Below are 57,671 nucleotides of genomic sequence, written 5' to 3'. Positions count from 1 at the left end.
TGATTTGAAGATAAATTTTTAAATAAAGGAAGTTTTGAGATTTCCTCTTTGGGTAATAAAGCAGGTTGTTGCGCTTCCATATAATTTCAAACTTAAATCAATAGTTTTTGAGATTAATAGGTTTTGAGTGTTTAAGCAAAAATAAAGCCCAACCAAAGTTGAGCTTTTTTGAATTCGATTGAAAAATTAGATTTTCCATTCCACAAAGTTTTTCAACAGTTGTAAGCCTGCTGTATGACTTTTTTCAGGGTGGAATTGAGTCGCGAATAAGTTCTCTTTATGAATTGCTGTACAGAACTCAAGACCATAATCGCATGTTGCTGCAACAATAGATTTATCTTGTGGTTCAACATAAAAGCTATGCACAAAGTAAAAACGCGCATCTTGCTCAATGTCTTTCCACATTGGGTGGCTTGGGTCAGCTTGATGAACTTGGTTCCAACCCATGTGAGGTACTTTTAAACCATCAACATCGGGGAAGCGTTTTACACTACCTTCAAAAATACCCAGTGCATCTGCACCGCCATTTTCTTCAGAATGTTGCATTAATGCTTGCATGCCTACGCAAATCGCAAGTACAGGCTTATTGAATACGGCATTACGTACAACGTCATCAATACCTGCTTCATGCATCCCTTGCATGCAGTCACGCATTGCGCCCACACCTGGAAATACAATTTTGTCTGCTTGTGCAATTAACTTTGGATCATTTGTCACATCAACAGTTGCACCAACATGTTCTAGTGCTTTAGCTGCCGAGTGAAGATTTCCCATGCCATAGTCGAGAAGGGCAATACGGGTCATTACAAAGTACCTTTAGTTGAAGCAACAGTATTTTCAGCACGTGGATCTACTTCACATGCCATACGAAGTGCGCGAGCAAATGCTTTAAATACGCTTTCGATTTGGTGATGACTATTTTTGCCTTTTAAATTGTCAATGTGAACAGTCATTAAAGAGTGGTTCACAAATCCAATGAAAAATTCAGAGAATAAATCTACGTCAAAAGTACCAATACGAGCACGAGTGAATGGAACATCCATCCATAAACCCGGACGGCCTGATAAATCGACAACTACGCGACTTAATGATTCATCAAGTGGTGCATAAAAATGACCGTAGCGTTTAAGGCCTTTTTTATCGCCTAATGCTTGTGCAAAAGCTTGACCAAGTGTGATACCACAGTCTTCTACAGTGTGGTGGTCATCAATTTCAAGGTCGCCATCACAATGAATATCGATATCAAATAAGCCATGTCGCTTGATTTGATCGATCATATGATCTAAAAAGGGAACACCTGTATTGAGGGTGCCTTGACCCGTACCATCAAGATTTACACGAACACGAATTTTAGTTTCGTTGGTATTTCTTACCACTTCACTGATACGTTGCGTCATAAACACGTTCCTCAAAAACGTCGAAATGATTGATATAAAATATTTTTAGCGGTGACTAAACACTGCATATTAGATTGCTCAGGAGGGTTAATCAATGCCTATTAACGTACATGCCAAAACTTCTATTGAAAATGACGAAGTCCGTACTCAGCTTGAGCGACTGTATGACACCAGCCCAGAGTTTGCAGATGGGAAAGATGCCACAGAACAACTTGAACAAAACTTAGATCAGTATACCTTACTTTACATTGCAGAATTTAATACAAAAATCATTGGTGCTGTATGGTGTACAGGAAGAGATGACGCGCGAACGATTGAAAATATTGTTATTCACCCTGCTAACCGTGGGCGTGGTATTGCTGAGCGCTTAGTGAGTGAGGTGTGCAGAATGGAAGAAGAAAAAGGTGTGACAACATTTATTCCAGGTTGTGGTGCAATTCATCGTTGTTTAGAAAGTTTGAATAAGCTTTAAATTGATACGTAAGCATTAAGCAATTGTTTGTAAATCAAGCAATATTCAAATTAAATTACTAAATGTGATTTAAAAGTGAACATTTGATTGAATATCAAAGAAAGTAACTTGACGTGTTAACGCTGAAACGGTTTAATACGCGTCATCGGCGTGATAGCTCAGTAGGTAGAGCAACGGATTGAAAATCCGTGTGTCCCCAGTTCGATCCTGGGTCTCGCCACCATATTCAAACGTGAAAGCGTTTAAAAAAATCTCTAACAATAGTTGGAGATTTTTTTTGTGCAAAAAAAAAGCATTTAAATAAAAAAGTTAGGATTTATATTGACTATTATGTCGAGATACGGCTTAATACACCGCATCGGCGTGATAGCTCAGTAGGTAGAGCAACGGATTGAAAATCCGTGTGTCCCCAGTTCGATCCTGGGTCTCGCCACCATATTCAAAAAACCTCAAACAATGTTTGGGGTTTTTTATTGCTTAAAATTTGTGTCTAAGCATTGTTTTGCTAGGTGAATTCGCTAAATTAAAAATTCCAATCATGCGAATATTCGAATTAAAAATGAAAGATTTATTTTCGAACCATAGTCAGCTTTATCAAAAAGCACGTCCTTGTTATCCGCAAAGTATCGCTAATGAAATTTTAAAATATGTTGAATATACAGAGCTTGCTTGGGATTGTGGGGCAGGTTCAGGGCAATTTACACAAATATTAAGTTCATATTTTTCAAAAGTAATTGCAACGGATTTAAGTCAGCAACAATTAGATCAAGCACCTGTATTAAGCAATGTGCAGTATTTAGCGCAACCTGCGGAAGAAAATGATTTTCCATCAGCATGTTTTGATTTAATTACAGTAGCGCAAGCTATCCATTGGTTTAATTTTGATGACTTTTATAAGGAAGTAAAACGAGTACTGAAACCAAATGGTGTTTTTGCTGTAGTTGGATACGGCTTAATTCAGGCGAAAAATGAGAAACTTCAAAATGCAATTCAGCATTTATATTTTGAAACTTTAAAAGGATATTGGGATGTTGAACGGCATTATGTAGATGAATCTTATTTAACAATTCCATTTCCTTTTCAAGAAATTGAGATGCCAAAATTACACATGGAATATGAGTGGTCTGCTATTCAATTGTTAGATTATTTTAGAACATGGTCTGCAATAAGGCATTATCAAAAGCAAAATATAGATGATCCTTTGGCAGAATTAAAATACTTATTCAATCAAAATGATGTTGTTTATAAAGTTCAATTTCCAATCTTATTACGCATAGGGCGTTAGTCTTGGGTTGATGTATCAGAAATAAGTCGTTTGCCAAAGCATACAACCTCAACTTCTTCATATCCTAATTGTTCATAGAAGTTTTGATTGTCGATATTGTCTTTACGAACCAACAATTGCAACTTTGGGCAGCCAAGTGCAATTAAACGCTTTTCAAGTTGCTGTATAAGCGCTGTGGCGATGCCATTACGCTGAATGTGTGGATGAACTGCTAAATAGTTTAACCAGCCTCTGTGACCATCGTAGTCACCCATAATTGTAGCAATGAGTTCGTTATCTTTGACTGCGATTAAAAATAAATTATCCTTTTGAGCTAATTTTCTAAAGATATCAATTTCTGGGCTATTCCAAGGACGTGTTAAATCACAAAGTTCCCAAAGTGAAATAACATCTTCTAGGTCTGTTTCTAAAAATTGCCGAATAATAAACATAAGTCTTTAAAAGAAATTTTATAAGATGCTTTGAGATTAGTTAAAGTTGTATGAATAGTAAACAGTTTTGGTGGTTAATTTTGAACATAAAAAAACGCCCTAATAAGGGCGTTTTTTTAATAATGCTAAATCTTATGCTTCAGCAAGTTCTTCAGCTTCTACAAGCATTTTACCTTGCTCTTCGAAGTTAGAATGCCAAGACAAAGCTTCACGTAAGATGTGAGGAGTTTGACCACCTTTAGCACATGCACGAGCGAAGTAATCGTTCAATGCACCTTGGTACATTGGGTGTACACAGTTATCGATGATTGCGCGAGCACGTTCACGAGGTGCTAAACCACGTAAATCTGCAAGACCTTGTTCAGTTACTAATACGTCAACGTCATGGCAAGCATGGTCGATGTGAGAAGCAAATGGAACAACAGAAGAAATAGCACCGCCTTTTGCGATTGATTTCGTTACGAAGATTGCAATGTGAGCATTACGCGCGAAGTCACCTGAACCGCCGATACCGTTCATCATTTTAGTACCGCAAACGTGAGTTGAGTTTACGTTACCGTAAATATCGAACTCTAATGCAGTGTTGATACCGATGATACCTGTACGACGTACAAGTTCAGGGTGGTTAGAAATTTCTTGAGGACGAAGTACTAACTTATCTTTGTATGATTCGATGTTGTTAAATACTTTTTCACCGAATTTTTCAGATAAAGTGATTGAAGAACCAGAAGCGAACTTCATTTTACCTGCATCGATAAGTTCGAAAGTACAGTCTTGAAGTACTTCAGAGTACATCACTAAGTCTTCGAAGTTTGATTCTTTAAGACCTGTTAATACCGCATTTGCAATAGAACCAATACCTGCTTGTAATGGACCTAAGTTGGACGGTAGACGATCTGCAGCAACTTCACGTTCAAAGAATGCAATTAAGTGATCCGCAATGCTTTGAGTCTCATCATCTGGTTCAGTAACCGTAGACGGAGAATCATGTAATTCGCTGTTAAATACGATACCTACAATTTTAGATGGATCAACTTGAATTGCAGGAGTACCAATACGCTCATCAACTTTAGTTAATGGAATTGGTTGACGGTTTGGACGCATTTCAGGAATGTAAATGTCGTGTAAACCTTCAAAAGCTGGGCTTAAGTTTGTATTGATTTCAACAATTACTTGGTCAGCAAATTGAACGAAGCTTGCAGAGTTACCCACAGAAGTTGTTGGGATAATGCCACCATCTTCAGTGATTGCAATTGCTTCAATTACAGCAATGTCATTTTTCTTAAGTTGACCATTACGCATTTGTTCAACAGTTTCAGACAAATGCTGATCGATGAACATTACTTCGCCTTTGTTGATCGCTTTACGTAATGTGTTGTCTACTTGGAATGGAAGACGACGTGCAAGAACACCTGCTTCTGTTAGTAGTTTGTCTAGATCGTTACCAAGACTCGCACCTGTAACAAGTGTGATTTTTAATGGGTTTGCTTTTGCTTGTTCAACCAAAGCCAAAGGAACTGCTTTCGCTTCACCCGCACGAGTAAAGCCACTCATACCAACGGTCATACCGTCTTGGATAAACTTAGCTGCTTGTTCAGCGCTCATAACCTTATCATGAAGGCTAGCTAAACGAATACGATCTAAAGACATGGATTACTCTCATTAAAAATCTTAAAACTGAGTCGGATTGTACCGATCAAAAAAGCCATTTTGCATACCTGTTAGGCTAAGGTCTAATTTTTTGAAAAAATGAGGGTATAAATATAAATTATGGCTTTTATATTGTTGAAAATAAACGTGAAATTTATAGTTGTTGGATAGTTAATCAAAACTGTTTGATCAACTATCCACCACGATTTAGAAATGTTCTGTAATACTTTGCTTTAATTTTTCAAAGCGACTGATTGTTGGCACGTCTATTTTTTCGACTGGATTTATAGGTAAAGAGATAATAGCTTCAAGTCCACCTTGTTCTCGGTTTTTAATTGTAAGTTCACCTTGGTGAATATCGACAATACGTTTCACAATAGAAAGACCTAAACCGCTTCCTTGAATGGTTCGTGCTTCATTGCCTCGAACAAAGGGTTGCATAAGTTCTTCAATTTGACCCTCTGGAATACCATCTCCATTGTCTGCAACAGTAATTAAAATATTTTCATCTTCAATAGTTGCTGAAAGCTCAATGGGTTCAGCACCATAGCGTTTTGAGTTATTGATTAAGTTACCAATCAGTCGTTTTAGGGAAAGGGTACGTGCTTGTAGAATAGGTAATTCTGTTGGTTTATAACGAATATCCAGTGGTTTAAATTGAATAATCAACTCTTGTAAAACAGTATTTAAATCGGTGTCATGAATTTCTTCATCTGAACCATCGCGCATATATGAAATAAATTGATTGAGAATTGCATCCATGTCTTCTACATCATAAATAAAGCCCTCTTTAAGAAAGTCTTCATCGGGCATCATTTCTGCACTGAGGCGAATGCGTGTAAGAGGGGTGCGTAGATCATGTGAAATACCCGCTAACATAATGCGTCTATCACGTTCCGTTTGTTCAAGTGAGTAAATCATTTGGTTGAAAGCTTGGTTTACTTGCCGAATTTCAAGAGGACCGTGATTGGTTTCTAAATAAGGTGCAGTGCCTGTTTTGGTAAAACTATTTGCCGCATTTTGTAAGCGTAACAAAGGTCTATTGAGTTGGCGAACAAGCGTTAAAATAATGATAGCTGAAAATAATGGAACACCCAGTAGCCAGATTAAAATAAGTTCAGGACTATAGTTTGCATACGTTCTTAAGGGTTCTCGAACCCATTTGCCTTGCATTTCTGGAGTTTGGATCCAAATTTGAGGGCTGGGTTTAAATTGGAAATAAACCGTCGCTGACTCGATATTGAGTTCTTTCGCTAAGCTTTCTTCTACTTTATTGGTAAAAAACTCTGCAACAACTTTATCTTTTACATTTGGAAAATCTTTAGGATCTGTAACGTATTCTAGACCTGCTCGTTCATTGAGCCACTGATGGGGTGTAAGCTCTTTGCCTTGATATGAAATTGTAATATTGTTGTCGCGAAGTAATTCGAGTTCAATGGCTAAATAGCGGGCATGTTGTTGTATTTCAGGTAGATATAGTGTGCGCCAAAAGAACCACAAAGACATAAATAAGCTAAAAAAAACAACAAATACAACCAGTACGGCTGTTCGCATTGCAGCAGAACGTGGTTTTATCTTATCTAAAAAGCGTTCCCAAGGCGTGCGCTTTTTTTCTGAATAAGCGACATATTCTGTGAAATTTTGTGGGTCAACGGGTTCGAGTTTCACACCTGATTCCTTTAGATCTATTTTTAATGGCAGATGATTGTTCGAGATTTATAAGACAAACGATGTTGGTATCTTCGAAAAATTTGTACCATTTATTTTGAGTAAATCAAAAAAAGCCATTCACTGAACTTTTATATGTTCTCTAGCACAATAGATTGAACAAAATGTTAAAAGTTTGGAATGGCTTTTTAAAATTATGTAAGAGCTATTTTTAGCTCTTACATAAAGATAAATTTTTATTCAGCACCATCTGGAACAAAGACATAACCCACACCCCAAACTGTTTGAATGTAACGAGCACGGGCAGGATTTTCTTCAATTAAACGGCGCAAGCGTGAAACTTGAACATCGATAGAGCGTTCCATTGCACCCCATTCACGACCACGTGCAAGATTCATTAACTTGTCACGTGTAAGTGGTTCACGTGGATGCTGAACAAGCGCTTTAAGAACAGCGAATTCACCCGTTGTTAAAGTTACAACTTGAGATTCACGGGTTAAAGTACGTGTAGAAAGATCTAAAGACCAAGGACCAAAGCTGACGACTTCCATTTGCTGACTAGGTGCACCAGGTACTTCACGAACTTGGCGACGTAATACGGCACGAATACGCGCAAGTAATTCATTTGGATTGAATGGTTTTGGAAGATAGTCATCTGCACCAGCTTCTAAGCCAGCAATACGGTCTGCATCGCTACCACGAGCAGTTAGCATAATGACAGGTGTATCAATATTCGATTGGCGTAAACGTCGGCAAATACTTAAACCATCTTCTACGGGAAGCATAAAGTCTAAGACGATAAGAGAGAAAAGCTCACGTTGTAGTAAGCGATCCATTTGCGCTGCATCGTGTGCAGTTTTTACGACAAAGCCTTTATCTTCTAAAAAGCGTTGGAGTAATGTGCGAAGACGCACATCATCATCGACCACTAAAATGCGTTCGACACGATCAGTTTCGTTATGTACGACATCTGTATTTTCAGCAGGTACAACTAAACTCATGATGCACTCCCTAAATGTTGTAAATTATAAATATTCGTTAATCTCAGTATAATGCCTAAACTCTTGTTAAGACTATGTATCAATTTGCTCAAAATTACAATTTAAAGGGTGTTTTTAAACTAAAAAACAACATCTACAAGTAATTCAGATTATCTTTTGTGTACAAATCATAAAATTGTCATGTTTCAATTTAAAGATAAGGGCGTATCGTTTTATTTTATGAGATACAGGTAATTGTAGTTTTAAGTCTTGCTAGAGAAGAGGTCGGAAGATCTTTGCTAGAAAGCATTTTATGTTGTTAGACTAAAACAATAGATTCTAGCCAACAACAAGAAACTGCTGATTGCACAGAAAAAAATATTGAAAACTAAGCTTTTATAGTTTTTTTCTTTGGTAATTTGAAAAACAATTGTGGATTTTATGGTCTTGGTCTTTATAATCACTAACTTTTAGTCCTTATCCTTTGTGGAATTAAACACGATGACTGACTTAGTTCAGCAGTTGGCAAATGAAATTGCCGTACGTCCTAATCAAATTGAAGCTGCTATCAAGTTAATTGATGATGGAGCAAGTGTTCCATTTATTGCTCGTTACCGTAAAGAAGTAACGCAAGGTTTAGACGATACACAATTACGTCAGCTTGATACTCGTTTATCTTATTTACGCGACCTATTTGAGCGTCGTGAAAAAGTAATTGAATCATTAACAGAACAAAATAAATTGTCTGATGATTTGCTTGCTCGAGTGAATGCTGCTGAAACAAAAAATGCATTAGAAGAAATTTATGCACCGTACCGTCCAAAACGTACGAGCAAATCATTTAAAGCAAAAGAAGCTGGCTTGGGGCCAATTAGCGACAAGATCTTTAAAGAAGCAGTAGATCCTACAGAAGCTTTGGCTGGTTTTAGCCATGAAGATTATGCAGATTTAGAAAGCCAATTAGATGCAATCCAACATATCTTAATTGATGATTGGGCGCAAAATATTGCTTTAACAACAGAATTAAAAACAACATTTGCAAAAACAGCAGTTTTAAAAAGCTTAGTTGCGAGTGAAGAGAAAAAAGAAGTTGGTAAGAAATTCCGTGATTACTTCGATTTCTCTGAAAATCTAAATAAAGTACCTTCGCATCGTTTACTTGCAATGTTACGTGGTCGTCAAGAAAACGTACTTGGCTTAAAAGTAGATGGTGAAGATACTGCTCCACTTGCACGTATTGAAACTGAATACGATTTAGAAACTGCACAGCCGCAAAGCCGTCAAGATTTCTTAAAGCAAACAGCAAAATTATTCTGGTTGGGTAAAGTTCGTCCAAGCATTGAGCATTCATTACTGACTGAAAAGCGTTTGACTGCTGAAGCAGAAGCGATGAATGTATTTGCTGAAAACTTACGCCATTTATTACTTTCTGCTCCTGCAGGCGCACGCACAACTTTAGGTGTTGACCCTGGTATTCGTACAGGTGTGAAACTTGCGGTTGTAAATGCATCGGGTGACGTACTTGCACACAGCACCATTTATCCATTTGCACCAAAAGAAGATAAAGCAGGTTCAATTGCTGAACTTGAGCGTCTTTGCCGTGAGTTCAATGTAGAACTTATTGCGATTGGTAATGGTACTGCAAGCCGTGAAACTGAAGCTGTTGTCGCAGAAATGATGACTGCAAATACAGATTTGAAATTAACACGTGTTTCTGTATCTGAAGCAGGTGCATCGGTTTATTCGGCATCTGAATTAGCATCTGCTGAATTGCCTGATCTTGATGTTTCAATTCGTGGTGCAGTTTCAATTGCACGTCGTTTACAAGATCCGCTTGCTGAACTTGTGAAAATTGATCCTAAATCGATTGGTGTAGGTCAATATCAACATGACGTAAATCAAGCTGGTTTAGCGAAAACACTTGAAGCTGTAGTGGAAGACTGTGTGAACTCGGTTGGTGTAGATGTAAACACTGCATCTTCAGCAATTTTGGGTTATATCGCAGGTTTGAATAAATCAATTGCTCAGCAAATTGTAGACTTCCGTAAAGAAAATGGTCGTTTTGACAATCGCCAAGCTTTGAAAAATGTACCACGTTTAGGCGAGCGTACGTTTGAACAAGCTGCAGGTTTCTTACGTATTCAAGATGGTTCAGAGCCACTTGATGCTTCTGCTGTTCACCCTGAATCTTATGCATTAGTAAGTAAAATTGTTGATGCAAAAGCAACGACTGTAAAAGACATTATTGGTAATTCTGAAATTATTCGTCAAGTAGATGCTGAAGCATTGGTTGATGATAATTTTGGTCTTCCAACAATTAAGGATGTTTTAGCAGAGCTTGAAAAACCAGGTCGCGATCCACGTCCAGAATTCCGTACTGCTAAATTCCGTGAAGACATCACAGAAGTGAAGCAATTGACTGAAGGTTTACAATTGGAAGGTGTGATTACCAATGTAACGAACTTTGGTGCATTTGTTGATGTTGGTGTTCATCAAGATGGTTTGGTTCATATTTCTGAACTTGCGAATGAATTTGTATCTGATCCGCATAAAGTGGTTAAACCAGGTCAAATTGTTCAAGTACGTGTTTTAAACGTAGATGTTGAGCGTAACCGTGTGAACTTGTCTATGCGTCCTGAAGGTTCTGAAGCGCCAGCTAAAGCACCACGTCAGCCACGCCGTGAAAACAATGAACAGCGTACTGAACGTAAGCCTCAAGCTAAACGTCCGCAAAATGCGCGTCCTCAAGGTGATCGCCCTCAAGCGAAGAAACCACAAAACCAAAAACCTCAAGAGCAAAAAATTGGTGGTTTAGGTGCATTGTTATTACAAGCAGGGATTAAAGGTTCTAAATAATCTTTAACTGCTAAAGAAAAACCTCCCAAATGGGAGGTTTTTTATTTCTTAAATCAATTTTTATATAAGCGGAACAATCCAGCTACAAATAATGAGCATAATGCCCAAATGACCTAATTTTCGCGTTACGCTAATGAGTTTTGATGGTGGTTCATCTATTTGTTTTGCATACTGTTCAAGGCTTAATCCACCTTTACTATTGTTAGAGAATAAGAAAGTTCCCAAATCGATACAAATTAAAATAGTACCAATATCCGCTACAAGCTCCATAAGCACGTAGTCATTTTCATATAAAGAGACGCCTACTTTATAGCTCAAATAAAGTGCAAAAGCTAAACAAGCAAACTGTAAAACAAAACCAAGTATTCGCATAAACTCAATAAACAAAATGAAAAAGCATGATGTTTATAGCATGAAAAGAGTTCACTATAAAAAAATTAATAGTGAAATATAACTTTTCAAAGGGCTTTGTAAAGTGAAAATAGTACCGAATTAAATAGTAAATGTTTGAATTAAAAACCCAATAAACGTTGTGCTTAAACCCAATTTGGATGCTAAAAATTGATAGTTTAAGGTTGTTGTATTTGGATTGGTATTTTCCTTTTCACTTTGCATGTTTGTATGCAGTCCAAGATCTACAAGAAAGACCATCAAACCAAATTGCATTATTATTCTAAAATAAGGTGTTTCTGTTAGGCCAAAATCGGAAACAATATTTGTGAATAATAGTAATGCTGTTAAAAAACAAAAGATTTTAAATACGCTTGATCTACTCATGAGGTATCTCCTTAGTTTTTATTTTTAAATTTTTAATGATTATTCTTAAAGTATTATTAATTTTTATAAAAAAAGCAAAAAACCCTCAATTTAATCATTCAATTGAGGGTTTACAGATTCTACCAATGTTCACCTGGGAATAAGCGTGCATAGGCCTTTTGAACCCAATTCAATTTTTGTGGTTGTCCGACAGATGCACTTGAGCTTGGAAATAAGTTATAACCAATAGACATTAATTTATTATTAATATCTGGTGCAATGGAGTAAGTGATAGAGGCTAAACGACCTAAGTGAGTTGCAACTTTTTTAGGGCGCTTTACGATTGCTGTTGCAATTAAATTTGCTGCTTCTTCAGGAGATAGCGTTGGAACATATTTATAGATTTTAGTGGGGGCAATCATGGGGGTGCGTACAAGAGGCATATACACAGAAGTAATGGCAATATTGTGCGAATGAACTTCAGCAGATAAACAGCGACTAAAAGCATCTAATGCAGCTTTTGAAGCAACATAAGCAGAGAAGCGTGTGGCATTCGCTAGAACACCAATCGAGCTAATGTTAATAATATGACCATCTCGGCGGATCATCATTTGCGGTAAAATATTCATAACTAAACGAATAGCACCAAAATAATTTAATTGCATGGTGCGTTCGAAGTCGTGGAAACGGTCTACCGATTCATGAACGGCACGACGAATAGAACGTCCTGCATTATTAATAAGAATATCAATATGATCGACAGAACTTAAAATTTGGTTCGAAACTTCATCAATAGAGTCTAAATTATTTAAGTCACATGGGAAAACTAAGGCTTGACCACCTTTTGCCTCGATATCACGCTTTACTTCATTGAGTGTTTCTTCAGTACGAGCAACAAGAAGTACGCGTGCACCAGCATCTGCAAGTTTATGAGCAACAGTTAAACCAATACCACTGGATGCACCTGTAATAAGTACAGTTTTTCCATTTACTTTTTGTTTAAAGGTTTTTTCTAATCTAGTTTTCACGACTCTATATCCCTAATAAAAATTAGCTGAAATGTTGATGACTTCAAGGTTTCAGTTACTCATTAATAATGGCAGTTTAAAGCAATGCATAATGGAATGAATATCAAAAATGCTTGTTTTTATATTCATTCCATTATGCAAACTTTTAAATTTACATTCCCTTTAATCTTTTTATATTAATTGTTTATTTATTATTCTTAGCATGAAGTTTCGGTAAAACCAATATCTTGAAGGTGAAAATTTCTTATTATTTATACCAGAATTACAGTTTTTAAAAATATTGAATTTATACAAGCATCTATTCATTCGAATTTTATATTTCACCTTCATGGCGTTGAAATATTTTTTAGAGAAAATGTATTAAACAGAGTCTTTAAAACGATGATTAATTTGTAATCGAAAAGTTTTTTACAACAAAGTGATGAAGTTAATCTAGATGCCTTATTTTTTCGGGACTTTCATCGTATAATGGTCGATTATTTTTTCTGCTCATTTGAGTAGGGGGATAGGCTGTTGATATCTCCAGTTTGGTTTTTCTATTGAGGAGTCCTACGTGGCCCAATATATTTACACGATGAACCGTGTGTCGAAAATGGTTCCGCCTAAACGCGAAATCTTAAAAGACATCTCTTTATCATTTTTCCCAGGCGCTAAAATTGGTGTTCTTGGTTTAAACGGTGCAGGTAAATCTACCTTGCTTCGTATTATGGCTGGCGTAGATAAAGATTTCTCTGGTGAAGCTCGTGCACAACCAGGTATTAAAATCGGTTATCTAGAGCAAGAACCACCTTTGGATGAAACGAAAGACGTTCGTGGTAACGTTGAAGATGGTTTACGCGAACCGCTTGATGCTTTAGCTCGTCTAGACGAAGTTTTTGCTGAATATGCAGCTGAAGATGCTGACTTCGATGCGCTTGCAAAAGAGCAAGAGAAGCTAGAAGCAATTATTCATGCTTGGGATGCACATAATCTTTCAAACCAAATGGATCAGGCTGCTGCAGCATTGAACCTTCCAGCTTGGGATGCAGATGTTAAGTTGCTTTCAGGTGGTGAACGCCGTCGTGTTGCGCTTTGCCGTTTGTTATTGTCTAAACCAGACATGTTGCTTCTTGATGAACCGACAAACCATTTAGATGCTTCATCTGTTGCTTGGTTAGAGCGTTTCTTGAAAGACTTTGCTGGCACAATCGTTGCGATTACGCATGACCGTTATTTCTTAGATAACGTAGCAGAGTGGATTCTTGAGCTTGACCGTGGCATGGGTATTCCATACCAAGGTAACTACTCTTCTTGGTTAGAGCAGAAAAATGCTCGCTTAGAACAAGAGAACAAGCAAGAAGAGTCTTTTGCTAAAGCATTGAAAAAAGAACTTGAATGGGTTCGTTCAAATGCGAAAGGTCAGCAAAAGAAAAACAAAGCGCGTATGGAGCGTTTTGAAGAACTTAACTCTCGTGAGTTCCAACAACGTAACGAAACTTCAGAAATCTACATTCCACCTGGTCCACGTTTAGGTAACAAGGTTGTAGAAATTGAAGGCATCAGCAAATCGTTTGGTGATCGTACGCTTTATAAAGATTTAACATTCACAGTACCACCATGTGCAATCGTGGGTATCGTGGGTGAGAACGGTGCGGGTAAAACGACACTATTCCGTATGATGACTGGCGAGCAACAACCAGATACAGGCTCTGTAGTTCTTGGTGAGTCAGTTAAAGTGGCTTACGTAGGTCAGATTCGTGACACCTTAGATGACAACAAAACGGTTTGGGAAGAAGTTTCTGGCGGTTTAGACATCTTAAAAATTGGTGATTACGAAATTGCATCTCGTGCATATATCGGTCGCTTTAACTTTAAAGGTCAAGATCAGCAAAAACGTGTAGGTCAATTGTCAGGTGGTGAGCGTAACCGTTTACAACTTGCGAAAATCCTACAAATGGGTGCAAATGTAATTTTACTCGATGAACCGTCAAACGACTTGGACATTGAAACTTTACGTGCACTTGAAGATGCGATTCTTGTATTCCCAGGTACTGTAATGGTGATCTCGCATGACCGTTGGTTCCTAGACCGTATTGCAACGCACATCTTGTCATTTGAAGGTGAAACACCTGAGTTCTTCACAGGTAACTATGCTGAATTTGAAGCATACCGTCAAAAACGTGATGGTGATGACTTAGTGACTAAGCGTCAAAAATACCGCAAAATTGGTAACTAATTTCCAGTTTTGAAATAAAAAACCAGCCTTCGGGCTGGTTTTTTTATTACATAAAATTACCAATTGGGGCTCGTTATCAAGTAAATGTAATTTTATTACGTGCAGCTCACTTGTTATATTCCCTGCATAATTTTGATTGACTGATTGGTTGCGTGAAACGTTCAGGGTTATTGATTACCGTCTTGTTAAGTTTGTTCATGTTTCAAAGTGTTTGGAACGTGGCAGCCGCTTTTTGTCTTCATCAAAGTGAACCGAATGCTGAAGTAATTAATCATTTTGGGCATCATTTAGATGAAAAAAGTCTACAAGTAGAAAAAGTAAAGCAACAGTCGACTCTGAAATTTATTCAATATTTAGAGCAAATTGATCATGATGATCATCGTGATCATTTGCCGTCTTTAGCGCATGTTTTTTTAAGTGAACATGATGCTGAAATTCATTTAGATATTTCTATTTGGAGTATTGGAGATCAATACTCCAAATGGGAAAACACGTATAAATCTCCTCATTTAAACACTCTTAAACAGCCTCCTATTTTGACCCCGCTATTGGTGGGGTAGCCGAAATTTAGCCCACCACTTCGTTCATTTACTTAGTGGGGCATTACTATGTCTAAAAAACAGTTGAATCAATTTTCAACATTGCATAAACGTATTTTTATTCAAACTAGAGCTTGTGTATTTGCTATTGCTTTAGTGGGTGTGGGTGCATTGCCAGTGGTTGTAAAGGCATCTACAAATACTGAAAGTTCACCAGTGACGCTTGAACAAATTCTGCAACGTGTACGTGAATATCAGGACAGTCAGGGTATTTGGAAAACACAGCAAAAAATTGCTGAAGCTAATATTCACAATAGTAAATTGTGGACAAATCCAAGTTTGAATATTGAGCAAGCGGGCTTTTCAAATAATCAAGACAAGGAGTTCACTATTGGTGTTTCTCAACCTTTAGACATTTTTGGGCAAAAAAAGGCACAACAAAAAATGGCTCGCTTGAGTCGTGATCAATTGGGATTAAAACAAAAAATTTATGATGAGCAGCTTCAATTAATTGTGAAGTATTCATGGTCTCAAGTCATGCTTTCAGAGGTGGAAGCTTCGTTATTGATGGAGCAATTAAAAGTTAGTGAAGAAAGTTTAAATATCGCTGAGAGAAGATTTCGTGCGGGAAGTATTGCTCAGGTTGATGTAGATCGTGTGAAGTTAACGCATATTGAAAATATGAAGTTGGTTCAACAAGCAGGTTTGCGCTTGCAAACAGCGAGAAAACAATTGGCTCATTTATGGGGGGCGGGTGAAAGTCGTAATGCTGTTGGGCGCGATATTACTTCATTTTGGCCACCAAAAGTTTTAGAGAAAGTAACTGCAAATTTATTGGAAAACTTAATTGAAAAATCTCAAAATTTTCAAATTTTAGAAGCAAAAGCGCAGGTGGAAAGCTTAAGAGCTGAAGCACGTCCAAATCCTGATGTGAATTTGAGCGTTAAAAAAACAAAAACTCCGCAAAATGAAAGTGATGATCAGCTGACGCTTGGTGTCACTATTCCTTTGGCAATTTTTAACCGTAATCAATACGGTATTCAAATTGCACAAGCAAAAGAAAATCTAATAGAGAAACAAAAGCAATTTTCTCAAACACAGAATAAGCGTGAACTATATGCCTTGTTGGGTGAATTAGATGGCTTAAAAGAGCAATTTAATTTGGTTTCTCAACAGCAAATTCCACTTGCATTGGCGATACAAAAAAAGACATTGGCAGGTTTTCAAGCTGGAAAATTCACTGTGATGGATGTTCAGCAAGCCACAGCTCAACTTCATGATGTACGTATTCAAAGTGCACAACTGTTGAAGAGCGCTTGGCAAAAAGCCATTGAGATTGAAAGTTTAAGTTTGGGTATAGATCCAAGTGTTGTCACTACAAGTGATGCTCTTTCACAAATTAATCAAAATTTAATTCAAGAAACACAAGCATTACCTGTAATTGGAATGGGAAATTAAGATGAACATAATGCAAAAACAATTCGGAAAAATTTCTCAACAACTAGTCATCATCGTTATTTTATTTATAACGGCAGTGTTTGTTTTAACATTTATTATTTTTAAAAAGCCAAATCAGAAAGATGATGATCATCAAGCAGAATCTATGACTGAAGAACACGAAGGTGAAGAAGATCATGAGGAGGAAGATGTAATTTCACTTAGTTCACAACAGATGGTGGAACAAGGGGTTCAAATTGCAAAAGTGGATACAGGCATAATTGATCAGCTAGCAAGTTATCCTGCAAAGCTTACGGCAAATACAGACCGACAAGCACATGTTTCACCAAGTTTTAGTGGTCAAGTGCAGTCTGTACATGTCGAGCTGGGTCAGCAAGTTAAAAAAGGACAGGCACTGGCAACATTATTGGTGCCTGAACTTGTCGATTTACAAGCGCAGTTGCAAATTGATCGGACAAACTTACAACTTGCTCAAGAAGATTTTGCGCGTGAAAAAGATTTGTGGTCGCAAGGAATATCTGCAAAACAAGACTATCAACGAGCATCTAATGCTTATCGACAAGCCCAAATTCAAGTTCAAGCCTCTCGCGCAAGATTATCGGCATTTGGTGCAAGTTCGGGGGCAAATGGTCGTTATGTATTAACAGCACCTATAGCAGGGGTTATTAGTGAAAAAGATTTGGTGGTTGGTGAAAATGTTCAATTAGCAAGTCAGTTATTTGTAATTGATCAGTTGGATCAGCTGTGGCTAGAGTTCATTGTACCCAATATTGATATTGCTAAAATTCAGCCAAATCAAACAATTCAATTTAAATCACTGCAAACAAATAAGCTCTATAAAGCACAAATTATGAATTTAAATTCAATTGCTGATGCTCAAACAGGGCGTTTGCAAGTGCGAGCAAAAGTCTTAGAGCAAGCTGAAGAATTACGTCCAAACTTAATGGTGAATGTTGAACTTCAACAGAATCAGCCTAAAGCTGTAGTACGTGTTGCAAAAGAAGCAATTCAGCAAATAGAAGGTAAAAATGTCATTTTTGCACCAAGTTCACAAGCAAGTAAAGTTAACTTTAAACCTTTAGCTGTCACGACTGGGCAAACATCTGCGGATGGTCAATGGATTGAAATTACAGAGGGTATTAAACAAGGACAATCTTATGTGAGACGTGGAAGTTTCCTATTGAAATCCGAAATGGAAAAAGGGGAGGCAAGCCATGGACATTAAGCAAAGTCAGAGCAATCGGGTGAATGAAGATGAATTTGAAAAAGCAGAAGGCATCTTTGATCGCATCATTCATTTCTCAATACAGAATGCAATTTGGATTATGCTTTTTGTCGCAGCGTGGATTGCGGTTGGTATTTATAGTTACCAAAAGCTACCGATTGATGCTGTGCCTGATATTACCAATGTACAAGTACAAATAAATAGTCAAGCCAATGGTTTTACAGCGCTTGAAGTGGAACAACGCATTACATATCCCATTGAAACAGCAATGGCGGGTATTCCAGATTTAGAGCAAACACGCTCTATATCACGTTATGGTCTTTCTCAAGTGACTATTGTCTTTAAAGATGGTACCGATATTTATTGGGCAAGACAGCAAATTAATCAGCGCTTGCAAGAAGCACGTACAGAATTACCAAATGATATTTCTCCGTTGATGTCACCCGTATCAACAGGATTGGGAGAAATTTATCAATGGGTGATTCAGGCAGAAAAAAATGCAAAAAAGCCAGATGGAACTGCTTATGAACCAAAAGATCTAAGGGAAATACAAGATTGGATTGTGCGTCCACAATTACAAAAAGTGAAAGGTATAGCTGAGATCAATAGCATAGGGGGTTATAACAAAACTTATGTGGTCGAGCCCGATTTATACCGTTTGCAACAAATGCAAATTCCTCTGTCAGATTTGCAAAAGGCTTTGCAAGAAAGCAATGAAAACCGTGGTGCAGGTTATTTGGAGGAAAATGGACAGCAACTTACCGTTCGTGTACCTGGGACATTAAACAATGTTGCAGATATTGAAAATATTACAGTCAGTACCAAGCAGGGCTATCCTATTCGAGTGGCTGATCTTGCTCAAGTTTCAATAGGTCATGATTTAAGAACAGGTGCGGCTACTTACAATGGCGAAGAGACCGTACTTGGTATTGCCATGATGATGATGGGAGAGAACAGTCGTACTGTTGCTAAGGCTGTCGATTCAAAAGTTCAAGAAATTCAGAAGTCATTGCCCAAAGGTGTCACTATCACCACAGTCTATGACCGAACAACATTGGTCGAACGTGCAATTCAAACCGTACAAAAAAATTTAGTAGAAGGTGCAATCTTAGTGATTGTGATTCTATTTTTATTTTTAGGTAATTTTCGTGCAGCTTTAATTGTTGCCTGTGTCATTCCATTATCAATGTTATTCACATTAACAGGAATGGCGGAAAAAAATATTAGTGCAAACTTAATGAGTTTGGGTGCTTTGGACTTTGGAATTATTGTTGATGGTGCCGTGGTCATTGTAGAAAACTGCATACGACGTTTAGCAGAAGCACAACATTTAAAGGGTAGATTGCTGACCCGAAGTGAGCGTTATCGAGAAGTATTTCTTGCAGCTCAACAAGCAAGAAGACCGCTGATTTTTGGACAACTGATCATTTTGGTGGTGTATTTCCCGATCTTTGCCTTATCGGGTGTGGAAGCTAAATTATTTCATCCTATGGCGTTTACGGTGGTATTAGCTTTAGTTGGTGCAATGATCTTATCTGTCAGTTTTGTGCCTGCAGCTGTGGCAATGTTTGTTACGGGTGAGGTGAAAGAAACAGAGTCGCGTTGGATGCTGTGGTTAAAGAAAAAATATGAATATATTTTAAATTTAGCTTATCAATTTAAATATGCGGTCATCACCCTTGCGATGTGTATTTTAGTAATTACAGGTGTTATTTCAACGCAGGTGGGAAGTGAGTTTGCTCCAACACTCAGCGAGGGCGATTTTGCAATTCAACAAATGCGTTCACCCAGCACAAGCTTAGAACAATCACTTCGTATGCAGGAAAATACTGAGAAATTACTGCTGAAGAACTTCCCCGAAATTAAAGGTATTTTTGCACGGACAGGGACAGCCGAAGTGGCAACAGATGTAATGCCACCTAATATTTCAGATGGTGTCATTTTATTAAAATCGAAAGATGCATGGCCAAACTCAAAAGAGTCTATTGAAGATTTACGTGGTCGAATGGAAGCATTTCTAGAAACTTTGCCAGGTAACAATAGTGAATTTTCACAGCCAATTGAATTGCGTTTCAATGAATTAATTTCGGGAATACGTAGTGATGTTGGGGTGAAAATCTTTGGCGATGATATGGATGTACTGAATCAAGAAGCTGAAAAAATATCGAAACAGATTCAAAAAATTTCTGGTGCAACAGCCGTTAAAGTTGAACAAACAGATGGTCTACCATTGCTCAATGTAGAAGTGGATAAAGCGTTAGCAGCTCAATATGGATTGTCTGTAAAAGAAATTCAAGATTTGGTCGCAACTGGTGTTGGTGGGCAGAATGTCGGGCAGATATTACAAGGAGATAGGCGCTTTGATTTTGTTATCAGGTTAAATGACAAGCAAAGAACGGCTTTACAATTGGCATCCTTGCCAGTTCAACTTCCGAATGGTGGGCTTATACAGCTACAAGATGTGGCGAAAGTTGAAAACATTTTGGGTGTGAATCAAGTGAGCCGTGAAAATGGAAAACGCCGAGTTGTTATTACTGCCAATGTATCTGGTCGAGATTTAGGTTCATTTGTAAATGAATTGCAAACGACTTTGGCACAGCAACCATTACCAGTAGGGTATTGGTTAGATTATGGCGGTCAATTTGAAAATCTTGCTTCGGCTAAAAGTCGAATGCAAATAGTAGTGCCTCTTGCGCTGATCACTATTTTTATATTGCTCATGGCTGTTTTTCATAATTTCAAAGAAAGTTTACTTGTATTTAGTGGTGTTCCTTTTGCACTTTCAGGCGGATTGATCGCGCTATGGTTGCGAGATATACCTCTATCAATGTCTGCTGGTGTTGGGTTTATTGCACTATCTGGTGTTGCGGTCTTGAATGGCTTAGTCATGCTGACTTTTATTAAAGAGCTTCGAGAACGTCTAGATATACATTTAGCGACATGGCAAGGCGCAATTTTACGGTTACGTCCAGTATTGATGACTGCTTGTGTCGCATCACTTGGTTTTGTCCCTATGGCAATTGCAACAGGAACAGGGGCGGAGGTTCAAAGACCTTTAGCAACAGTGGTCATTGGCGGAATTTTATCATCCACTATTTTGACATTAGTGTTATTGCCTGTGATTTATCGCTGGATGAATGAAACGAAAAGTATTGGTTTTTTAGGTGTTTTGAAAGAGAAAATTATTCTTTATTTCAAATAATGCTAAGCTGAATTACAAAATAGAAGGTGGCTTTGAGTCACCTTCCTAAAATAAGGAGTCTGCTATGAGTGGACATCATGGACATGACCATAGTCATGCGGTAGTGACAGAGGGCAATGCTAAAAAACTGACATTTGCCTTAATTTTGACTTCAATCTTTTTAGTGGTTGAAGTAATTGCGGGCTTTATTACACAAAGTTTGGCACTGTTATCCGATGCGGCACATATGTTTACCGATGCTGCTGCGCTTGCGATTGCATTAGTTGCTATTAAAATTGGTAAATTGCCTGCGGACAGTAAAAGAACATTTGGCTATCAGCGTTTTGAAATTTTAGCAGCACTTTTTAATGCTTCTATGCTGTTTGTAGTGGCAATGTATATTTTATATGAAGCTTATCAGCGCTTTAGTCAGCCTCCAGAAATTCAAAGTACTGGAATGATGATAGTCGCTATAATTGGCTTAATCATTAACTTGATTTCCATGAAGATTCTGTTTTCAAGCTCAAAAGAAAGTTTGAATATAAAAGGAGCCTACCTTGAAGTTCTAAGTGATGCTTTAGGTTCTGTGGGAGTCATTATTGGTGCTGCTGTTATTTATTTCACAGGATGGATGTGGGTAGATACGTTAGTTGCTGTGCTTATAGGTTTTTGGGTGCTCCCTAGAACTTGGATTTTACTTAAGCAAAGTATCAATATTTTATTAGAAGGTGTGCCAGAAGAAATTGATATTGAAGAATTGCGAAATGATTTGTTGAGCTTAAAAGATGTTGAAAGCATTCATCAATTGAAAGTTTGGGCAATTACCTCAAAGAATGTGCATTTAACTGTGCATTTATTTGCACCTAAGGCAGACCGAAACGTGCTGTATAAAGAAGCCTTAGGAATGTTGACACATGAGCATGGTATTACTGAAATGACTTTGCAAATAGAAGATGATGAATGTATTACGCATTCACATGAAAGTCATAAGCATCAACATCATGGTGAAGAAGATGTACAACAACACTCACATCAACATTAATGTTGATGTGAGTTAATGATTTTAGCTTTCCCATTCATGGTTGCAGTCACGGCATTTCCATTTTTTTTGCGATTGCATGAAGGCTTGCATTGAAATTTTAAAATCAGGTAAATCACGATAGAACAAGAAACCTGCAATAACGCATGCAAAGAACACAGCAATAGTGGCAAGTTGTAATGTTTCACCTGCACCATTACCGAATGCCCACATTGCAATGCTAATTGAAACTAAAAGTAATAAAATTAAAATGGCTGGAATCAGAAAAATTAAGCTTTTAGGTACAACAGGACGTGCAACAGCTTGACCAGGTTGAGTAATAGGTAATAGTTTTGCACTTTGGCATTTCGGGCAGCGATATTGCATTACAACTCCAAATTTTAATTTATAGCTTATTTTAATCAGAATAATGTAGAAAGCAAAAAAAGACATTACATTAAATTTTAGGCAATAAAAAACCCAAGTCATAATGCTTGGGTTTTTTATTAAGACCACTTCAAAAGTAATCTTGAATATGGCGTCCCTACGGGGATTCGAACCCCGGTTACCGCCGTGAAAGGGCGATGTCCTAGGCCTCTAGACGATAGGGACAAGTGAGGCAACAGGATTGGTGTTAAACACTGCATCTCTGTATGGGCGCTATATTATGGATATAACACCCATGCGTCAACTAAAAAATCACTTATGCTTCATCAACTGCGTCATTTTTCGGCAATTTTAAGCTTTCATTAAGTTTTTCCCATATTTTTACTTCTTTTTTGCTCGGTCCACCTACAATTTCAAGTGCATGACGTAAACGAGCGAAGGTTAAGTCTGGACCAAGAGTAACCATAGACTGCATTACTGGTGTTGAAGAAGTTGAACCTGCAATAGCAATGAAGAATGCAGGCATGAAATCACGAAGCTTAATTTCCATTTGGTTTGCTAAATCCATAAGTGTTTGACTTACAGTGTCGTTATTCCAAGTGAATAAGCTTTCTAAACGCCAAATTGCAAATTGTAAGCTTTGGCGAACTTGCTCTTCAGACAACTTCTTGCTTTCAAATTGTTCTTTTGACAAAGTTGGGAATTGGTTGAAGAAGAAACCAGCCCAATTCACAGCTTCAGATAAAAGGTTGATACGCGGTTGAATCGCAGCAGCAATATCTTCTAGTGTTTGACGATCAGATTTCCACGCTAACAAAGTGTCAAGTAATTGACTAGGAGTTAAGCCTTTAATCCACTGACCATTTAACCAATTTAATTTTTCAACATCAAAAATTGGACCGCCCAATGAAACACGTTGAATGTCAAAATGTTCAATCATTTCTGCCAAAGTGAATTTTTCACTTTCATCAGGCATAGACCAACCCATACGACCTAAATAGTTTAATAAGGCTTCAGGAAGCACACCAATATCTTTATAGTAATTAATTGATGTTGGGTTTTTACGCTTAGATAGTTTTGATTTATCTGGGTTGCGTAGAAGTGGCATGTGGCAAAGCACAGGCATATCCCAACCAAAATATTGATAAAGTAATTGGTGTTTAGGTGCAGAAGGAATCCATTCTTCACCACGAATTACGTGTGTGATTTCCATTAAATGGTCATCTACTACGTTTGCTAAATGGTATGTTGGTAAGCCATCTGTTTTTAGAAGAATTTGCATGTCCACTTGTGCCCATGGAATTTCCACTTCGCCACGGAGCATATCGTTAAACTTACAAATACCTTCAGTTGGGATTTTCATACGAATAACATGGGGTTCGCCAGTCGCTAAACGCTGCTCGACTTCTTCTTTTGAAAGATTTAAACCACGACCATCGTAACGAGGAGATTCCCCACGAGCTTGCTGTTCAGCACGCATTTGATCAAGTTCATCGCTTGTTGCGAAACAGTAGAAAGCATGCCCTTTGTCTACAAGCTCTAAAGCATACTGTTTATAAATACCCATACGTTCAGATTGGCGGTATGGTGCATGTGGACCGCCAACATCTGGTCCTTCAGACCAGTTTAAGCCTAACCAACGAAGTGAGTCTAAAATCATTTTTTCAGATTCAGGCGTTGAGCGAAGTTGGTCGGTATCTTCAATACGAAGAATAAATTCACCACCATGTTGTTTTGCAAAACATAGGTTAAACAAAGCAATATAAGCAGTACCTACATGAGGGAAGCCAGTAGGAGAAGGAGCAATACGAGTACGAACTGTCATAACTAGATATTATTTAGAATGCAAATTGAAACTATTATAACGAAAAAGCCTAACTACTTTTATGTTTAATTCGGCATAAAGTAATTAGGCTTTAATTTGTAAAATAATTAGGGATCTTAAGTTACAAATATTATGAATTATCTTGTGAAAAAATAGACTGAATAAAGCGAGAAAAACGCTCATTTTGAGATGCAAAGAAACTTTGCGTAGGTGGTACATTAATAGATGTAAGCACTTTTAAACTATTTTCAGAGCTAAATTTACGTTCATTCTTTTGTTGTTGTAATGCTTTTTCAATAGGTGAAACTTTAGCTACAATTGACGTTGTAGTTTTTGAGTCAGTAGTTGATTTTATTGCAGCAGCAAAACTTGCTTGTGAAAATGCAATTAATCCTATAGTTAAGCAAAATGCTTTAAATAAAGTTCGGATCATTTCCAAATATCCCCTATTTTGGTTCGAACAATTTTAATAAATTGTTAACAAAATCGTGTTTTTTTGTATTTCAGGTGTTTATTTAACCATATCTTGTATAATAAATGTAGATCTGTGTCACAAATGTTACAAAAAAGATATATTTCATCTGAAGTTTACTGATTTAAGTCAGTGATCATACAAAAACGGATGCTAGTTTTACCAAATGACTATGTGGAGAACATGGAGATTTCACATATTGCATGAGAAGTGATGAATTTAAAATCATAAAAAGTGAATTTTATATGCGTTTATTCGATATCTTGAAAATGAAATAGTAATAAATAATATTCTATAAGCATTTGATTGTTAAAATCTTTTTATATTTTTATGATGCTATTGGTTATTTAATTTAAAAAGAGTTAAAAATGAAAAAAATAATAGTATCGAGTGTTTTAACAGTATTAAGTAGTTTGATTGCACATAATGCGACCGCCAAAGATTTCTTGAATGTTTCCTATGATCCAACACGTGAATTTTATCAAGAATACAATAAAGAGTTTGGGGAATATTGGAAGAAAAAAACCAATCAAACTGTGAACTTTAAACAATCACATGGTGGCTCTGGAAAGCAAGCAAGAGCTGTGATTGATGGCTTACAAGCCGATGTTGTTACTTTGGCATTAGCTAACGATATTGAAGAAATTGTAAATGCAGGGTTAATTAAAAAAGATTGGCAAAAGCAATTTCCAAATAATTCAGCACCTTATACATCTACAATTGTTTTCTTAGTGCGAAAGGGCAATCCAAAAGGCATTAAAGATTGGAATGATTTAACTAAACCAGGCGTAGAAATTATCACACCCAACCCGAAAACAGGTGGTGCACCTCGCTGGATTTATTTGTCTGCATGGGGTTATGCACTAAAACAACCAGGTGGTAATGATGCAAAGGCAAAAGAGCTAGTTACAAAGCTTTATCGAAATGTAAAAGTATTGGATTCGGGAGCGCGTGGTTCATTAACAACGTTTGCTGAACGAGGTATTGGGGATGTTTTACTTTCTTGGGAAAATGAAGCATTACTTGCAACACAAGGTCCAGATAAAGATAAATATCAGATTGTTTATCCGTCTATTTCGATTTTGGCAGAGCCTTCTGTGGCAATTGTAGATAAAAACGTAGATAAAGACGGTAATCGAAATTTAGCCCAAGGATATTTGAATTATTTATATTCTCCTAAAGGACAGGAGTTGGCGGCAAAAAATAATTTCCGTCCACGTAATGCACAAGTTGCAGCAAAATATGCAAATAAATTTCCGAAAGTACAAACATTTACCATTGAAAATGTGTTCGGAGGATGGGCGAAAGCACAAAAAACTCATTTTGTGAATGGAGCTATTTTTGACCAAATTTATACTGAAAAGTAAGAGCTAATATACAAATCATTTAATGTATAACGGTATGCATGAGAAGATGGATAATTTTTATTATTCATTTTTCTGCATAAGGATTGCATAAAAACATATAAAATGGAATATAGACTATTTTTTCAAATTATTTTAATTGAAAACAGTTGTTTAAGTGGTTTTTATGAGTTTTTGTTATGAATAAATAAAAATTATCTGAATTGCGGTTTATGGATTTACTTCATATAGTTAGTACCATTATAGATAAATACTTTTTGGTCTTATGAAAACTCAATTTAAGGCATTATTTAGTGCTGCACTTATTGTGATGGGTGTAGCTTCAACTGCAACGACTCAAGCTGCAGATCGTGAATTTTTAAATGTTTCGTATGATGCAACACGTGAATTTTATACTGAATTTAATCAGTCATATGGTGCATATTGGAAGTCTAGAACAGGTCAAACTGTAGACTTTAAGCAATCTCATGGTGGCTCGGGTAAGCAAGCACGTGCTGTAGTGGATGGTTTAAAGGCCGATGTTGTAACTTTAGCACTTGCCAATGATATTGATGAAATTGTTAAGTCTGGACAAATTAAGGCAAATTGGCAAAAAGAGTTTCCGTATAATTCTGCACCATATACATCTACAATTGTATTTATGGTTCGAAAAGGTAATCCAAAAGGGATTAAAGATTGGAATGATTTAACAAAACCAGGTGTTGAAATTATTACGCCAAACCCTAAAACAGGTGGTTTACCTCGTTGGGTTTATCTATCTGCTTGGGGATATGCACTGAAACAACCAGGTGGTAACGAAGCTCAGGCTAAAGAGTTTGTAGGAAAGTTATACCATAATGTAAAAGTAATGGATTCTGCAGCTCGCGCATCTATGACGACATTTGCGGAGCGCGGTATTGGAGATGTACTTTTAACTTGGGAAAATGAAGCACTTATTACACAAAAGACCTTGGGTAAAAATAAGTTTGATATTATTTATCCATCTATTTCAATTTTAACTGAGCCATCGGTAGCAATTGTAAATAAAACAGTTGAGAAAGATGGAAACCAATGGTTAGCAAAGGGTTACATTAACTATTTGTATTCTCCAATTGGTCAAGAAATGGCAGCTAAGCATTACTACCGCCCACGTAATGCAGAAGTTTTAGCTAAATATAAAGCGCAATTTCCTGCATTAAAAACATTTACGATTAATGAAGTATTTGGTGGTTGGGCAAATGCTCAAAAAACTCACTTTGCAAATGGTGCGATTTTTGATCAAATTTACAACTCAAAACGCTAATTTATGAACAGAAAAATACCAGCTTTAAAGCTGGTATTTTTTTATAAACTCTTCATAAGATTCACTTTTCATTGTTTCTAAATTTAGAACACGTGAGTAAGCTGGAGGGGTAAGTCCGAAGTACTCATAATGTATAGCAAAATCGGTTAGGTAATTGACGGTAGGAATATGAATGTGTGCACGTTTGAGATCTTGTTTTAATACTTCAGCCCAAATAATTCGATCATCTAACATACCCATACCTTCTGTTTTGAATAGCCAATGACGGCACACATCAAAAGCATCTCGATGGAAAAAATAACAGCTTGTATCGACAAATTTAACGCCGTCACACTCGGGGCATAAACCTAAAAATGTTCCATTTTCTTTTAAATACAAATTACGCGCTGTTGAGATTACAGGTGCTTTGTGTTCATTATAAACTTGGCGGATATTAGGAATATGCTCAGGCTCGTACCAATTATCCGCATCTAAAAAACAAATACCATCGTAAAGCTGTGCAGAAGCAATTGCAGCCCCAATGCCACGAGGTGTATCACCATAATCATTTAGGGATGTAGGTAATTTAATATGAACACAGTTCCAAGTGTCTAGAATGGTATTGGGAACTCCATCAGATATAAAAAAATGAGTTACGTTAGAGCCTTGAGTTAAAACACTTTCATGGCACTTTTTAAGTTGTTCAAGTGACTCTTTATCATAGGGAGTGACGACTGCAATTTTGAGCATAGTCTTATTTTTTATTCACTATTTTTATGATGAGTAAATACTATCGTATTTAGAAAATGATTGGAATGTAGGAGCGTTATAGATGATTTTGTCTAAATTATTTGTTTAAATTAGCGTTGAAACGGTTTTCTCAATTGAAAGTAATAATTAAGTACAAAAAGTCGTTTGGAGCTTTGTTAAAACAAGGTAATAATGTGAGGTTATATTTTTAGCTTTTTCATTTGAATAACTATGTCGCATATTTCTGTATTACTTCACGAAACTATTGATGCTTTGCTCGCTGAACGCAATACAGGTATTTATATTGATGGTACCTTTGGACGAGGTGGGCATACTCGTTTACTTCTATCAAAATTAGATGAAAATGCACGAGTTTATGCGTTTGACAAAGATCCTCAAGCTTTAGCTGTTGCAGCAGAATTAGAACAAGAAGACCCACGTTTTAAAATTATTCATGCCAGTTTTGCAGATTTAAAACAAGAACTTGACGAGAGAAATATTGGTCAAGTTGATGGTGTTATGGCTGACTTAGGTGTGTCATCACCACAGCTAGATCAGGCGGAACGTGGTTTCAGTTTTATGAAAGATGGTCCTCTTGATATGCGTATGGATAATTCACAAGGTCCAACTGCAGCACAATGGCTTGTAGATATTGAAGAAGAAGCACTTGCCAATGTAATTTATCAATATGGTGAAGAACGCTATAGTCGCCGTATTGCCAAAGCAATTAAAAATGCAGGTTATATCGACACAACAGCAAAACTTGCTGAAATTGTAAAAGTTGCTCACCCAAAATGGGAAAAAAATAAACATGCTGCAACCCGTACATTCCAAGCTATACGTATTGCTATTAATAAAGAATTAGAAGATATTGAGGTTTTCTTACCACAAGCAGTTGATGTATTAAAAGAAAATGGTCGATTAGCTGTAATTAGCTTCCACTCTTTGGAAGATCGTTTAATTAAACAATTTATTCAACAAGAATCGACTTTGCCGGAAGATACAGGGTGGGGCTTACCGCAGAAGCAAAAAGATACACGTAAATTAAAGAAAATTTCACGTATTCGTGCAAGTGATGAAGAGGTTAAAGCAAATCCTCGTTCGCGTAGTGCATGGTTACGAGTTGCAGAAAAGTTAGCTTTAAAAGGCGAATAATGAAAACAGAAGTTGTTGAAGAAAAAAGCGAAAATTTGCGCCTAAAACGTAGAATTGCTTATGCAGTTCTACTGTTATTGGTTATGGCAAGTGCAATTATGGTTGTACTACAGGTATTTCAATATCGTCATGACTATCGTGAATTGAGTTCTTTTTATCGTGAACGTGATGATTTAAATGCAGAGTGGGGGCGTTTGTTGATTGAACAGCAAACCTTTGGTGCGACTGCACAAATTGGAACACGTGCGGTAACACAACTTCGTATGTATTCTCCACCTGCAACGCAAACTGTTGTAATTTCGATACCGACTTCGACTGAAAATAAAAAATAGGACTGGCTTTCAATGGTAGAACCACGAAAAAGACAAACAGGTAAAAAACAACAGTCGATTACCAGTCGAAATGCAGTTAGTGTTGAAATGTGGCGCTTTTATTTAATGTGGGGCGTTGTTTTATTCTGCTTCATTGCATTAATTGGTCGTGCGTTTTATGTACAAATTGTAAATCATGATTTTTTGCAAAATAAAGTTAATGCTAAAATTTTAAGAACCGAATCTATTAAAGCAATGCGTGGGGTCATTTACGATCGTCATGGAGTGCCACTTGCGATTAGTACGCCCATTATGAAAGTGGTGATAGATCCGCGTGATTACTTTGAAACTAAAAAATTATATGAAGATATTTCAGCAGAGCTAGTAAAAGATCCAGATAATAGAAAACTGAAACGTCAATTGCCAGATAGTAATCTTAATTTAGATGAACTTGCCGATGCAGTTGGAATGGATCGTGCTGAATTACGTAAAAAAATGAATGAACGTCCACGTTCACGTTATTTAGTATTGAAAAAAGAAGTACCACCACAGCAAGTAGATTTAATTTTAAAGCGTGATTTTCAGGGTGTTTACAGTGAAAAATACTATAAACGCTATTATCCGCAACCTCAGCCAAATGCACAAATTATTGGTTTGACCAATAGTGAGGGTGTGGGTGTTGAAGGTTTAGAAATGCAATTGAACTCACGTTTAGCAGGTGTGGATGGTGAGCAACAAGCCATACGTGATAAGCGTGGCAATCGTGTTAAAGATCCTGAAATTGTTAAAGAAGTTGAAGCTGGTGAAAATATTACCCTCAGTATAGATTCACGTCTGCAATATATTATGTACCGTGAGTTAACAGCGGCAGGTGTTGCAAATAATGCACGTTCTGCAACAGCAATTACGGTTGATATTAAGACAGGTGAAATTTTAGCAATGGCAAGTTGGCCATCTTATAATCCAAACGATAAAAAAGGTTTGGGTAATAAAGATGCGATGCGTAACCGCGGTGCAGTAGATTCCTTTGAGCCGGGTTCAACAATGAAACCATTAACGGTTGCTATGGCTTTGGAAAGCGGTAAATTTACAACAAATTCAGTCATTAACACCACACCGGGTTCTATGCGTGTAGGTAATCATACTATTCGTGATACGCATAATTATGGTCCACTTACTTTAGGTGGCATTATTCAAAAGTCATCTAACGTGGGTGTGGCAAAAATTGCACTATCATTGCCATATTCAACATTACCTACATTTTATAAACGCGTTGGTTTTGGTGAGCGTTCTGCGGTTAAGTTCCCAGGTGAAAGTGCGGGTTTAATTTTGCCGAAAAGCAAATGGAATGTTTCTGAAGTTGCAACGATGGCTTATGGCTATAGTTTAAATGCAACAGTTCTACAGTTAGCAGATGCGTATGCAATGATTGCAAATAAAGGGAAAAAAATGCCTTTGAGTTTATATAAACTTGAAGAGCTCCCGAAAGGCGAGCAAATGATTGACCCTAAAATTGCAGATCAAGTTTTACTTATGATGGAAGCTGTAACTTTACCAGGTGGTACAGCACGTCAAGCTGATATTCCAGGCTATCGTGTAGCAGGTAAAACAGGTACAGCGCATAAGTTAAGAGCAGACCGTAAAGGCTATTCTCAGTCAGATTATCGTGCACTATTTGCCGGTGTTGCACCTGTCAGTGACCCACGTTTGGCAATGATTGTGGTCGTAGAGAATCCTAAAGGTCAATATTATGGTGGTTTAGTTGCTGCCCCAGTTTTTGCACGAGTAATGCAAGAATCTTTACGTTTAATGAACGTACCCTTAGATAAACCCTTAGATGCTCCCAAAGTTCAGTAAATAGGTGAAGAATGTCAATTACATTTCAAGAACTATATAGCGTAGACCAACCCTCTGAATGGATGACGCAACAATTTCAGGGTTTTAATCTCGATAGTCGCAAAGTGACAACAGGGCAAATATTTATTGCCCTGACTTCGTTTTCACAGCCTGAAAAAACCATAGAATTTGCACAGAAAGCATTAGTAAATGGTGCTTTAGCTATTGTTTCTGAAACTAATCTTGGTTTGGGAAATGCAGTTGTTGTACCAAATGTACGCCATTTAATGGGACAGTGGGAAAAGCAATATTTACTTGCAACGCAACCCGTATCTTTAGCGCGTATTATTGCTGTCACAGGTACAAATGGTAAAACAACCATTTCGCGTTTAGTCGCTGAATTATTAATGTTGCAAGGCAAAAAATGTGCAGTGATGGGTACAACAGGGAATGGCATTTTGCCAAACTTGGAAGCATCATCGCATACCACATTAGATGCAGTGCATTTACAAACTGCATTACATGAATATGCACAGCAAGGTGCAGAATTTGCAGCAATTGAAGCAAGCTCACATGGTTTAGAACAAGGGCGTTTAAATGGTTGTGATATTGAAATTGCAGCGTATAGCAATTTAAGCCGAGACCATTTGGATTATCACGGTACGCTTGAAGCTTATGCTGAAGCGAAATCACGCTTATTTAAATTTGAATCTTTAAAAGTTGCGATTATTAATATTGATGATGAACATGCATCTATTATGATTGCTGCTGCTAAATCAAATCCTGCTAAGCCAAAAATATTAACGTACTCAACAACTCAAGTTGCTGATTATCAAGTTCAAAATATTGAATATAGCTTAAGTGGTGCAAGTTTTAAGCTTGTTACAGAACAAGGCACATTTGACGTAAATAGTCCGTTATTGGGGCATTTTAATGTTGAAAATATCGTGGCGAGTTTAATTTCGGCAGAACAAGCTGGTTTTGCGTTGGCAGATTTAATTGCAGTTGCACCGCAGTTAAAAGGTGCACCAGGTCGTATGCAAGTGATTCGTGATGATGAGCGTTTATTTGTGGTCGATTATGCACATACTCCTGATGCTTTAATTCAAGTATTACAAACACTCAAACGTCACGTATCGGCTCAGCTTTGGGCGGTATTTGGTTGTGGCGGCGACCGTGATCGTGGTAAGCGCCCACTGATGACACAAGCCGCAATTGATCATGCTGATGTTGCTTTAATTACTTCAGATAATCCGCGTACTGAAAATCCTGAACAAATTTTTGCTGATATGAAAGCAGGAATTCAGTTCGATCAACATATTGTTCATGAAATTCATGACCGCCGTGAAGCGATTAAATTTGCAGTAAAAAATGCCAAAGATGGCGATATTGTGGTTATTGCGGGTAAAGGACACGAAAACTATCAAGAAATTGATGGTGTTCGTCATTGGTTTGATGATGTTGTTGAAGTTCAGTCTGCAATTGATGCACAACATAATAATTTAGATTCAGCATATCCAGCTCAATAGGAAAGATTATGCATACATCGACAACGAGTACTGTGCCTTTAGAGCCATGGACAGCAAAACAGTTAGAAGAAGCGACTCAAGGTTATTGGCATAATGGCAAAGCACCTCAAGGGGAAATTAAACGGGTATTAACAGACTCGCGTGATGCAGAAAAAGGCGATGCTTTTTTAGCTTTAAAAGGTGAGCGATTTGACGCGCATAACTTTGTAGCGCAAGTGGCGAATAATGGCTGTGAAGTAGCAATTGTGAGCCATCCTATAGATGCAGATATTTGCCAATTAGTTGTTGCAGATACACGTTTGGCATTAGGTCATTTAGGTGCTTGTCGTCGTGCGAAAAACTCACAATTAAAAGTGATTGCACTGACGGGTAGTAGTGGTAAAACCACAACTAAAGAAATGTTGGGTAGTATTTTATCTCGCTTAGCACCAACCTTAATTACGCGTGGAAACTTAAATAACGATTTAGGCGTTCCAATGATGTTGTTAGAGCTTCGTGCTGAACATCAATATGCAGTAATGGAGTTGGGTGCGAGTCATCAAGGTGAAATTGATTACACTTCAAGTTTAGTTAAGCCACATGTTGCAGGCATTATTAATATTGGGACTGCACATTTAGGTGAGTTTGGTGGACGTGACGGTATTTGCCGTGCCAAATCTGAAATTTATGCACATATTGCTCAAGATGGAACATCTATTGTTCCTGCGGCAGATGATTTTGCAGATGATATTCGTAAAGCAATACAAACAAAAAACACGTTAAGTTTTGGTTTGGGTGGTGATGTTTTTGCCACCGACATCGCATTACACGCGCAATCATCGAGCTTTACTTTAAATACGCCACAAGGTAACAGAACGCTTAATTTACCATTTGCTGGTGAGCATAATGTTCAAAATGCAACGGCTGCTACAGCATTTGCATTATCTATTGGCATTGCTTTAGATGATATTGTACTTGGATTAGAACAGGCGACTGGTGCAAAAGGTCGTTTAAACTTTATTCAACATAAACAGCATTTATTTATTGATGATACTTACAATGCAAATCCGACCTCTATGCGTGCTGCAGCTGAAGTTTTAGCGCAACAAGAAGGCGTAAGGGTGATGGTTATTGGTGATATTGGTGAATTAGGTGCAACTGCGGCACAGCAACATTACATGTTGGGTCGAGATTTAGTGTCTACGAAAGGCTTAAATTTTGTGGTGGCAGTCGGGGAATTTGCACCTGCTTCACAAGAAGGCGCGCGTAGTACACAATATGGTAAAAAATTACAGGCATTCTTGACACAAGAGCAAGCTTTGCCATTTTTAATAAGTTTGATCGAAACACATCAACCTCAGACCATGAGTTTCCTATTTAAAGGGTCACGTTATACCCACATGGAAACCTTGATGGCTGACCTGATGGAGAAAATCTAATGCTGTTATGGCTATTTGAACATCTTGCGGGCTATAACAGCTCATTCCAAGTTGTGCGTTATTTAACTTTACGTTCATTGTTGAGCGTATTGACTGCTCTTACTATCGGATTAGTACTTGGTCCAATCATGATTCGTAAGCTTCAAGCTTTGAAATATGGTCAGGCGGTAAGTTCATTTGCTCCAGAAAACCATGCGAAAAAAATGGGTACACCAACAATGGGTGGTGTACTGATTTTACTCTCAATTGGTATTTCTACATTACTTTGGGCAGATTTATCTAACCCTTATGTGTGGATTGTATTGGCTGTAATGGTGATTTTTGGTGCCGTTGGTTGGGCGGATGACTGGATCAAAATTCGTTACAAAGATAATGCTGGCTTACCTGCGAAAAAGAAATTCTTTTGGACATCTGTCGGTTCAATTGGTGCTGGTATTGCGTTATATGTGATTGCAAAACAACAACCAGATGCGAATGTATCAGCAGATATGTTGGATATTCTGATCCCTTTCTTTAAGGAAATTAGTATTCCACTTTCCATGATTCCTCTTGGTATTGGTTTTATTGTCTTTACTTATTTTGTAATTAACGGTGCATCAAATGCAGTGAACTTAACAGATGGTTTAGATGGTCTTGCGATCATGCCAATTGTTCTTGTTGCTGCGGGTTTAGGTGTATTTGCCTACCTATCTGGTGATATTCGTTTTGCGAACTATTTACATATTCCTTATGTGAAATACACATCTGAACTTGTTGTCATTTGTGCGGCAATGATTGGCGCAGGCTTGGCATTTTTATGGTTTAACGCACATCCTGCACAAGTCTTTATGGGCGATGTAGGTGCATTATCTTTAGGTGCAATGTTGGGTACAATTGCGGTGATGGTTCGTCAAGAAATCGTATTTGCTATTATGGCAGGTGTGTTTTTGGTAGAAGCAATATCTGTATTTTTACAAATTGGTTCATTACGAATGCGTAATAAACGCGTATTTCTTATGGCGCCATTACATCATCATTATGAGAAAAAAGGATGGCGTGAAACACAAGTTGTTATTCGCTTCTGGATTATTACAATTATGCTGGTAGTTTTGGGCTTAATGACCTTAAAATTACGTTAAGTAAATTGCATAGAAAAAGTCGGCAATTGCCGGCTTTTTTTATTGTGAAATTTTTGGAGAAAATGATGAATCTACTAATGTGTCCTGTATGTCGAAAGGCGCTGAAGCTTACTGACAGAACTTGGCGCTGTGAGAGTAATCATAGTTATGACATGGCAAAACAAGGCTATGTGAATTTGCATGTTGTGCAGCATAAACACAGCAAAAATCCGGGTGATACGCCTGAATCTGTTCAAGCGCGTCGTGCATTTTTAAGTGCAGGCTATTACGCGCCATTACAACAAGCAGTGGTTGAAAAGATACGTGAGTTACGCATTGAAAACTTGCTTGATATTGGCTGTGGCGAAGGCTATTACACCAATGCGATGCAAGCCGAAGTGATGCAATGTGTAGGTGTGGATATTGCAAAAAATGCGGTACAAGTTGCTGCGAAGTTAAATAAAGATGTGGCTTGGATTGTTGGTACAGGTGCAACTTTGCCAGTGCTCGATGAGTCTATTGATTTATGTACAAGTTTATTTAGCCCAATTCCAAAAGAAGAAATTTTACGTGTACTCAAAGTAAATGGTTATTTGCTTGTGGTTACTCCTGCAACTGAACATCTTTATGCAATGCGTGAAGCACTTTTTGAAGAAGTAAAACCGCATGATTCACATAAGTTTGTAGAACAACTTTCAAGTGACTTTGAGCTTGTGGAGGAAGTGGTGGTAGATGCGCCATTTACGTTGCCTCAGCAAGATTTAAAAAATCTAATAGCAATGACACCGTATGCTTACAAAGCAAAAGTTGAACGTCGTGAGGCATTGGAGCAAAAAGAAAGTTTGAAATTAAAAGCGCAATTCCAAATTTATGTGTTTAAGAAAAAATAAACATTACATGTTTCATTTTTCAAATAAAAAGCCCTCAAATGAGGGCTTTTTATTAAAGAGTGAGTAGTGATTATTGAACTTGGTCAATCAAATTTTCTAGAGCATCTTTTTTCTGATTAGATGGTTTCACTTCAGATTTATTCTGCATCGGAGGTGGTGCTTTTTGAGAAGGTGTAAGCACGGTGTTTGGTAAATCTGAAAAATCTCGATCAGCGGTTGATGGTGCTTCTACAGGTGCTGGACGATATACAGGTCGAGCTAATGGCGGAGTAGAGCGGTCGATAGGTTTTGCAGGTTTGTCCAGTTTTTCATGGACAGTTGTTGCATACTTGTTATCTAAACGAACCCACGATTCTGGTGTGCCTTCTAGGGCTTTAGCCATGAAGTTTGTCCAAATTGGTAAAGCTGCAACACCACCATATTCACGACGTCCTAATGTTGTTGGTTGGTCAAAACCGACCCATGCAATAGAAACCAACTTCCCATTAAATCCAGCAAACCATGCATCTTTGGCATCGTTTGTTGTTCCTGTTTTACCACCTAAGTCATTACGGCCAATACTCAGAGCTGCTCGACCTGTACCATGAACAATGACATCTTGTAGGATGTTTGCCATATCAAATGCAGAGCTGGATTTTAAAATACGCTGTGCTTGGCGATATTGGGTTTTATCTTCAGTAGTTGTGGTTATAGCTTTATCTTTTTGAGTTGCTGCAATAACCTCATCATCAGGTGTAATCACATCGGCAGAATCTACTGAATCTTCATTAATGCATTCAATACATGCGTATTCAGGGTTTGCTTGATAAATGATTTTTCCATAAGCATCTTCAATGCGATTAATGAAATGTGGTTGAATGCGATAACCGCCATTTGCAAAAGTTGCATAGCCTGTTGCCATTTGTACAGGTAATACTTGTGGTGTACCTAAAGCAATAGTGTAGTTGCTCGGGATATGATCTTCTTGTAAACCAAAGTCCATAAGAAGTTGGCGTGCGCGACTAATTCCTACTTGTTGAAGCAATCTTACCGAAACGGTATTACGAGATAAATATAAGGCACGACGCAGTGGAATAGCCCCTAAATAGCGACCATCTGAATTCTTAGGTGTCCATTTACCAATCGTAATAGGAGAGTCATCTACCATGGTATAAGGTGTCATACCTTTTTCTAATGCGAGTGCATAAATGAAAGGTTTGATGGTAGAACCCGGTTGACGCCAGCCTTGAATTGCACGGTTAAATGAAGATTGATAGAAGTTATATCCACCGACTATGGCTTCGATTGCACCATTATTTGGATTGAGTGCAATAAGCTGCCCTTGTACACGCGGAACTTGAATCAGTGACCAAGCTGTTTTATTTTCATTTGGTCGGAGGCGGATAATATCATTCACTTTAACAATTTGTGATGCTTTGGTAGGTGCTGCCCCCACTGCATTTGCATTGATATAAGGGCGAGCCCAAGACATACCTGCCCAATTTACAGTAACGGTTTTACCATCTTGCATAAGTGCTTCAAAGCTAGAACTATGTACTGCTATTACTTTTGCTGGATAAGTATTGGCAAATATAGGAAAATTTTTAAGAGGCTTATCGTATGCTTCTGCACCACGCCAACCATGACGACGGTCATATGCTTCTAGACCTTCTTGAACGGATTGTTCTGCATAAGCCTGACGTTTGCTATCAATAGTTGTGTAAACTTTATAACCTGAATCAATTGCTTGTTCACCAAACTTTTCAACTAATTCTGAGCGAACTAATTCTCCAACATAGGGAAATCGATTGCTGATACCACGGTCGGGCATATTCAGATTAATCGGTTCAGCTGTAGCAACTTGATATTCATGTTGATTGATATAACCAAGTTGAAGCATTCGACCTAAAATCCAATTTCGACGTTCAAGAGCTCTTTCGGGATTGGCAACAGGGTTGTATTTAGAGGGTGCTTTGGGTAAACCTGCAATCATTGCCATTTCGGCAATTGAAAGCTCATTAACACTCTTGTCATAATAAATTTTAGCGGCTGCCGCAATGCCGTATGCATTTTTACCTAGAAAAATTTTGTTTACATAGAGCGTTAAAATTTCTTCTTTCGTTAAATTTTGTTCGATTTTTCTTGCTAAGAAGACTTCGGTCAGCTTTCTTTTGATTGTTCTTTCTGGGCTTAAGTAATAGTTTTTTGCCACTTGCATTGTGATGGTCGAACCACCAGTTTGTACATTTGATCCTGTAACAGCCTCACTAACGGCTCGCCCTAAGCCCTTGAAACTAATACCACTGTGCTCAAAAAAAGATGAGTCTTCTGCTGCAAGAAACGCATAAGTAAATTTTTTAGGAATTTGATCATATTCCATTGGAATAGAAAGTTTGCCACCATATTCTGCAATTAACTCATTATCGGCACTAAAAACCTGTAAAGGCTTGAGAAGTGGAGCTTTTTGTAAGCTAGACATTTCAGGTAGTGACGGTGCGATATATAGATACATACCGTAAAATCCCATAGGGATTACAGCTAAAATGATAGTAATTAACAAAAAAAATGGATGAACACGACCCGAACAAGATAGCTTTTTCATAACAAGTGAGTTTTAATAAGGGCTAATGGCAAACTAATTGATAGTCAGTATATCCTTTAAGGATGTCGATTGTTAGATGAGTTATTGTATACCTTAATAATAATAGAACATCATCGATTAGTAGCTTATTTTTTTTTGGGGAAGAAAAATAATAGGAATTGACTATAGTGCGCAGTCTATATAGTAAGCAGAGTAAGGGGTTAATAGGCGTAGATATTAGTTCTACTTCTGTTAAATTGCTGGAACTTTCTGTAAAAAATGGTCGATATTGGGTGGAAAATTACGCCTTAGTACCATTACCTGAAGGTAGTGTTGTTGAAAAAAATATTCTCAATCCAGAAGCTGTTGGCGATGCCATTGAAAAAGCTTTGAGTATTTCTAATATTCGAATTGACAATGTTGCGCTCGCAATTCCTACATCTATGGTAATTACCAAAGTCATTGAAATGGATGCGGATATGACGAGTGATGAACGGGAAGTTCAAATTCGTATGGATGCAGAGCAATATATTCCATTCCCATTGGATGAAGTAAGTCTAGATTTTGAAGTCTTATCAGATCGTTTATCTAACCCAAATCGTGTGAATGTATTACTCGTTGCGACACGTGTTGAAAATGTGGAAATGCGTTGTGAGGCAATTGAACTAGCTGGTTTAACACCTAAAATAGCCGATGTTGAAAACTTTGCTATTGAAAATGCATTTAAAGTTTTTGCTGATACTTTACCAATGGGTGCAAATACGATTGGTATTTTAGATATTGGTCACACCATGACTACATTGTCTGTATTGCAAGATAATAAAATTATTTATAACCGCGAACAGGTGTTTGGCGGTAAACAGTTAACACAAGAAATTCAAAACCGTTATGGGTTGTCGTATGAAGAGGCAGGGCGAGCGAAAAAAACGCGTACTTTACCTGACGATTACGATACAGAGGTTTTAGAGCCATTTTTAGATGCTGTAATTCAACAGGCAGCTCGTTCATTACAGTTCTTTTTCTCATCTTCTCAATTCAATGAAATTGACCATATTTTGTTGGCTGGCGGAAATGCAAATATTCCAGGCTTAGCAAAGGTTTTACAACAAAAACTAGGTTATCGCGTGACGACAGCAAATCCATTTTTACAGATGGGTTTTTCACCACAAATCGATATTAAAAAAATTGAAAGTGATGCGCCATCGTTATTAGTTGCATGCGGATTAGCATTGAGGAGTTTTGATTAATGGCAAAGATTAATTTACTCCCTTGGCGCGAAGAGCTGAGAGAAAAAAGAAAGAAACAATTTATTGCTGCAAGTGCTGTAGTTGCATTGTTGGGCGTATTACTTGTTGGGATTACATGGTTTTTCTATGACCAAAAATTAAGTGATCAAGAGCAAGCTAATCAACTTATTGTTAGCACTAATCAAAATTTAGATCAGCAACTTAAATCTTTAGAAGGTTTGCAAGAAAAGCGTAATCAAATTATTGAACGTATGCAGCTAATTCAAGGTTTACAAAGTCAAAGACCTATTGCAGTTCGCTTGATTGATGAATTGGTACGTGTAACACCAGAAAATGTTTATATCACTCGTTTTACACGAGCAGGTAATAAATTTACGTTTGAAGGTAGAGCAGAAAGCCCAAATGCTGTAGCTGAGTTTTTGAGAAATTTAGAAGCATCCTCTTGGTATAGAAATGCGTTTATGAATTCATTTCTTGCAGGTCCAGAGCCAGCTCAAGGTCAAAAATCTTTAGTACCACGTCCAGAAGCTAGTTATGGAACATTTGTGGTGACAGCAGACTTAGATGAACCATCTATTCAAGCTGTTGCAGCAGAGCAACCAGCAGTGGTTGTAGAAGAACAAGTTGTTGAAGTTTCAGCTTCGGAGGTCGCGCAATGAGTATAAATGACTTTGATGATATGACTGAAGAAGTGCCAGTTGCGAAAAAGAAAAAATTTGATTTTCAAAAATTTATGCAACAGTGGAATACATTGGATGCAAATAACTATGGTGGTTGGCCAGTTTCGGTAAAAGTTACCGTTTGGATTTTTGTTTTGGTGGGGATCATGTTCTTAGGTTATATGTTGTTGTTAAAACCTAAGATGGATGAGATTTCTAATGCAAATGCACAAGAGCAAAACTTGTTAAATGAGTTTAGAGCGAAAGATTCAAAGCTTCGAAACTTACAAGCGTATCAGCGCCAATTACAAGAAATGGAAGCAAACTTTAATCAGCAATTAGAGCAACTTCCGAAAGAAACTGAAATTCCTGGTTTGGTTGAAGACATTAACGTAACAGGGGTAAATTCAGGGCTGAAGTTTAGAAATATTCGTTTAGAACCAGAAGTTGCACAAGAATTTTTCATTGAGCAGCCTATTTCTATGGAAGCTGTAGGTGATTATCATTCTTTTGGTGCATTTTCGAGCAGTATTGCAGCATTACCACGAATTGTAACATTGCATGATTTTACGCTGACAGCTGGTCCAAATACAGAAAAGAGAACAGATATACCTCAAATTACATATAACGTAAAAGCCAAGACTTATCGTTATGTGGGTAATGCAGAAGGAGCACAATAATGAAGATTAAAACATTAATGCTTCTTTGCTTTGCTACAGCAACACTTGTAGGTTGTGATTCTAGAATTGATGAGGTTAACTTACAAATGGCTGAAATTCGAAGTCAGCCACCGTTACCTATTGAGCCTACCCCTAATTTTGATCCTGCTCCAGTGTTTAATTATTCAGCTTTGCAACTACGTAGTCCATTTATACAGAGTTCTTTGGCGGCAGAGTTAAAACTTATGGCTGGTAAGCGAGTATATCCAAACTTATCACGTCAACCACAACCGTTAGAAAGTTATCCGCTTGAATCTTTAAGCCTGAAAGGAAGTCTTAAAAATAATGCAGGACAGATTATTGCATTAATTCAAACACCAGATGGGGAAGTAGATCGTGTGCAAGTCGGTAGCTATATGGGGACAAGCTACGGGCGTGTAGTGAAAATTACACCCACACAAATCGACTTAATTGAAATTATTCCAGATGGTCGTGATGGATATGTCGAACGTCCAAGAAGTCTGATTTTAATTGGGCTTACGCCATAAGTTAAGGAATAAAAATGAAGAATAGTACAAAAGATTTTATATTTGGGGATGGTCATACAATGAACAACTTGTTCCGTCAATTTTCTATGGGGGCAGTTGCTTTTGCCATAGTACAAGCTGCAAATGCTCAATTAAGTATTACAAACATTGTCCCAATGGAAGTACCTGGTCAGGGGACTGAAATACGTGTGATGTTTAATGGAATTCCTTCGCAACCAGCGGCTTATCAGTTGGAACAGCCGTCACGCTTAATTCTAGATTTTGACAAAACACAACAAAAGCTACAGCAAAAAACCATTCCTGTTACATCAAAAGAAGCTAGTTCTGTAGATGTGGCTTCAGATGCTGAGCGTTCACGTTTAACTGTAAATTTAGCAAATTCAGGCGCATTCACAACACGTGTTGAAGGCAATACATTCATATTAAAAATTAACTCAGCAAATGCGGTTGCTAAACCTGTACCTGCACCAATACGAAACCAAATTGCAAAAGGTGTTTCAAATATTTCTTTTCAACGTGGTGCGGATGGTGATGGACAAGTTATTGTTGATTTGCTTGGAAAAGATACCCCTGTTGATGTTCAGCAAAATGGTAGCAAAATTATTGTTCGTACCATTGGTAATAAAATCCCAGCAAATTTAACACGTCGTTTAAATGTGAATGATTTTGCAACTCCTGTATCAACCATTGATTCACATAATGATGGAGCAAATGGTGTAATCACTATTCAGGCGACGGGTGGCTATGAATACATGGCTTATCAAGCTGAAAATAAGCTGACAATTACGTTAAAGCGTCCAACTGAAAAAAATGTTTTAAAACCACGTTCAGCAACAAGCTATACAGGTCAAAAGCTTTCTTTAGACTTCCAAGATATTGAGGTTCGTCGAGTTCTTCAACTTTTAGCAGATTTTACCAATATGAACATGGTTGCTGCTGATAGTGTAGGGGGAAGTATCTCATTACGCTTAAAAGATGTGCCGTGGGATCAAGCTTTAGACATTATTTTAAAAGCAAAAAATTTAGATAAACGCCGTACTGGCAATGTGATTTGGATTGCACCAGTAACAGAGTTATCTAAGGCTGATGCTGAAGAAGTAAAAATGCTTGAGCAACAAATTAAACTAGCACCAATTCAAACAGAATATATTCAATTGAATTATGCAAAAGTTGAAGATATTGCCTCATTAATCACCTCAAATAAATCTGCAGGTGGAGCAAGTGAGAAAGGTGAAAGTCTTCTGAGTAGTCGAGGTTCTATTTCTGTCGATAAACGAACCAATACATTGATTGTGAATGATACCGAGCAATTTATTCAAAAAGTGAAAAAAATGATCGACTTGCTTGATGTAGCTGTTAAGCAAGTCATGATTGAGGCAAGAATTGTAACAGCAGATACAAGTTTTGCTCGAGAGTTGGGTATTAATTGGAATCTTGAGAGAAATAATCCATCTTTTGCTGGTGGAGCAAATGGTTCTACAGTTTGGGGTGGTGATTTCTCTCCGAAATTTGATTTGGGCGTGAATTTAGGAACAGCAACATCAGGTAGCTTTAACTTTGGTTTACTTAAAATCTCAGATTACATGCTGAATTTAGAGTTAACGGCAATGCAGGCCGATGGACATGGTGAAGTGCTTTCTGCACCAAAAGTTCTAACAGGCGATAAGCAAAAGGCTCACATTCTCCGTGGTGATCAGCTTCCATACCAAACATGGAGTGCCGATACTGGGGTAACAACAAACTTTGTTGATGCAAACCTTAAATTGGAAGTTACGCCAAGTATTACCCCTGACGGTAAAGTTCAGATGTCTTTAAAAATTCAAAAGGATACTGTGGGTGAGTTAACTACAGCAGGCTATGCGATTAAGAAGAATGAACTTGAAACCAATGTGTTGATTGATGATGGCGAAACGGTTGTACTTGGTGGTATTTTTGATGATGCGAAAAGTAACACCTATAAAAAAGTGCCATTCTTAGGTGATATTCCATTTGTAGGGAATTTATTTAAGAATAATGTCAAATCAAATCTTCAATCTGAGCTATTGATTTTTGTTACACCACGAATTGTTAATGACAGTGTTTCAAGAAATCATTAATATATTTTCAATTTAAACAAAATTAAAAGGTGACTCCTTGCTAAGCAAAGAGTTTGGGTCTCTACCAAATATATATTTGGTAGGGCCGATGGGGGCAGGAAAAACAACCGTTGGACGACACCTCGCAGAGTTGTTAGGTCGTGAGTTTCTAGATAGCGATCATGAGATTGAGCGAAAAACAGGTGCGACGATTCCTTGGATCTTTGAAAAAGAAGGTGAAATAGGATTCAGAAGTCGAGAAACAACGGTTATTGATGAGTTAACAAATCGACAAAACCTTGTTTTAGCAACAGGTGGTGGTGCTGTGACTCAAGCCCCTAATCGTAAATTTTTAAAACAGCGTGGTATCGTTGTTTATTTATATACGCCTGTTGAAATTCAGCTTCAACGGACTTATCGCGATAAAAATCGTCCTCTACTGCAAGTCGAAAATCCTGAACGTAAGTTACGAGATCTTTTGGCTATCCGCGACCCTTTGTATAGAGATGTTGCTCATTATATTATTGAAACAAACCAAGGTGCAGCGCGAGATTTGGCGCATAGTATCTTGAATTTAGTTGTTTCTAACGAATTACTTTAAGTTGTTAAGCGGTCTATTTCATGCAAACTCTACATGTTGAACTCGGCGATCGCCGTTACCCAATTTTTATTGGTAGTGATTTAAATCCACAAACATTACTTGAGCCTTATATTAAAGGTCGCCAAGTGATGATTGTGACCAATACAACAGTTGCGCCTTTGTATTTAGACCGCTATATATGTGCAATTGAAGCCTTGGGTAAAACAGTTGAAACTTGTATTTTGCCTGATGGTGAAAAGTATAAAAATATTGAACATTTAACATTAATTTTTGATGCTTTGTTAAAGGTTGGTTTCAATCGAGATTGTACTGTTCTTGCTTTGGGTGGGGGCGTGATTGGAGATATGGCAGGATTTGCATCTGCAAGTTTTCAGCGCGGTGTTTATTTCATTCAAGTTCCTACAACATTACTTTCTCAAGTCGATTCTAGTGTTGGCGGTAAAACAGGAATTAATCATCCTTTAGGCAAAAATATGATTGGTGCATTTCAGCAGCCCCAAGTGGTGCTTGCAGATATGTCTCAATTAAAAACATTGCCACCACGTGAACTTTCAGCAGGTTTAGCCGAAGTTATTAAATATGCGCTTTTGGGTGATATTGAATTCTTAGCTTGGCTTGAAGAGCATATTGATGGTCTAGTTGCGGGTGATGAAGTATTGCTTGCTGAAGCGGTTTATCGTTCTTGTGCACATAAAGCACGTATTGTTGCAAATGACGAAAAAGAACAAGGTGAACGTGCATTATTAAATTTAGGTCATACTTTTGGTCATGCGATTGAATCATACTTGGGGTATGGCGAGTGGTTACATGGGGAAGCTGTAGCAACTGGGATGGTCATGGCGGCAGATTTGTCCTATAGAATGGGATGGGTTAGTGAAGCAGATTTAGAGCGTACAAAAAACATCATTTCTCGTGCACAATTACCTATTATTTGCCCTAAAATCCCCTTGGATGATTTTCTTGGATTTATGTCACATGATAAGAAAGTGCTGAATGGTCAGCTCCGTCTTGTATTGATGAAGCAATTAGGTCATGCGGTTATTACAAAAGAGTTTGATGTAGAATTGATGAAACAATCAATTTTAGCCAATCAAGAAACTTCATAGGGTATTTTTATGGCAACACTCCGTACATATTGGGAACGTATTCAAAGTTCAATTTGGCTTACGTGCGGTGTGTTGTGCTTATTTTTTGCTTTGGTTTTTTGGGCTGTTTCAGACAAAGAAGAAGATTATGTTGAAATTGTAAAAGAGCCTGAGACAGAGGTTGAAATTCAAATTCAGCCTGAAAAAGTTGCAGCAACAGCACATTTAGGTGCGCTTTTAGAGGAAGTAAAACCTTTAGAAATCACCACGCGGTTAACAGCATCAGGTAATCATGAAGCAGAATTTCGAGGTACTAAGTTTATTGCAGATCATGCTAAAAACTCGACCATTGAATTATTTCGAGCAAGAGAAGAAAGTGTTGTTAAGGGTTTTATTCAAAAGCAAAAAGATCGTTCACAGTTTACTTATATTCGTTTAAGTGGTGAAAATCAGCAAGAACAATATGTCGTACTTTATGGTAACTACGATAGTTCAAATGCTGCGAAATCAGATTTAACACAATTGACAATAAACCTTCCTGCTTCAGTTAAACCAAGTATTCATACATTTTCTGAATATGCAGGTTTGGTCAATGATCTTGGCTCAGATGATCTAGGTGTTACTGGGAAGTTGTATGAAGTTAGATTGTTACCTGCTGCTCTTCCTAAAGTTGTGGTACCAGTCGTAAAACAGAACACCATCAGTGAAAATCAAATCCCTGATTCTGCAACAACATCCACAACAGTGACTCGTCGGGATGGAAATGGAAACATTGTAGATATTCAAAAGACGCATACAGAAGTTCCTGTTACGCCAGCAGTGTCTTCAGAATAATAAAAAAGATAAAGTGAGTGAAAATGGGTCACAAGACCGTCCTAAAATAGCGCAATCACTTTAGTTATTATTTCAATAACGCACATGAATAGTGCATTATTTTCACAAGTAAACTCGGTTCCCTATATTTTTTTATAACAGCCCTTTCAAAATAAATGTTTCAAACATTCAATAAACAGTTGGCATTGTTTTTGCTTTATTGGTGCATGAATAGAAGAAACGTCACTATTTTGGCGCAAAAATATTCAATTATTGTGCGGTTTTGTTAAATTTTCTTACGTAATTTAAGTGCATAAACAGCATAGATTTGTTCTTCATCGCCTTACGATGCGCTATAACTTAGCTAATAGTTCAATTGTAAATAGAACAAGTTTTGTGAATATTCATTGATATTAGTGAGTCAGACTAATCGCAAAGAAATTAGATTTATTTTAGTACTCGAAAGAGTATGCTGAAAAGAAGGGTACGCTATGCACATGCCATCGCCTAATACTGTAGCTCCCGCTCAAGGTTTATACCAACCGGATGAGTTTAAAGATAACTGTGGTTTCGGTTTAATTGCCCATATGAAGGGTGATGCAAGCCATGATTTAGTCAAGACCGCAATTCATAGTTTAAGTTGTATGACCCACCGTGGTGGTATTGCCGCAGATGGCAAAACTGGGGATGGTTGTGGTCTTCTTTTGGCTATGCCGAAAGCATTCTTCCGCGAAGAAGCAAAAAAAATTAGTGATGTAACATTAAGTGAAGTCTTTGCTGCGGGGACTATTTTTCTAAATTTAGATCCTGCATTAGCTGCACATTCTAAAAAAATTCTAAGCAAAGAAATTGAAGCTGAAGGATGTAAAGTTCTAGGTTGGCGTGTAGTTCCAACCAATAACGATGCTTTGGGTTCTATTGCAATGCAGTCTTTGCCTGCATTTGAACAGATTATTGTGAACTGCCCAATGGGCGTTACAGAAGTAGAATTTAACCGTAAATTGTTTATGGCACGTCGTCGTGCAGAACAGCAATTAACAAACGATCCTTACTTTTATGTAACGACTTTATGTTCAACAGTGATTACATATAAAGGCTTGATGATGCCTGCATATATTGCAGACTTCTATACAGACCTAGCTGATGAACGTCTAGCATCACACATTGTAGTATTCCATCAGCGTTTTTCTACAAATACCTTACCACGTTGGCCATTGGCACAACCTTTCCGTTATTTGGCACACAATGGTGAAATCAATACCATTACAGCCAACCGTAACTGGGCTGTGGCGCGTACACCTAAATTTGAAAATGAGTTTTTACCAGGTTTAACAGACTTAAATCCTATTGTTAACCGCACAGGTTCAGACTCATCAAGTATGGATAACATGCTTGAGATTTTGGTAAGCGGTGGTATGGATTTATTCCGTGCACTTCGTATGTTGGTACCACCTGCATGGCAAAATGTTGAAACCTTAGATGCAGATTTGCGTGCATTTTATGAGTTCAACTCTAAGCACATGGAAGCTTGGGATGGTCCAGCAGGTTTAGTCATTCAAGATGGTCGTCATGCGATTTGTATGCTTGATCGTAATGGCTTACGTCCTGCGCGTTGGGTGATTACCAAAAATGGTTATATTACACTTGCATCAGAAATTGGTGTTTGGGGTTATGAGCCTGAAGATGTGGTTTCTAAAGGTCGTGTGGGGCCGGGTCAAATTCTTGTAATTGATACTTTCACTGGTAAGATGCTTGATACGAAAGATGTAAGTAATCACTTGAAACGCATGCGTCCTTATCGTGAATGGTTACGTGAAAATTCTGTTCGTATTCAAGGTAGCCCTGAGCTAGAAGAATACTTATGTGATCAAGGCTTAAAAGGTGATGATCTAAAAGCATCTCAAAAAATGTTCATGGTGACATTTGAAGAGCGTGATCAATTATTACGCCCAATTGCTGAAAGTGGTCAAGAAGCAGTAGGCTCAATGGGTGATGATACACCAATGGCTGTATTGTCTCGTCAAGTTCGTCATGTTTCAGATTACTTCCGTCAGCAGTTTGCTCAGGTGACAAATCCACCAATTGATCCATTACGTGAATCCATTGTTATGTCATTGGAAACGTGCTTTGGTCGTGAGCAAAATGTATTTGAACAAAGTCCAGAACATGCAGATCGCTTAATTATTTCAAGCCCTGTACTTTCAAATTCGAAAATGCATCAAATTCGTACTTGTGGTCGTAAAGGTTATGAAATTGCAGATATCGATTTGAACTATGCTGAAGCAGAAGGTCTTGAAGCTGCAATTTCACGTATTTGTGAAGAAGCAGCCCAAGCAATTCGTGATGGCAAAACCTTGCTTGTTATTTCAGATAAGAAAATCCGTGAAGGTTTCTTACCTGCAAATGCGATTATGGCAACAGGTGCAATTCACCACTTCTTGATGAATGCGGGTTTACGTACAGATGCTAATATTATTGTTGAGACAGGATTAGCACGTGATGCTCATCAGTTTGCAGTTATTTTAGGTTTTGGTGCAACCGCGATTTATCCATATCTTGCTTATGATGTAATTAATGATTTAATTGCAAAAGGTGAGTTATTGGGAGATCCAATTCATGCTCAAGCAAACTTCCGCAAAGGCATTGAAAAAGGCTTATTAAAAGTTCTTTCGAAAATGGGTATTTCTACAGTTGCTTCTTACCGTGGTGGTCAGTTATTTGAAGCGATTGGCTTATCTGATGAAGTGGTAGCGAAATGCTTCACGGGTGTACCAAGTCGTATTAAAGGTGCAACATTTGTTGACCTTGAAAATGATTTGAAAAAATTGGCAGATTTGGCGTGGAAAGCACGTAAACCAATTGAACAAGGCGGTTTACTTAAGTTTGTATTCGATAAGGAATATCACGCATTTAACCCAGATGTGATCAACGCTTTACATAAAGCTGTTCGTTCGGGTAACTACGCAGATTTTAAAGAATATGCCGAGCTTGTAAATACACGTCCAATTGCCACAATTCGTGATTTATTTAAGCTTAAAACAGAAAACTCAATTGCTTTAGATGAAGTTGAATCTGTAAAAGAAATTCTTCCTCGTTTTGACTCAGCAGGCATGTCTTTAGGTGCATTATCTCCTGAAGCACATGAAGCAATTGCAATTGCAATGAACACCATTGGTGGTCGTTCAAACTCGGGTGAGGGCGGTGAAGACCCTTCACGTTACGGCACAATTCGTAACTCGAAAATCAAACAAATTGCGTCAGGTCGTTTTGGTGTAACTCCTGCATACTTAACATCTGCAGAAGTACTTCAAATTAAAGTGGCTCAAGGTGCAAAACCAGGTGAAGGTGGTCAGTTGCCGGGTGGTAAAGTGAATGGCTTAATTGCTCGTTTACGCTACTCTGTGCCAGGTGTGACGCTTATTTCTCCTCCTCCGCATCATGACATTTATTCAATTGAAGATTTATCTCAATTAATTTTCGACTTAAAACAAGTTAACCCACAGGCGATGGTGTCCGTTAAGCTTGTTTCTGAGCCGGGTGTCGGTACGATTGCAGCGGGCGTTGCAAAAGCCTATGCCGATTTCATTACCATTTCAGGTTATGACGGTGGTACAGCGGCTTCTCCACTTTCTTCAATTCATCATGCAGGTTCTCCATGGGAACTCGGTTTATCTGAAGCGCATCAAGCACTTCGTGTAAACGATTTACGTGGCAAAGTACGCGTACAAACTGATGGTGGTTTGAAAACAGGTCTAGATGTTGTGAAAGCAGCCATTTTAGGTGCAGAAAGCTTTGGCTTTGGTTCTACACCAATGATTGCTTTAGGTTGTAAATATCTACGTATTTGCCACTTAAATAACTGTGCAACGGGTGTTGCGACTCAACAAGATCATTTACGTCAGGAACACTATATTGGTGAACCTGAAATGTTGATTAACTTCTTCACATTTATTGCAGAAGAAACACGTGAATGGTTAGCGGCTTTAGGTGTTTCAAGTTTAAAAGACTTAATTGGTCGTACAGACTTACTTGAAGTTTTACCAGGTGAAACAGATAAGCATGGTCACCTTGATTTAAGTCCATTGCTTCAGTCGCATCCTGCTGCTGAAGGCAAAGCGCAATATTGCCAAGTTGAAGGAAATGCGCCATTTGATAAAGGCTTACTCGCTGAAAAAATGGTTGCAGAAATTCTTCCTGCAATTGAAGCAGGAACGGGTGGTGAATACCACTTCACGATTGGTAACTGTGACCGCTCTATTGGTGCACGTTTATCGGGTGAAATTGCACGTCGCTACGGCAACCTAAGTATGGAAGCACATCCTGTTAAAGTGAATTTGACAGGCACAGCAGGTCAGTCTTTAGGTGTTTGGAATGCAGGTGGTTTGCATATTAGCTTAGAAGGCGATGCAAATGACTATGTAGGTAAAGGTATGGCAGGTGGTCGTATTTCTATCTTCCCACCAAAAGGTTCACCATTCCAAAGCCAAGAAACAGCAATTATTGGTAATACATGTTTATACGGTGCAACAAGTGGTAAGTTGTTTGCAGCAGGTACAGCAGGTGAGCGTTTCGCAGTTCGTAACTCAGGTGCTTTTGCTGTCATTGAAGGTGCAGGCGATCACTGCTGTGAATATATGACAGGCGGTATTGTGACTGTATTAGGTAAGGTAGGTCATAACTTTGGTGCAGGCATGACTGGTGGTTTTGCTTATGTACTTGATTTAGATAATGACTTCGTTGACCATTATAATCACGAACTAATCGAGTTAAATCGTATTTCAACTGAAGCAATGGAAGAACATCAATCATTCTTACTACGCATTTTAGATGAACATATTAAAGAAACAGGTAGTGCTTGGGCGTACAAGATCCGCCATGAGTTTGATTTCTACAGCCGTAAATTCTGGCTAGTGAAACCAAAAGCTGCAAACTTGCAGACTTTGTTAAAAACAACTCAAGCAGATCCACAATAATTCCACTACTTGCTGAAAGATAGGCAGATGTAGCGGTAAAAAAGCCGTTACATCTACCCACGGAGAGAGACATGGCAGAGCGCCTAAACAATGACTTTCAATTCCTGGATGTAGCACGCCAAGATCCAGAGAAAAAAGATCTAAATATCCGCAAAGCAGAATTTGTGGAAATTTATAAACCATTTACGGCAGAAGTTGCTGCAAACCAAACGCATCGTTGTTTAGGTTGTGGTAATCCATATTGTGAGTGGAAATGTCCAGTACATAACTATATTCCAAACTGGCTAAAACTAATTGCAGAAGGTCGCATTTTCCAAGCAGCAGAATTGTGTCATCAAACCAATACCTTGCCTGAAGTATGTGGTCGTGTATGTCCACAAGACCGTTTATGCGAAGGTGCGTGTACCTTAAACGATGGTTTTGGTGCAGTGACTATTGGTAATGCTGAAAAATATATCAATGATACAGCTTTTGCACTAGGCTGGCGTCCAGACATGTCTCATGTGAAATGGACAGACAAAAAAGTTGCGATTATTGGTGCAGGTCCTGCAGGTTTAGGCTGTGCAGATATTCTTGTACGTAACGGTGTAAAACCTGTTGTATTCGACAAGCGCCCTGAAATTGGTGGTCTTTTAACGTTTGGTATTCCAGAATTTAAAATGGAAAAAGACGTGATGAAACGCCGCCGTGAAATTTTCTCAGGCATGGGCGTAGAGTTTCGTCTAAATGTTGAAATTGGTACAGATATCACCATCGATCAGCTTCTTGCAGAATACGATGCTGTCTTTATGGGTATGGGAACATACACATATATGAAAGGTGGTTTCGCAGGGGAAGATTTGGATGGTGTTGTAGATGCACTTGATTTCTTAATTGCCAATGTAAACCGTACTCAAGGTTGGGAAAAAGATCCTTCAGAATATATTTCAGTTGAAGGTAAAAAAGTCATTGTTCTTGGCGGTGGCGATACAGCAATGGACTGCAACCGTACTTCAATTCGTCAAGGTGCTGAATCTGTAACATGTGCTTATCGTCGTGATGAAGAGAATATGCCAGGTTCACGTCGTGAAGTAAAAAATGCACGTGAAGAAGGGGTGAAATTTGCTTTTAACCGTCAACCAATTGAAATTGTGGGTGAGAACGGCAAAGTAACAGGCGTTAAAGTAGTAACAACGCAATTGGGTGAGCCTGATAGTCGTGGTCGTCGTAGTCCTGAGCCAATTCCAGGCTCTGAAGAAATTTTACCTGCAGATGCTGTGTTACTTGCATTTGGTTTCCGTACAAGTCCTGCGGATTGGTTTGGTGGTGTAAATATCAATCTAGATGGTTCAGGTCGTGTAGTTGCTCCTGAACAACAAGAATTTAAATTCCAAACATCTAACCCGAAAATTTTCGCGGGCGGTGATATGGTGCGTGGCTCTGACTTAGTTGTAACAGCAATTCATGAAGGTCGCCAAGCAGCAGAAGGTATTCTTGATTATTTAGATGTGTAATACATTTGAATTCATAAAAAGACCCGCTTCGGCGGGTTTTTTTTATGTGTTGATTAATGATAGAAGTGGTTTTGTCTTGGTATTAAAGAAAAAATACAATAAAGCGAAAAAATCGAGTTAGAATCGAAAGAACATCATAAATATAACTAAATCATTGAGGTTTATGAAAATGAATTATATGAAAAAAAGTGTTTTAGCGGCTGCATTAGCAAGTACGTTAATGTTAACGGGCTGTGGTTATAATACTTTACAAGTCAAAGATGAGTCTGTTGCAGCAACATGGTCGGAAGTTCAAAACCAATATCAACGCCGTGCAGATTTAGTGCCTAATCTTGTTAATGTTGTAAAAGGTTACGCAAAACATGAAGAGCAAGTATTAACAGAAGTGACAGAAGCACGCGCCAATATTGCGGGCTTAAAAGTAGATAAAGACGTACTTGAAGATCCTGCTTTATTTGAAAAATACCAACAAGCTCAAGCACAAATGACCAGTGCATTATCAAGATTAATAGCTGTTTCTGAAAACTATCCTGACTTAAAAGCGAATGAACAGTTCAGAGAGCTTCAAGTTCAATTGGAAGGTACAGAAAACCGCATTGCAGTTGCACGTAATCGTTATATTACGAGTGTGCAAGATTTTAACTCCTATGCTCGTCAATTCCCACAAGTGATGACAGCTAAAGTCATTGGTATGAAAACCAAAGAAAACTTTAAAGCAGATCAAAGTGCACAAACAGCACCTAAAGTAAATTTTGAATAACTCTAAAAAATTATAAGAGAAGATAGATGTTTGATTCTGAGAAAAAGCACTCACTCAATCTAGCTATTCAAGCTTTTATAATGAGCTTGATGATGCTTGTGAGTGTATCTGCATGGAGTGAAATAGCCACAGCAACAGATGATGCAGATATTGTTGTAGCTGGAAAAATTATTCAGAATCAACAAAAAACATCTTCTACACAAATCTCAAAACAAGAAAATGTACAGCCACTTCAAGTTGAAAATGATTTAGCAGATGGCGAATCAATTCGCACACTGCCAACTTTAAATGAGCCTATTATTGATCAAGCCAATATTTTATCTGCAAGTGAAAAACAGCAAATAAGTGCACATATTTTAAAGTTAAATGAACAGGCTAAAGCACAAATAGGAGTGGTCATTGTTCCTACGACAGGTCAGGAGGATATTTTTGATTTTGCAATGCGTATTGCCAACGAGTGGAAGTTAGGCTCAAAAAAACAAGACAACGGTTTATTAATGGTAGTTGCGATTAATGACAGACGTATTCAAATTGTGACGGGTTATGGTTTGGAAGGAGTTTTACCCGATATTGTTGTAAGCCGTATTATTCGAAACTCTATCACGCCATATTTTAAGCAGAATCAATTTACTCAAGGTATTGATGCTGGTTTAGTAGAAATAGAAAAAATTTTAAATATGGATCCGGGTGTTGCAGCACAAGCAGCACAGGAACTTAAAGAAAGACAAGCTCAGGCATTGCATGAGCAACAAGCCAAAGAGAAAACCTTTAATACAGCATTGTTTATTTTAATTGCAGGAGTTATTGGTTCTTTTGTTGTTGGAAAACGCTTAAGTGCATCGACGGCTGCTGTTGCTGGAACTGTTGCAGGATTGGTCAATGGTGCAGGGTTACTCACAAGTTTATTAATTGGTGGCGGAATTTTCTTTTTACTTATTACCACAATTGCACAGGCATTGTTTCAGGCCATTTTATCGGGGAGTGGTGGTCGAGGTGGTGGCTCGGGTGGAGGTTTTGGTGGAAGTAGTGGAGGATATCGCGGTGGTGGCGGCGGCTTTGGTGGGGGAGGAGCATCAGGATCATGGTAAAAAATACAGAAACGACAAAAATTGTCACGCAGCCTAAACTTAATGAAGTAGCTAAACCAAGTCTTAAACGATGGTTAAAGCATTTCTTTTTTATGCCTGCGACCAAGCGTTATTTTAACCAACAAGATCAATCAGCAATTGCAGCAGCTGTAAAGGATGCAGAACAAGGTCATGTTGGTGAAATACAAGTGGTTATAGAAGCTTACATTCCTGCTTCACAAGCTTTTTATCAAGATACTTATGCAAGAGCAAAGCAACTGTTTGCCGAGATAGGCGTATGGGATACAGAGTTTAATAGTGGGGTACTGTTATATATAAATTTATGTGACAAAAAAGTTGAAATATTAATAGATAGAGGCATTAAAAAAGCAACAACACAAAAGGTCTGGAATGAGATCTGTGAGTTGATGATTCAAACCATAAAAAAGCAAGAATATAGACAAGCTGTAATTAGTGGTGTCACTGAAATAGGTATAGTGTTGGATACATATTATGCAGGTAAAATGATTAATATTGAGAACGAGTTGTCAAATCAGCCAATTATTATTGGGTAAAAGATGCAAAAGTGACAAAAAAAGTCACTTTTTTACATAAAAATACATTGGATGGTTGCTGTTCAGAAAAAAATCTATATAAGGCTCTGTTTTTGATTGAAAAATAATTATAATGAAAATTGGCATATAAAATGCTGTGTACACAATAGCTCATAAAGCTTATAAAAAATTTACAAAACATTTGTGGAGAATGTTATGAACAATCAAAAGGGTTTTACTCTTATTGAATTGATGATCGTAGTCGCGATTATCGGTATTCTTGCAGCAATCGCGATTCCTGCATACCAAAACTACACTAAACGTGCTCACGTTACAGAAGGTTTAAACCTTGCTGGTGGTGCAAAAGCGGCTGTAGCGGAATATTATTCTTCTAATGGTGATTGGCCATCAGGTAATACAACTGCTGGTGTGGCGCCTGCTGCAAGTATTAAAGGAAATGCAGTACGCTCAGTAACTGTTGATAAAACAAAGATTACAATTGAATATACCTCTAAAGTTACAAATAAAGCGACTGTTACTTTAGTTGCAACAGCTACTAGTGGTGGTATTGAGTGGAATTGTAAAGGTGGTACATTAGCATCTGAATTACGCCCAGCTAACTGCCGTTAATTTAGTAATAGAAAAGAAGCATCAATTGATGCTTCTTTTTTTATGTTTTTTGAGTAAAAGAGAGAATAATGGAAAAATCTAAATTTTATAGTCTTTTGATATCTATATTATTCTTAACGGTTGTTGTTTATTGGGTTGGTTTGAAAGGTGACTATGTTTTTGATGATAGCGCCAATATATTAGAAAATAGTAAATTAGCTATTACAGAATTATCTATTGATGCTTTAAAAGCGGCTTATGGTTCTGGGGATGCAGGTCCATTGGGTAGGCCAATTAGCATGCTCTCTTTTGCGTTAAATCACTATTTTGCAGGGTTTGACCCTTTTTATTTTAAATTAACGAATTTATTTATCCATTTGATCAATGGTATTTTGATCTGTTTTTTATCTTTATCTATTTTAAAATGGATAAATAAAGATAAAAAATTAACTGATAAAACTGTTTCAATTCTTGCGCTCATAATCAGTGCAATATGGCTTGTACACCCATTGAACCTAACGAGTGTGCTTTATATTGTTCAGCGCATGACAAGTTTGTCGACATTATTTGGCTTGCTGGCATTGGTTTTATATTGTAAGTGGCGGGTAGCGTCATACTCAGTTTTAAAAAATATAGCTTTTATTACTAGTATAGTTGTTGCATTTATATTATCTGCTTTAAGTAAAGAATCTGGGCTTTTATTTATCGTATTATTGTATTGGATTGAGCTACTTATATTTCAAGCAAAAAATAAAAATGGTTTTGCTCTACAGTTTTGTAATGTTCAACTTCTAAAACTATTATGGATTGGAGCTGTTTTAGGTGGGCTAATATTACTTTATCTCATTCAGCCACATTTAAATCCATACGCTTTCGCAAGACGTGATTTTAATTTAGAAGAAAGATTATTAACCGAATCAAGAGTTGTATTCTTTTATGTCAAAATGTTTATTTATCCACAGTTAAATGAACTTAGTCTTTATCATGATGATTTTATTATTTCAAAATCGTTATTGAATCCAATTACAACGCTGTTCTCCGTTATTGGTTTAGCATTAATTAGTATAGTCAGTATTGTATTAGCTAAGCGCTATCCACTTGTGTTATTCGCATGGGGATGGTTTGTTATTAGTCATCTAATGGAATCTACTATTTTTTCCTTAGAACTAGTTCATGAACATCGAAATTATTTTGCATTTATTGGTGTAATTATCGTTGTTTTATATTACATGGCAAAATTAAATAATAAAAAATTAAAGCCATTAGTATACTTATTTGGATTAATTTTCATTTTAAATTTGGCATTTACGACGTGGCAACGCTCTATGGTTTGGTCTAACTTGGTTGATCATGCAGTTTATGAAGCGACGATGCATCCAAAGTCAGATCGTGCAAATTATCAATTAGCGCGTGTTTATATCAAGCTCATGGAAAATGAGGAAAATGAAAGTTTGAAAAATAGTTATATTCAGCAGGCTTATTATTATTTGAATGCTTCAAAAAATAGTTATTTA

Annotated in this window: 48 protein-coding genes and 3 tRNA genes (2 of these 51 running past the window's edge); 35 read left to right on the top strand and 16 right to left on the bottom strand. The window is 37.6% G+C overall.

The window, feature by feature from the left end; genetic code table 11:
* The 3 genes from AC5YC8_RS03255 to hisB form a co-directional block, all read right to left on the bottom strand.
* Nucleotides 1–80: the 5' end (the start) of a 3'-5' exonuclease gene (locus AC5YC8_RS03255; RefSeq protein WP_496163522.1), read on the bottom strand. Its footprint begins 595 nt before the window's first position; the window shows 80 of its 675 coding nt (coding positions 1–80); it begins with the start codon at nt 78–80; its stop codon lies beyond the left edge, outside the window.
* 106 nt (nt 81–186) lie between these two features.
* Complete coding sequence (gene hisH, locus AC5YC8_RS03250; protein ID WP_496163521.1) at nt 187–804, bottom strand: imidazole glycerol phosphate synthase subunit HisH; 618 nt, start codon at nt 802–804, stop codon at nt 187–189.
* A complete protein-coding gene (hisB, locus tag AC5YC8_RS03245) occupies nt 804–1,397 on the bottom strand; it encodes an imidazoleglycerol-phosphate dehydratase HisB (protein WP_496163520.1) in 594 nt (197 codons plus the stop codon). The genes hisH and hisB overlap by 1 nt, the downstream gene beginning before the upstream one ends.
* 94 nt (nt 1,398–1,491) lie before the next feature.
* Here hisB and AC5YC8_RS03240 point away from each other — a divergent pair, with 94 nt between their 5' ends.
* From AC5YC8_RS03240 to AC5YC8_RS03225, 4 genes are all read left to right on the top strand, one after another.
* Nucleotides 1,492–1,869, top strand: a complete 378-nt coding sequence (locus AC5YC8_RS03240; protein ID WP_496163519.1) for a GNAT family N-acetyltransferase — start codon at nt 1,492–1,494, stop codon at nt 1,867–1,869.
* 147 nt (nt 1,870–2,016) lie between these two features.
* Nucleotides 2,017–2,092 (top strand) — tRNA-Phe (locus AC5YC8_RS03235).
* Between the two features lie 137 nt (nt 2,093–2,229).
* Nucleotides 2,230–2,305: transfer RNA gene (locus AC5YC8_RS03230), tRNA-Phe, on the top strand.
* Between the two features lie 123 nt (nt 2,306–2,428).
* Entirely contained in the window at nt 2,429–3,154 is a 726-nt protein-coding gene (locus AC5YC8_RS03225; RefSeq protein WP_496163518.1) for a class I SAM-dependent methyltransferase, read from the top strand.
* Here AC5YC8_RS03225 and AC5YC8_RS03220 read toward each other — a convergent pair.
* The 4 genes from AC5YC8_RS03220 to ompR all read right to left on the bottom strand — a co-directional run bounded on the left by AC5YC8_RS03220 (nt 3,151) and on the right by ompR (nt 7,904).
* A complete protein-coding gene (locus AC5YC8_RS03220) occupies nt 3,151–3,585 on the bottom strand; it encodes a GNAT family acetyltransferase (protein ID WP_496163517.1) in 435 nt (144 codons plus the stop codon). The genes AC5YC8_RS03225 and AC5YC8_RS03220 overlap by 4 nt on opposite strands.
* Before the next feature lie 132 nt (nt 3,586–3,717).
* Nucleotides 3,718–5,235 carry a succinyl-CoA:acetate CoA-transferase ScpC gene (scpC, locus tag AC5YC8_RS03215; protein WP_496117274.1) on the bottom strand — a complete coding sequence of 506 codons (1,518 nt, stop codon included), beginning with the start codon at nt 5,233–5,235 and terminating at the stop codon, nt 3,718–3,720.
* Nucleotides 5,236–5,442: 207 nt separating this feature from the next.
* Nucleotides 5,443–6,903 (bottom strand): ATP-binding protein, encoded by a 1,461-nt coding sequence (locus AC5YC8_RS03210; protein WP_496117276.1) that lies wholly within the window; start codon nt 6,901–6,903, stop codon nt 5,443–5,445.
* A 236-nt stretch (nt 6,904–7,139) separates the two neighbouring features.
* Nucleotides 7,140–7,904 carry an osmolarity response regulator transcription factor OmpR gene (ompR, locus tag AC5YC8_RS03205; RefSeq protein ID WP_154772257.1) on the bottom strand — a complete coding sequence of 255 codons (765 nt, stop codon included), beginning with the start codon at nt 7,902–7,904 and terminating at the stop codon, nt 7,140–7,142.
* Nucleotides 7,905–8,384: 480 nt separating this feature from the next.
* Between ompR and AC5YC8_RS03200 the strand changes: the two genes are divergently transcribed.
* Nucleotides 8,385–10,739 (top strand): Tex family protein, encoded by a 2,355-nt coding sequence (locus AC5YC8_RS03200; protein ID WP_496163516.1) that lies wholly within the window; start codon nt 8,385–8,387, stop codon nt 10,737–10,739.
* 60 nt (nt 10,740–10,799) lie between these two features.
* Here AC5YC8_RS03200 and AC5YC8_RS03195 read toward each other — a convergent pair whose 3' ends face one another.
* From AC5YC8_RS03195 to AC5YC8_RS03185, 3 genes are all read right to left on the bottom strand, one after another.
* Nucleotides 10,800–11,111, bottom strand: a complete 312-nt coding sequence (locus tag AC5YC8_RS03195) for a hypothetical protein (protein WP_496117280.1) — start codon at nt 11,109–11,111, stop codon at nt 10,800–10,802.
* Between the two features lie 120 nt (nt 11,112–11,231).
* Nucleotides 11,232–11,516: a hypothetical protein gene (locus tag AC5YC8_RS03190; protein WP_496163515.1), complete on the bottom strand. Its 285-nt coding sequence runs from the start codon at nt 11,514–11,516 to the stop codon at nt 11,232–11,234.
* Nucleotides 11,517–11,635: 119 nt separating this feature from the next.
* Nucleotides 11,636–12,523, bottom strand: a complete 888-nt coding sequence (locus AC5YC8_RS03185; RefSeq protein ID WP_496163514.1) for an SDR family NAD(P)-dependent oxidoreductase — start codon at nt 12,521–12,523, stop codon at nt 11,636–11,638.
* A 553-nt stretch (nt 12,524–13,076) separates the two neighbouring features.
* On the opposite strand from AC5YC8_RS03185, the gene ettA reads away from it, so the two are divergent.
* The 6 genes from ettA (at nt 13,077) to AC5YC8_RS03155 (ending at nt 22,183) form a co-directional block, all read left to right on the top strand.
* Nucleotides 13,077–14,738 (top strand): energy-dependent translational throttle protein EttA, encoded by a 1,662-nt coding sequence (gene ettA / locus AC5YC8_RS03180; protein WP_496117285.1) that lies wholly within the window; start codon nt 13,077–13,079, stop codon nt 14,736–14,738.
* Between the two features lie 152 nt (nt 14,739–14,890).
* A complete protein-coding gene (locus tag AC5YC8_RS03175) occupies nt 14,891–15,298 on the top strand; it encodes a cation efflux protein, CzcI-like (RefSeq protein WP_496163513.1) in 408 nt (135 codons plus the stop codon).
* Between the two features lie 48 nt (nt 15,299–15,346).
* Nucleotides 15,347–16,735: a TolC family protein gene (locus tag AC5YC8_RS03170; RefSeq protein WP_496163512.1), complete on the top strand. Its 1,389-nt coding sequence runs from the start codon at nt 15,347–15,349 to the stop codon at nt 16,733–16,735.
* 1 nt (nt 16,736) lies between these two features.
* Nucleotides 16,737–17,960, top strand: a complete 1,224-nt coding sequence (locus AC5YC8_RS03165) for an efflux RND transporter periplasmic adaptor subunit (protein ID WP_496163511.1) — start codon at nt 16,737–16,739, stop codon at nt 17,958–17,960.
* The gene (locus AC5YC8_RS03160; RefSeq protein ID WP_496163510.1) at nt 17,950–21,162 is read left to right on the top strand and encodes an efflux RND transporter permease subunit; all 3,213 of its coding nucleotides are present in this window, start codon (nt 17,950–17,952) and stop codon (nt 21,160–21,162) included. Before AC5YC8_RS03165 ends, AC5YC8_RS03160 begins: the two co-directional genes overlap by 11 nt.
* A 64-nt stretch (nt 21,163–21,226) precedes the next feature.
* Nucleotides 21,227–22,183: a cation diffusion facilitator family transporter gene (locus tag AC5YC8_RS03155; RefSeq protein WP_496163509.1), complete on the top strand. Its 957-nt coding sequence runs from the start codon at nt 21,227–21,229 to the stop codon at nt 22,181–22,183.
* Between the two features lie 21 nt (nt 22,184–22,204).
* Here AC5YC8_RS03155 and AC5YC8_RS03150 read toward each other — a convergent pair whose 3' ends face one another.
* The 4 genes from AC5YC8_RS03150 to AC5YC8_RS03135 form a co-directional block, all read right to left on the bottom strand.
* Entirely contained in the window at nt 22,205–22,546 is a 342-nt protein-coding gene (locus tag AC5YC8_RS03150; RefSeq protein WP_496163508.1) for a hypothetical protein, read from the bottom strand.
* Between the two features lie 149 nt (nt 22,547–22,695).
* Nucleotides 22,696–22,771 (bottom strand) — tRNA-Glu (locus AC5YC8_RS03145).
* Between the two features lie 91 nt (nt 22,772–22,862).
* The gene (gltX, locus tag AC5YC8_RS03140; protein ID WP_496163507.1) at nt 22,863–24,371 is read right to left on the bottom strand and encodes a glutamate--tRNA ligase; all 1,509 of its coding nucleotides are present in this window, start codon (nt 24,369–24,371) and stop codon (nt 22,863–22,865) included.
* 130 nt (nt 24,372–24,501) lie between these two features.
* Nucleotides 24,502–24,804: a hypothetical protein gene (locus AC5YC8_RS03135; protein WP_496117300.1), complete on the bottom strand. Its 303-nt coding sequence runs from the start codon at nt 24,802–24,804 to the stop codon at nt 24,502–24,504.
* A gap of 407 nt (nt 24,805–25,211) precedes the next feature.
* On the opposite strand from AC5YC8_RS03135, the gene AC5YC8_RS03130 reads away from it, so the two are divergent.
* Nucleotides 25,212–26,210: a sulfate ABC transporter substrate-binding protein gene (locus tag AC5YC8_RS03130; protein ID WP_496117301.1), complete on the top strand. Its 999-nt coding sequence runs from the start codon at nt 25,212–25,214 to the stop codon at nt 26,208–26,210.
* A 262-nt stretch (nt 26,211–26,472) separates the two neighbouring features.
* Nucleotides 26,473–27,489 (top strand): sulfate ABC transporter substrate-binding protein, encoded by a 1,017-nt coding sequence (locus AC5YC8_RS03125; RefSeq protein ID WP_496117303.1) that lies wholly within the window; start codon nt 26,473–26,475, stop codon nt 27,487–27,489.
* Between the two features lie 24 nt (nt 27,490–27,513).
* On the opposite strand, the gene AC5YC8_RS03120 is transcribed toward AC5YC8_RS03125, so the two are convergent.
* Complete coding sequence (locus tag AC5YC8_RS03120) at nt 27,514–28,218, bottom strand: hypothetical protein (protein ID WP_496163506.1); 705 nt, start codon at nt 28,216–28,218, stop codon at nt 27,514–27,516.
* A gap of 231 nt (nt 28,219–28,449) precedes the next feature.
* On the opposite strand from AC5YC8_RS03120, the gene rsmH reads away from it, so the two are divergent.
* The 7 genes from rsmH to AC5YC8_RS03085 all read left to right on the top strand — a co-directional run bounded on the left by rsmH (nt 28,450) and on the right by AC5YC8_RS03085 (nt 36,454).
* Nucleotides 28,450–29,373 (top strand): 16S rRNA (cytosine(1402)-N(4))-methyltransferase RsmH, encoded by a 924-nt coding sequence (gene rsmH / locus AC5YC8_RS03115; RefSeq protein ID WP_496117306.1) that lies wholly within the window; start codon nt 28,450–28,452, stop codon nt 29,371–29,373.
* On the top strand, nt 29,373–29,705 hold the full coding sequence (gene ftsL, locus AC5YC8_RS03110; RefSeq protein ID WP_496117308.1) for a cell division protein FtsL: 333 nt from the start codon (nt 29,373–29,375) through the stop codon (nt 29,703–29,705). Before rsmH ends, ftsL begins: the two co-directional genes overlap by 1 nt.
* A gap of 12 nt (nt 29,706–29,717) precedes the next feature.
* Nucleotides 29,718–31,541 carry a penicillin-binding protein PBP3 gene (gene ftsI / locus AC5YC8_RS03105; RefSeq protein ID WP_496117310.1) on the top strand — a complete coding sequence of 608 codons (1,824 nt, stop codon included), beginning with the start codon at nt 29,718–29,720 and terminating at the stop codon, nt 31,539–31,541.
* 11 nt (nt 31,542–31,552) lie between these two features.
* Complete coding sequence (locus AC5YC8_RS03100; RefSeq protein ID WP_496163505.1) at nt 31,553–33,049, top strand: UDP-N-acetylmuramoyl-L-alanyl-D-glutamate--2,6-diaminopimelate ligase; 1,497 nt, start codon at nt 31,553–31,555, stop codon at nt 33,047–33,049.
* A gap of 8 nt (nt 33,050–33,057) precedes the next feature.
* Nucleotides 33,058–34,467: a UDP-N-acetylmuramoyl-tripeptide--D-alanyl-D-alanine ligase gene (locus AC5YC8_RS03095; protein WP_496163504.1), complete on the top strand. Its 1,410-nt coding sequence runs from the start codon at nt 33,058–33,060 to the stop codon at nt 34,465–34,467.
* Nucleotides 34,467–35,585, top strand: a complete 1,119-nt coding sequence (gene mraY, locus AC5YC8_RS03090; protein WP_496117315.1) for a phospho-N-acetylmuramoyl-pentapeptide-transferase — start codon at nt 34,467–34,469, stop codon at nt 35,583–35,585. The genes AC5YC8_RS03095 and mraY overlap by 1 nt, the downstream gene beginning before the upstream one ends.
* Before the next feature lie 65 nt (nt 35,586–35,650).
* Nucleotides 35,651–36,454, top strand: coding sequence for a putative RNA methyltransferase (locus AC5YC8_RS03085; protein ID WP_496163644.1), 804 nt, complete (start codon nt 35,651–35,653; stop codon nt 36,452–36,454).
* Between the two features lie 70 nt (nt 36,455–36,524).
* Here the strand turns inward: AC5YC8_RS03085 and ponA are convergent, their stop codons facing one another.
* Nucleotides 36,525–39,035 (bottom strand): penicillin-binding protein PBP1a, encoded by a 2,511-nt coding sequence (gene ponA, locus AC5YC8_RS03080; protein ID WP_496163503.1) that lies wholly within the window; start codon nt 39,033–39,035, stop codon nt 36,525–36,527.
* 167 nt (nt 39,036–39,202) lie between these two features.
* On the opposite strand from ponA, the gene AC5YC8_RS03075 reads away from it, so the two are divergent.
* The 15 genes from AC5YC8_RS03075 to AC5YC8_RS03005 form a co-directional block, all read left to right on the top strand.
* Entirely contained in the window at nt 39,203–40,261 is a 1,059-nt protein-coding gene (locus tag AC5YC8_RS03075) for a pilus assembly protein PilM (RefSeq protein ID WP_496117320.1), read from the top strand.
* The gene (locus AC5YC8_RS03070; protein WP_496163502.1) at nt 40,261–40,920 is read left to right on the top strand and encodes a PilN domain-containing protein; all 660 of its coding nucleotides are present in this window, start codon (nt 40,261–40,263) and stop codon (nt 40,918–40,920) included. Before AC5YC8_RS03075 ends, AC5YC8_RS03070 begins: the two co-directional genes overlap by 1 nt.
* The gene (locus AC5YC8_RS03065) at nt 40,917–41,600 is read left to right on the top strand and encodes a type IV pilus inner membrane component PilO (protein WP_496163501.1); all 684 of its coding nucleotides are present in this window, start codon (nt 40,917–40,919) and stop codon (nt 41,598–41,600) included. Before AC5YC8_RS03070 ends, AC5YC8_RS03065 begins: the two co-directional genes overlap by 4 nt.
* Entirely contained in the window at nt 41,600–42,127 is a 528-nt protein-coding gene (locus AC5YC8_RS03060; protein WP_496163500.1) for a pilus assembly protein PilP, read from the top strand. Before AC5YC8_RS03065 ends, AC5YC8_RS03060 begins: the two co-directional genes overlap by 1 nt.
* Before the next feature lie 14 nt (nt 42,128–42,141).
* A complete protein-coding gene (locus AC5YC8_RS03055; RefSeq protein WP_496163499.1) occupies nt 42,142–44,223 on the top strand; it encodes a type IV pilus secretin PilQ in 2,082 nt (693 codons plus the stop codon).
* A 37-nt stretch (nt 44,224–44,260) separates the two neighbouring features.
* Nucleotides 44,261–44,803: a shikimate kinase AroK gene (gene aroK, locus AC5YC8_RS03050; RefSeq protein WP_496117326.1), complete on the top strand. Its 543-nt coding sequence runs from the start codon at nt 44,261–44,263 to the stop codon at nt 44,801–44,803.
* A gap of 20 nt (nt 44,804–44,823) precedes the next feature.
* A complete protein-coding gene (aroB, locus tag AC5YC8_RS03045) occupies nt 44,824–45,909 on the top strand; it encodes a 3-dehydroquinate synthase (protein ID WP_496163498.1) in 1,086 nt (361 codons plus the stop codon).
* A 9-nt stretch (nt 45,910–45,918) separates the two neighbouring features.
* The gene (locus tag AC5YC8_RS03040; protein WP_496163497.1) at nt 45,919–46,722 is read left to right on the top strand and encodes a hypothetical protein; all 804 of its coding nucleotides are present in this window, start codon (nt 45,919–45,921) and stop codon (nt 46,720–46,722) included.
* Nucleotides 46,723–47,198: 476 nt separating this feature from the next.
* The gene (gene gltB / locus AC5YC8_RS03035; protein ID WP_496163496.1) at nt 47,199–51,674 is read left to right on the top strand and encodes a glutamate synthase large subunit; all 4,476 of its coding nucleotides are present in this window, start codon (nt 47,199–47,201) and stop codon (nt 51,672–51,674) included.
* Nucleotides 51,675–51,745: 71 nt separating this feature from the next.
* Nucleotides 51,746–53,167: an FAD-dependent oxidoreductase gene (locus tag AC5YC8_RS03030; protein WP_496163495.1), complete on the top strand. Its 1,422-nt coding sequence runs from the start codon at nt 51,746–51,748 to the stop codon at nt 53,165–53,167.
* Between the two features lie 169 nt (nt 53,168–53,336).
* On the top strand, nt 53,337–53,927 hold the full coding sequence (locus AC5YC8_RS03025) for a LemA family protein (protein WP_496163494.1): 591 nt from the start codon (nt 53,337–53,339) through the stop codon (nt 53,925–53,927).
* Between the two features lie 26 nt (nt 53,928–53,953).
* Nucleotides 53,954–55,015, top strand: coding sequence for a TPM domain-containing protein (locus tag AC5YC8_RS03020; RefSeq protein WP_496163493.1), 1,062 nt, complete (start codon nt 53,954–53,956; stop codon nt 55,013–55,015).
* Complete coding sequence (locus AC5YC8_RS03015; RefSeq protein WP_496163492.1) at nt 55,009–55,569, top strand: TPM domain-containing protein; 561 nt, start codon at nt 55,009–55,011, stop codon at nt 55,567–55,569. The genes AC5YC8_RS03020 and AC5YC8_RS03015 overlap by 7 nt, the downstream gene beginning before the upstream one ends.
* Nucleotides 55,570–55,764: 195 nt before the next feature.
* Entirely contained in the window at nt 55,765–56,178 is a 414-nt protein-coding gene (locus tag AC5YC8_RS03010) for a pilin (RefSeq protein WP_496163491.1), read from the top strand.
* 68 nt (nt 56,179–56,246) lie between these two features.
* On the top strand, nt 56,247–57,671 hold the 5' portion of the coding sequence (locus tag AC5YC8_RS03005; protein ID WP_496163490.1) for a tetratricopeptide repeat protein. It continues 516 nt past the right edge of the window; 1,425 of the gene's 1,941 nt are visible here — the first part of the coding sequence; its start codon is at nt 56,247–56,249; its stop codon lies beyond the right edge, outside the window.

The sequence above is a fragment of the Acinetobacter sp. FY731 genome, assembly GCF_059515905.1.
The sequence above is the reverse complement of the archived record's forward strand: the minus strand, read 5'-3'. Positions and strand labels throughout refer to the sequence as shown.

Coding starts and splice junctions, on each gene's coding strand:
- AC5YC8_RS03030 (WP_496163495.1), top strand. CDS start 51,746: ATGGCAGAGCGCCTAAACAATGACTTTCAATTCCTGGATGTAGCACGC.
- AC5YC8_RS03170 (WP_496163512.1), top strand. CDS start 15,347: ATGTCTAAAAAACAGTTGAATCAATTTTCAACATTGCATAAACGTATT.
- scpC (WP_496117274.1), bottom strand. CDS start 5,235: ATGTCTTTAGATCGTATTCGTTTAGCTAGCCTTCATGATAAGGTTATG.
- ftsL (WP_496117308.1), top strand. CDS start 29,373: ATGAAAACAGAAGTTGTTGAAGAAAAAAGCGAAAATTTGCGCCTAAAA.
- AC5YC8_RS03160 (WP_496163510.1), top strand. CDS start 17,950: ATGGACATTAAGCAAAGTCAGAGCAATCGGGTGAATGAAGATGAATTT.
- AC5YC8_RS03155 (WP_496163509.1), top strand. CDS start 21,227: ATGAGTGGACATCATGGACATGACCATAGTCATGCGGTAGTGACAGAG.
- AC5YC8_RS03085 (WP_496163644.1), top strand. CDS start 35,651: ATGAATCTACTAATGTGTCCTGTATGTCGAAAGGCGCTGAAGCTTACT.
- AC5YC8_RS03020 (WP_496163493.1), top strand. CDS start 53,954: ATGTTTGATTCTGAGAAAAAGCACTCACTCAATCTAGCTATTCAAGCT.
- gltX (WP_496163507.1), bottom strand. CDS start 24,371: ATGACAGTTCGTACTCGTATTGCTCCTTCTCCTACTGGCTTCCCTCAT.
- AC5YC8_RS03065 (WP_496163501.1), top strand. CDS start 40,917: ATGAGTATAAATGACTTTGATGATATGACTGAAGAAGTGCCAGTTGCG.
- ompR (WP_154772257.1), bottom strand. CDS start 7,904: ATGAGTTTAGTTGTACCTGCTGAAAATACAGATGTCGTACATAACGAA.
- hisH (WP_496163521.1), bottom strand. CDS start 804: ATGACCCGTATTGCCCTTCTCGACTATGGCATGGGAAATCTTCACTCG.
- AC5YC8_RS03025 (WP_496163494.1), top strand. CDS start 53,337: ATGAATTATATGAAAAAAAGTGTTTTAGCGGCTGCATTAGCAAGTACG.
- AC5YC8_RS03055 (WP_496163499.1), top strand. CDS start 42,142: ATGAAGAATAGTACAAAAGATTTTATATTTGGGGATGGTCATACAATG.
- ponA (WP_496163503.1), bottom strand. CDS start 39,035: ATGAAAAAGCTATCTTGTTCGGGTCGTGTTCATCCATTTTTTTTGTTA.
- AC5YC8_RS03150 (WP_496163508.1), bottom strand. CDS start 22,546: ATGCAATATCGCTGCCCGAAATGCCAAAGTGCAAAACTATTACCTATT.
- AC5YC8_RS03070 (WP_496163502.1), top strand. CDS start 40,261: ATGGCAAAGATTAATTTACTCCCTTGGCGCGAAGAGCTGAGAGAAAAA.
- AC5YC8_RS03120 (WP_496163506.1), bottom strand. CDS start 28,218: ATGCTCAAAATTGCAGTCGTCACTCCCTATGATAAAGAGTCACTTGAA.
- mraY (WP_496117315.1), top strand. CDS start 34,467: ATGCTGTTATGGCTATTTGAACATCTTGCGGGCTATAACAGCTCATTC.
- gltB (WP_496163496.1), top strand. CDS start 47,199: ATGCCATCGCCTAATACTGTAGCTCCCGCTCAAGGTTTATACCAACCG.
- AC5YC8_RS03010 (WP_496163491.1), top strand. CDS start 55,765: ATGAACAATCAAAAGGGTTTTACTCTTATTGAATTGATGATCGTAGTC.
- ftsI (WP_496117310.1), top strand. CDS start 29,718: ATGGTAGAACCACGAAAAAGACAAACAGGTAAAAAACAACAGTCGATT.
- AC5YC8_RS03135 (WP_496117300.1), bottom strand. CDS start 24,804: ATGATCCGAACTTTATTTAAAGCATTTTGCTTAACTATAGGATTAATT.
- rsmH (WP_496117306.1), top strand. CDS start 28,450: ATGTCGCATATTTCTGTATTACTTCACGAAACTATTGATGCTTTGCTC.
- AC5YC8_RS03165 (WP_496163511.1), top strand. CDS start 16,737: ATGAACATAATGCAAAAACAATTCGGAAAAATTTCTCAACAACTAGTC.
- AC5YC8_RS03190 (WP_496163515.1), bottom strand. CDS start 11,516: ATGAGTAGATCAAGCGTATTTAAAATCTTTTGTTTTTTAACAGCATTA.
- AC5YC8_RS03225 (WP_496163518.1), top strand. CDS start 2,429: ATGAAAGATTTATTTTCGAACCATAGTCAGCTTTATCAAAAAGCACGT.
- hisB (WP_496163520.1), bottom strand. CDS start 1,397: ATGACGCAACGTATCAGTGAAGTGGTAAGAAATACCAACGAAACTAAA.
- AC5YC8_RS03220 (WP_496163517.1), bottom strand. CDS start 3,585: ATGTTTATTATTCGGCAATTTTTAGAAACAGACCTAGAAGATGTTATT.
- AC5YC8_RS03130 (WP_496117301.1), top strand. CDS start 25,212: ATGAAAAAAATAATAGTATCGAGTGTTTTAACAGTATTAAGTAGTTTG.
- AC5YC8_RS03125 (WP_496117303.1), top strand. CDS start 26,473: ATGAAAACTCAATTTAAGGCATTATTTAGTGCTGCACTTATTGTGATG.
- AC5YC8_RS03095 (WP_496163504.1), top strand. CDS start 33,058: ATGCATACATCGACAACGAGTACTGTGCCTTTAGAGCCATGGACAGCA.
- AC5YC8_RS03240 (WP_496163519.1), top strand. CDS start 1,492: ATGCCTATTAACGTACATGCCAAAACTTCTATTGAAAATGACGAAGTC.
- AC5YC8_RS03060 (WP_496163500.1), top strand. CDS start 41,600: ATGAAGATTAAAACATTAATGCTTCTTTGCTTTGCTACAGCAACACTT.
- AC5YC8_RS03040 (WP_496163497.1), top strand. CDS start 45,919: ATGGCAACACTCCGTACATATTGGGAACGTATTCAAAGTTCAATTTGG.
- AC5YC8_RS03015 (WP_496163492.1), top strand. CDS start 55,009: ATGGTAAAAAATACAGAAACGACAAAAATTGTCACGCAGCCTAAACTT.
- AC5YC8_RS03100 (WP_496163505.1), top strand. CDS start 31,553: ATGTCAATTACATTTCAAGAACTATATAGCGTAGACCAACCCTCTGAA.
- AC5YC8_RS03195 (WP_496117280.1), bottom strand. CDS start 11,111: ATGCGAATACTTGGTTTTGTTTTACAGTTTGCTTGTTTAGCTTTTGCA.
- aroB (WP_496163498.1), top strand. CDS start 44,824: ATGCAAACTCTACATGTTGAACTCGGCGATCGCCGTTACCCAATTTTT.
- AC5YC8_RS03200 (WP_496163516.1), top strand. CDS start 8,385: ATGACTGACTTAGTTCAGCAGTTGGCAAATGAAATTGCCGTACGTCCT.